This window comes from Campylobacter concisus (assembly GCF_902460705.1).
Classification (GTDB): domain Bacteria; phylum Campylobacterota; class Campylobacteria; order Campylobacterales; family Campylobacteraceae; genus Campylobacter_A; species Campylobacter_A concisus_Z.
This window is the reverse complement of record NZ_CABPUP010000001.1, coordinates 164,776-222,238: the sequence shown is the minus strand read 5'-3', so window position 1 is coordinate 222,238 and position 57,463 is coordinate 164,776. Positions and strand designations below refer to the sequence as shown.

The following is a 57,463-nucleotide window of genomic DNA, read 5'->3' as shown; positions in this document are numbered from 1 at the left end:
TCGTAAATGTAAGCTCCATAAACTCTAAAACTATCAAAGTTGTAGCCAGCTTTTAGCCCTATACCAGGTTGAGCTTTTTTGACTTTTGTTGTGTCATTGTCGCTTTTTGCTGTTAATTTTGAATTAAAAGAGTAGTCTCCTTCGAGTCCTACAAACACACCTTGTGCTAAAGCAGTGGCACTAGCTAGGCTTAAGCCTAAAGCAACTTTTAAAACTACATTTTTCATTTTTACTCCTTATTTAAAAAATGTTTGGCTGGTATTTTAAATTTTATTGGATTAAGTAAAGTTTAAATATTCAATTAAATATATAAAAAATATAAAATAATTCAATTGTTTTCTTATCAGAATAAAATTTATAAAATCACTCGAAAAAAGGAGTGTGAAGTGGCAAAAATGACAAAACGTGATATGGCTTATCATTTAGATGTCGATGTTGCTACACTTTACAATTGGCGAAAACATAAACCAAATCTTTATCGTATCGTGATGCTTGGATTTAAATTTGATGAGCTTATTGAGCAAAGCAAAAAGACTTGCAATGAACTTTGCGAATATGAAAATTTAATCAATCAAGACATAGAAAAATTTAGTAAATAATCGTTTAAAAATCGTAATCTCTTTTATAATTGTAAATAGTAGAAAATTTAAAATTTCTCACATATTTTTGGCTAGAAAAGCTGGAGTTGTCTATTTTAAGTGAAGAAATTTGAGCTCAAAGCAACTGCTTCAAGCTCATTAAATTTACTCGTTTAAGATAGAGAGAAGCTCTTTATTATCTTTTGTTTTTAACATTTTCGCATACAAGAATTTAAGTGCTTCGACATCGTCCATTGTAGCGATCGCAGAGCGGATAGCCCAAATTTTTTGAAGCTCGTCAGGTTTTTGAAGTAGCTCTTCTTTTCTTGTGCCTGATTTTAGTACATTGATAGCTGGGTAAATTCTGCGGTCTGAGATGTTGCGATCAAGCACGATCTCGCTGTTTCCAGTGCCTTTAAACTCTTCAAATATCACTTCATCCATGCGTGAGCCAGTGTCTATTAGTGCAGTTGCGATGATGGTTAGTGAGCCGCCGTGTTCGATATTTCTAGCTGCACCAAAGAAGCGTTTTGGCTTGTGAAGTGCGTTTGCATCCACGCCACCAGTTAGTACCTTGCCGCTTGGTGGGGTCACTGTGTTATAGGCGCGTGCTAGACGGGTTATGCTATCAAGTAAGATGATGACGTCTTTGCCCATCTCAACTAGACGTTTTGCCTTTTCGATGACAAGCTCTGCCACTCGGACGTGATTAAGCGCTGGCAGGTCAAATGTCGAGCTAAAAACTTCACCTTTTACGCAGCGCTGCATATCGGTAACTTCTTCTGGTCTTTCATCGACTAGAAGCACCATTAGCTGGGCTTCTGGGTGATTTTTAGCGATGCCGTGAGCTAGCTCTTTCATAAGCTCAGTTTTACCGCTTCTTGGAGGTGCGACGATTAGACCACGCTGACCCTTGCCAATAGGCGTGAAAAGATCAAGCACACGGCCAGTTAGCTTCATCGGATCGTACTCTAAATTTAGCTTTTCAGTTGGAAAAAGTGGAGTTAGGTTGTCAAAGAGTGGCCTCTCTTTTGCGTCTGCTAGAGGCATATAATTTACCGCTTCGATCTTTAAAAGGGCGTAGTATTTTTCTTGATCTTTTGGCTCTCTTACTTGGCCGGTGATGATGTCTCCCACACGAAGTGCAAATTTACGGATCTGTGAGTTTGAAACGTAGGCGTCGTTTGAGCTGTCGCTTAAATTTGCATCAACGGCTCTTAAAAAGCCGTAGCCCTCGTTTGTGATCTCTAAAATTCCAGTAAATAGTATAAAGCCGCCTTGTTTTGTCTGGGTTTTTAGTATCTCAAATATCAAATCCTGCCTACGAAATTCGCGTGGATTTTCGACACCGACGCTATTTGCGATCTGTACTAGCTCATCTAAGCTAAGCGTTCTTAGTTCTTCGATCTTGTGTCCGTCTACTGGTATGTGCGTTCTTGATGCTTGATGTTTTTTTGTAGTTTTTGTGTTTTGAGCAGCACTTTGCTCGGTTTGGTTATTTTCCATATTTCCTCTTTAAATGCGGGGATAATTTTGCAGAATTTCTAAGTTTCAAAAAGAAGTTTTTGAAAGTTTTGGCATTTTATAAAAATAAAACTTTGTTGTCAAGAAATGGCATAAAATAAAAGTTTTGCTCAAAAATGGTTGATTTGCTATAATCTCGCCATTTTATAACGACAACAAAAGAAGAAATTTGTGCCTATTTTTGCAGTTTACCTACCATAAATTTATATGGCGTGTAATAGGCATGTGATGCAATAATATTAGTAAAAATTTTAGATAAAAGAAAGTAAAAATGCCACAAAGTAGATGTGCTCATTGTAGATTAAAATTTGATGAAAGTGTGATGATCTCAAATGAAAGCGGACTTAAATTTTGCTGTGTTGGTTGCAAAGGCGTTTATGAAATTTTAAATGAAAATGGGCTTAGCGAGTTTTATGAACGTCTCGGTAAAAATACACTTACACCGGCGAGCAACGGTACAAATATCAAAAATTTAGCGGCAAATTTTAGCGAGCTTGTGACAAAAGAGGGCGACTTTAGTCAAATTTCATTTTTAATTGATGGTATCACTTGCTCAGCTTGCATCTGGCTACTTGAAAAGGCACTTTTTAGCTTGCCTGGCGTCTTGGAGGTAAATATCAACTCGCTTAATCAAAAAGCGGTCATTGTTTTTGATGAGCAGGAGTTTTTGGTAGAGCAGATAATTGAAAAAATTTATGCCGTTGGCTACGTTCCAAAGCCTTATGCTACGAGTCAAAAAGAGGACGAGCTAGCTAAGAAAAGAAGAAATTTTTACACAAAAGCACTAGTTGGTATCTTTGCTACGATGAACATTATGTGGCTAGCCATTGCTCAGTATAGTGGGTATTTTAGTGGTATAAGAGGCGATATAAAAGATATCTTAAGCTTTGCGCAGTTTGTATTAGCAACGCCTGTGCTTTTTTATACTGGTAGCGAGTTTTTCAAAGGGGCAAAGATAGCCATAAAAAACGCTTCGCCAAATATGGATCTGCTTGTTATCACCGGAGCTAGCATTACCTATATCTACTCCATTTTTGCGATGTTTACGAGAAGTGGCGAGAGCTATTTTGACTCGGTTGCGATGATCATTACCTTTGTTTTTATCGGTAAATTTTTAGAAATTTTGGGTAAGAAAAAGGCGCTTGAGACTTCAAATTTCTTAAATGATATGCTGCTTGCAAAGGTGTGTGTTTTAGAAAATGGTAAGGATATTTTAAAAGAACCAAGAGATGTAAATTTGGGCGAAAAGATCGTGCTTAGATCTGGCGATAGGGCGCTACTTGATGGAGTAGTGCTTAGCGGTGAGGCAAGCATGGATAGCTCAAGCCTAACGGGAGAGAGCCTGTCTGTGACCTTGGGAGTGGAACAAGAGGTAAAAAGTGGCGTCATTTGTCAAAATGGACAAATCATCTACGAAGCAAAGAAAATTTTTAAAAATTCTTATCTAAATCAGCTCATAAATTTACTCCAAACTGCAGAGCTAAAAAAACCAAATATCGAGCTAGTGGTCAATAAAATCGCTTCTAAATTTTCTCTTAGCGTGCTAACTTTAGCATTTTTTACATTTTGGTTTTGGTACTTTAAATTCGGCTTTTCAGAAGCTATTGTCACGGCTGTTAGCGTCATCGTGATCGCTTGCCCTTGTGCGCTTGCGCTTGCCACGCCAGTTAGTAGTGTCTGTGCCCTTGGTGTGGCCTTTAAAAATAAAGTACTTTTTAAAGAGGCTAAATTTTTTGAAAGCCTTGCAAAGTGCGATGTGGCAGTATTTGACAAGACTGGCACGCTCACAAAGGCGGAATTTGAAGTTAGTGATTTTTTCATAAAAGAGAGCATAAGTTTAGATGAAATTTATTCGCTAGCTCTTATATCAAATCATCAAATAAGCGTGGCAGTGGCTAAATTTTTAAAGCAAAAAGGTGCAAGGAAAATAGAGCTTAAAAATACAAATTTAAGCGTGGCAAAGGGTGTTGAGGCTGAAATTTCAGGTAAAAAATTTTATGCAGGAAGCAAGCGATTTTTAGTTGAAAATGGTATTAGCTTTGAGGAAGTTGAAGAAAATGTGAGCTTTTTTGTGGGGCTTAATGGCGAACTAGTGGCGAAATTTTACCTAAAAGATAGCATAAAACCTGAAGTAAAGACCTTGATATACGAGCTAAAGAGCGCTGGCATGAAAGTATATATCTTAAGTGGCGACGTGCAAAAAGTGGTAAAAAATGTGGCAGATGAGCTTGGCGTGAGTGAGTTTAGAGCAGAGATGTTGCCTGAAACGAAAGCTAAATTTATAAGCGAACTAAAAGAGCAGGGCAAAAAGGTGCTAATGGTAGGGGATGGCATAAACGACGCAGCAGCACTTAGCCTTGCTCATGTTGCCATTTGTATGGGAAGTGGGGCGGCAATAAGCTTAGAAAGAAGCGATGTAGTGCTACTTGATGATAGTTTAAAAAGTCTAGCAAAGGCCATAAAAATCTCAAAATTTACTTACAAAACGATAAAGCAAAATTTGCTCTTTTGTCTTCTTTATAATGTTCTTGCTGTGCCATTTGCCGTATGTGGCTACGTCATTCCGCTATTTGCTGCGCTTTTTATGTCACTTAGCTCGCTAAGTGTTATCTTAAACTCGCTTTATATTGTTAGAAAATTTAAGGAAAAATAATGGATAGCTCGACACTTGCGATGTTGGTTTTTATCTCGGTTTTGATGGGGGCATTTTTGCTTTTTGGCGTGCTTTGGGGGATAAAAAATAAGCAATTTGAGGACTACCGAAAATTTTTGGACGGAGCAAATTTAGACGACGAGGATGCGCTAAATGAAGCTTATGAGCTAGAGCTTCGCAAAAAAGAAGCTCTCAAAAAAAGAACAAAATCCAATAAAGATAAAATTTAGCTCTCAATCGTTGGCTCGCCAAAAAGTCTATTGGCCTCTTTTAGAACCCCTTGTTCTCTTTGTCTTTGAAGCTCTTCTGGTGTTTTTGGCTCTTTGTTGAGCATTAAAGCAAAGCTGTTTTTCTCGTTTTGTAGCTCGCTTTTTATCTCGGTTTTTGGCTCATTTTTAGTTTCAATGTTATTTGCATTTAGTCTTGAAATTTCCTCATCAAGCTCGTCTAGTTCGCTTTTTTCATTATTTTCTAAAGAGGCTTTAGGCGTCTTAGTTTGTACTTTTTGCTCATCACTCTTTGCATTTACTATTTTCGCATTTTGTCCAAAAAGCGTACGCAATATCTCATTTAAAATTTTCCAATTTTTCTTAAAATATTCAAGATTTTCATCTTTTGCATTTACTATCAGTCCAAGCTCATTATTATTAAAAAAGCTAAATTCTACAAATTCTTTAAAAAACTCGCCAAGATCGTAATTTCTATCATAAATTTTTGTTAAAAAGAGTTCGTATGGACCTTGCATTTTAGCAGGAGCTACTTGGCTTTTTTGAGTGATGACTTCTGCGATTTGAGTGGAATTTTCACTATTTTTTGAGATCACTTCATTTATAGCATCATCAATATCTTGTAAATTTAGCGCTTCTATCATCATAAAAAGCATTAGCATTAGTATAAAGCCATTGTCGCTACTTACATTTAGCATACCTTTAGCTTGCGCCAAAATCCTAAAAAATCTCTCATAAACAAGTAGTGAAATTTTTGAGTCATTTTCTATAAATTTTTGCTTTAAATTTGCCAAAATTTCATCTATTATCATCTCTGGATCGTAGCTTTCAAATTCGCTTACAAGCACTCTGATAGCATTTTTATCATGATTTAAAACATGAGTTATTATCTCTTCGATCTTTTCTGGATCAAGAAGCCCTAACATCGATGCTACGCCATTTGCCGTGACATTATTTGCCCCGTAAATGATAGCTTGATCAAGAAGTGTCAAAGTATCTCTTAAAGATCCGCCACCACTTCTTGCTAAAATTTCAAGTGCCTCTTTTTCGTAGCTAATGCCTTCTTTGCTTAAAATAAATTCAAGGTGTTTAATGATGCTGTATCTACTTATTTGCTTAAACCTAAAATGCTGCGTTCTTGAAAGCACCGTTGTTGGGAGTTTTAATGGATCAGTCGTCGCTAGGATAAATTTTACATAGCTTGGTGGCTCTTCAAGCGTTTTTAAAAGAGCATTAAATGCCTCTTTGGTTAGCATATGCACTTCGTCGATTATAAAAATTTTATATCTTGCCATTGCTGGAGCATATTTTGTTTGCTCTATTAGCTCTCTTATATCATCTATCTTTCTGTGGCTAGCCGCGTCCATTTCGATGATGTCCATATGTCTTGACTCATTTGCCATTATGCATTGTGGGCATACTTCACATGGCTTTGAAGTAGGTCCTTTTTCGCACACTAAAGCTTTTGAAAATATCCTAGCACTTGAAGTTTTACCACTGCCTCTAAGCCCAGAAAACAGATATGCGTGGCTTATGCGACCCTCATCAAGTGCGTGTATAAGACTTTTACTAACTGCTTCTTGACCGATAAGTTCATCAAAATTTTTAGGGCGATATTTTAAAGCTAGTGCTTGCAATGCGGTATCCTTTTTATAAAGTTCAAGGATTTTATAAAAAAAGGCATAAATTTATGATTATTTATATATTTAATTGGCTTTAAATTTTTTATTTTAGTTTAATGAAGGCGGATAAATTTTTATATGTTTGCATAAAATTCCTAGTATATTTGCAAAAAAATAAAAAATATCCCTTTTTATAACGATCCATAGCCGACTAGATTTAAAATTTATAATAAAAATACATAAAATTTTATGTTAAATATTTTGTATTTTTGTATGAATTGTGCTTGGTATAAAAAGCCTTGGCATATGCGCCAAGGCAAAATTTTAGATTAGCAAGAGAAGCAAGTTTTAAACTCATAAGCGGTTGGGCGCGCTTCGTAAGGCCAAACTTGAGTTTCAAATTTAAAATGCTGATAGGTATCTATGAAAAGATCGCTCATTATGGGTTTTAGATATTCGTTGTCGCGTATTAGCGCTTCAAGGCTACCACGAAGTGTGTGTGGAAGCTGTTCTATACCACGCTCTCTGATCTCATCAAGGTGGAGTTTAAATAAATTTTCATCCATCGGACCAACTGGCTCATATTTGTGTTTAACGCCGTCAAGTCCTGCCATTAGCATCGCTGAGAAGGCTAGATAAGGGTTTGCTGTGCTATCTGGAAATCTCATCTCAGCCCTAACTGACTTCTCGCCAGCGCCGTAAGGTATGCGTATGCTCGCTGAGCGGTTTTGGCTCGAGTAGGTTAAGATAGATGGCGCTTCAAAGCCTGGGATTAGGCGTTTGTAGCTGTTTGTGCTTGGGTTCGTGAAGGCTGCAACGCTTCTTGCGTGTTTTAAAACGCCGCCGATGTAGTGCCTTGCAAAGTCACTTAAATTTGCGTAGTTGCCCTCTTTGTAGAATAAATTTTTACCATCTTTCCAGACTGATTGATGCACGTGCATGCCGCTGCCGTTGTCGCCATAAAGCGGTTTTGGCATAAATGTAACTGTCTTGCCGTTTAGGTGAGCGACCATGCGAACGACGTATTTGTAAATTTGAACGTTGTCAGCAGCCTCGACTAAGTTGCCAAATTTCACGCCAATCTCGCCTTGACCCTGCGCGACCTCGTGGTGTCCTAAAAAGACTTCAAGACCAACTTGCTCTAGAACTTGCATCATCTCGGCTCTTAGATCTACCATGCTGTCGATTGGTTGAGTCATCAAATAGCCGCCTTTTCTGCGTGGGCGATGACCTGTGTTGTAGCTATCTTTGAAGTCAGTAGCATCGTTCCACTCGCCTTCCTCGCTATCTACTTGATACATCGCGCAGTTTGGACTATCGATGATTTTAACGTTGTCAAATACAAAAAATTCATTCTCAGGGCCAAAGTATGCCTCGTCACCAAGACCGCTATCTTTTACGTACTGCATCGCTCTTTTTGCGATCGAACGAGGGCATTTTTCATAAATTTGACCCTTGTAAATGTCGTAAATATCGCAAAAAACAACAACTGTAATATCGGAAGTAAATGGATCTAAAAATGCAGTTGTAGCTTCTGGCTTCATTATCATATCGCTCTTATCAATCGGTTGCCAGCCATGCATAGAGCTAGCGTCCATCGGGATGCCATTTATGAAATTTTCTTTCGTAACAGCTTTTATGTTGTAGCTAATGCTATGCCAAGCACCACCTAAATCAGTAAATCTAAAATCTACAAATTTGACTTCATTTTCTTTACAAAAATCAAAAAAATGATCTATATTTTGGACGAATTTTCCCACTTTTTTCTCCTTTTAATTTTTAAATTTTTCGTATTCTATCATAAAATCTAATATTTAAGATTAAATTTATATTCTATTTGAACCCAATCTAAAATTTTACTAATTTTCTATCTCTATTTTTAAAAATAGCACATTTTGAATAACCTAAATCTCTAGCTATTTGCTCACAAATTTCACCATTTTTACCGATATCTTCTTTTGTGTGAGCGTCTGAGCCAAAGGTGATGGTTATATCTTTTTCGGCTATTAGTTCAAGTAAATTTACGCTTGGATATTGCTCGCCGATAGGCTTTCTAAAGCCAGCGGTATTTATCTCAACAACTAAATTTGCTTCTTTTATCGCATTTACTGCATTTTTAGCTAAAATCCTAACATCCTTTTTTGGTAAAAATTTAAAAAGCTTTAAAAGATCAATGTGTCCCATAATGTCAAATTTGCCAAGCTTGGCCGATCTTTCTACGTGATCAAAATACTCTTGCCAAATTTGATCCAAGTCTTTGCCCTCGTAGCCACCGATAAATTCTGGATTGTCAAATGCCCAGCCGTTAAAAAAATGCACAGAGCCTATTAGATAATCAACCTTTCTAGCAAAAACTCGCTCATCCATAAATCCATCTAAAAAGTCCATCTCATAGCCAAGCAAAATTTCTATCTCACCGCTAAATTCATCTCTTAAACGTAAAATTTCTTCCTCATAGCCTTGCATCTCATCAAAGCTCATTCTGTAAGCTTCATCGTAGTTCATCGGTGCGTGATCGCTAAAACCAAAGTATTTTGTGCCAGCTTTTATTGCGTTTTGTACATACTCTCTTGGCTCGCCAACTGCGTGCTTGCAAAGTGGCGTGTGGTTGTGAAGATCGACGGTCATTTTTAGCCTTTTAAGGTCGTTTATTTTTAAAAATGCTATCTAAAAATTTATAAATTTAAAGATAAAAGCATTGCCTTTAAACTTACTTTTTATTTAAATCCTATATAATCAAGCCAAATTTTATTAGGAGCTTTTATGACCCAAGAGGAACTTGACGCACTTATGGCAGGTGGGCTAGATGATGAGTTAGATAATGCTAAAGAAGATGCTGGCCAAGAGGTTGCGGACGTCAAAGAGGATACGGACGAGGTAACAGAAGTTGCAGAAGCAATTGATACTAAAGATGAGCCGCAGTCAAAATCAGAAAGCAATTCAAAGAATGCGGAAAACTATAGAGTAAGTGCAGATGGTGTTTGGCCACCACCACCACCAACAGAAGATCACAAAATGGTTCATCAGCTTGACGATGTAACAAGAGATAGTGAAGAAAAAGCTACTCAGATGTTTGATAAGCTTGAGACGATAAATAACTTTTTTATGGACGCTGAGAGCGACTCAAATAGCCTAAAAGACACAATAAACTCAAATATCGAGCTATTTACGACGCTAAGTAAGAAATTTCCAAATATTGCCGCATTTAGCGAGGCTTTGGAGAAAAACAACTCACTTCTTGGTACGATCGATAATATCATCGGAAATTTACAAATGGGACAAGATGAGATCATGATGGCTATGGATATGATGCAGTATCAAGATATCCATAGGCAAAAGATCGAGCGTGTTATAAACGTTATGAGAGCTCTAAGTAAATATATGAATACCTTGTTTGAAGGTAAAATTGATGATGATAAGCGTGTTAGCTCTGCTGTTCACATCGCTGGTGATACAACGACTGAAAATCTTGTCAGCAACGACGACATTGAAGCCTTGATAGAAAGCTTGGGTAAAAAATAGTGCTAAAAAGGCCTGAGCTTTTATCTCCAGCTGGAAATTTAACAAAACTTAAAATCGCCCTTGAGTACGGAGCTGATGCCGTTTATGGATCTGTGGCTAGCTTTTCACTAAGGACTAGATCGGCGAGGGAATTTAACCTTGAAACGTTCAAAGAGGCGATAGACTACACACATGCAAAGGGAAAGAAATTTTATGCGACCATAAATGCCTTTCCTTTTAACTCTCAGATCGAGCCGCTTAAACGCCATTTAGAGACTATCTCGGCTATGAAGCCAGACGCCTTTATCATCGCAACACCGGGGGTTATGAGCCTGGCAAAAGCGATCGCACCAGATATTGAGATACACCTCTCAACTCAGGCAAACGTAATGAATGTGCTTGATGCAAAAATTTATCACGATATGGGCGCAAAACGTATCGTCGTAGCACGCGAGATGAACTTAAAAGATGTTATAAAGATAAAAGAAGAAATTCCAACTCTTGATATTGAAATTTTTGTACATGGCTCGATGTGCTTTGCCTACTCTGGCAGGTGCTTAGTAAGCTCAGTGCAAAGCGGGCGTATGTCAAATCGCGGTAGCTGTGCAAACGACTGCAGGTTTAAATACGAACTCTATGCCAAAAACGAAGAGAGTGGTGTGCTTTTCCGCTTAGAAGAGGATGAAAACGGCACTCACATTATGAACTCAAAGGATCTTAGCCTCATTTCGCACATCAAAGAGATCGTTGATAGCGGTGTGATAGATAGCTTTAAGATAGAGGGCCGCACGAAGAGTGAGTACTACGCGGCCTGCACCGCAAGAGCCTATAAAATGGCCATAGATGATGCCATGAATGATAAATTTGACGCACAAATTTATGAAAATGAGATAAATACACTAAAAAACCGTGGCTTTACGGACGGATACTTGGTGCATAGGCCTTATGAGCGAACTGATACACAAAATCACGTTAGCAGCCTAGAAGAGGGCACACATCAGGTAAATGCAATAAGCGAAGATGGTGAATTTTTTAAGTGCAAATATAAAATTTTTCCAGGCAATAGTTATGAGATCGTGGCTCCTACTGGGTCGGTTATAGAAGATGGTGAAAATGAAATTTCTGAGATTTATTCACAAGATGGTAAGAAATTTATCAAATTTAAGCAGCTCATCACCAAAAAAGGTAAGGTTATGAGTGAAATTCACAGTGGCAATGAAAATGAGATAAGTCTTGGTGTTAAGCTACCAAAATTTAGCTTTTTGAGGGAGAAAATATGAAATTTGTTTCTATTATAATGGGAAGTAAGAGCGACTATGAGATAGTTAGTGAGGTGGCAAAAACTCTTGAAAAATTTGGCGTAAAATATGAACTGATAATCAGCTCAGCCCACAGAAGTCCAAAAAGAACAAGCGAGTATGTCGCAAATGCAGAAAAAAAAGGCGCAAAAGTCTTCATCGCAGCTGCTGGTATGGCTGCCCACTTAGCCGGAGCGATCGCAGCAAATACAACAAAGCCAGTGATCGGCATACCAATGGCTGGCTCAGCTCTAAGCGGCGTTGACGCACTTTACTCAACTGTGCAAATGCCAAGTGGTATGCCAGTGGCAACCTTAGCTATCGGAAAAGCTGGAGCGATAAATGCAGCCTATTTGGCAGTGCAAATTTTAGCGCTTGAAGATGATAGTCTGGCAAGTGCTCTAAAAGCCGATAGAGAGGCGAAGATAAAGGCTTTAGAGGAAGACTCTTCAAAGGTTGAAGTGATACTGTAAAAAGGAGAAGCGGTGCAGACCTATCTTGGTGTTGATGAATTTTGTAAACTTGTGCACTTAGAGCGTGAAGTTATCGAAGATATGATAAATCGTGGCGTTTTGAAAACAAAAGAGGAAAATGGAGAAATTTTGATAGAAGCGAGCGAAGGAACGATGAGCGTGGTGCCTAGTGTTTCGCAAAATTTATCCTTGCAGCCGCAAAGCCAAGATGGTATCAGCTTTGTTGAAAAGACGATTGGAACGATATTAAATTTACACGAAAAGGTACTTGACGCAAAGGATGAGACGCTTGAAACCCTAAGAAATGAGAATAAATTTTTAAAAGAGGCGCTCATTTCGATGCAAGAGCTCTATGACGAAGATAGAAAAACAGTCGAGACGCTTACAAAGCAGCTTAAAATTTCACAAGATGAAGTTGAATTTCTAAAACGAAAATACAAGCTCATGTGGAACCAAGCGGTTGAAAATTTTAACGGACAAAAGTAGTTTATGAAGATTATAAATTTAGAGAATAGCTTTGAAATTTATGGAGTAAAAACTCGCACTAAAAATGAAGATGAGATAGGCAGCAAGGGTAAAATTCCGGCTTTATGGTCTAAATTTATGAGTAAATACTATGATGGCAAGAGTGAAATTTATAGCGTTTACTGCAACTATGAAAGTGATCTTAATGGATATTACGATAACTTCATCGGCACAAGATCAAGCCACAAAAGTGATAAAATTTTAGAGATAAAAAGTGGCAAATATGCCGTTTTTAGTTTTGCAAGAGAGCCACAAAATGTTGCAAAATTTTGGGGTGAAATTTGGAAATATTTTGAAAGTAGTGAGCTAAAAAGAGCCTATGAAACGGATTTTGAGTTTTACGGTAGCGATGAGATAAAAATTTTTATATCTATTTTAGGTTAGGAAAAATGAATAAAAAAAATAATAGTTCAATCTTAAGTTTTATCGAAAATTTTGGTAATAAATTACCAAATCCAACTATGCTTTTTATATATCTTTCGATTATTACGATAATAATATCGTTTGTGTTAGAAAAGATGGGCGTTGGTGTAAGCTATCAGGCTATCAAAGACGGACAAATATCACAGCTTAATGCAAATGTTATAAATTTGCTTTCTGCTGACAGTCTTAGATCTTTTGTTTCATCTGTGCTTAAAAATTTTACTAATTTTTATCCTTTGGGAGTAGTCTTTGCGATTATTCTAGGTATTGGTATCGCAGATAAGTCCGGACTTTTATCAGCACTTATGACAAAGATTGCCTTAAAATCTTCCAAAATATGGGTAACTCCAATCGTTATTTTTCTTGGCGTAATGTCAAATGTTGCTTCCTCGGTTGGCTATGTCGTGCTAATCCCGCTTGGAGCTATTTTATTTGCTGGATTTGGTCGCCATCCAATTGCTGGATTAGCTGCTGCTTTTGCTGGTGTTAGCGGTGGCTGGTCGGCAAATTTATTAATCGGTACAAATGACCCGATGTTTGCGGCATTTTCTATGCAAGCAGCTAGCGTGTTAAATCCGGATTATGTGGTACTAGCAACTGCAAATTGGTACTTTATGATAGCTTCAACATTTTTGATCGTATTTGTTGGCTGGTTTGTAACGGATAAAATCGTAGAGCCTAGGCTTGGTAAATTTGATTTTTTGGGTGATTTTAGCCTAAAAGAGCATAGCGAGATAAGTGCAGAGCAAAAACGTGGCTTAAAATTTTCACTAATAGCATTGATTGTTTTTGTGATTTTATTGCTTATGGCTATTTTACCTTCAGGCTCTTTATTTGGGGCAAAAGGCAATGATAGCTTTATGAAATCTACTTTTATGCATTCTATTGTTATTTTTATGATGTTGCTTTTTATAGTGGTAGGCGTAGCTTACGGTGTAGGTGCTAGGACTATAAAAAGCAGTAATGACGCCATAAAATTTATGGAACAATCTATTTCTGAGCTATCAGGGTTTTTGGTCTTGATATTTTTTGCAGCCCAGTTTACATATCTTTTTAATACCTCAAATATTGGGCTAGTACTTTCTATAAAAGGTTCTATTTTTCTAAAAGAGGTCGGACTAACTGGACTTAGTCTTATCATAGTTTTTATTTTCTTGATTGCTTTTGTAAATTTATTTATAGCTGTTGATTCTGCAAAGTGGGCGATGATGGCTCCGATTTTTGTTCCAATGTTTATGAATCTTGGACTCTCGCCAGAGCTTACACAGGCTGCTTTTAGAATAGGCGACTCTACTACAAATATCATAACGCCTTTGATGCCATTTTTTGTTTTGATAGTAGCTTTTATGCAAAAATACAATAAAGAGTTAAAAATCGGATCAGTAGTTTCTATTATGCTTCCTTATACGGTTGCATTTTTAATTTCTTGGACAGCACTAATGTCATTTTGGTACGTTTTTGATCTACCACTAGGACCTGGTGCAGTTATACACTATGTAAAGTAAAATTTTAAAAGGAAAGCAATGACATTTTCACAAATAATATTAACCCTTCAAAACTATTGGCAAGAGCAAGGTTGCGTTATACTTCAGCCATACGACATGCCTGCTGGTGCTGGTACTTATCATCAAGCGACTTTTTTAAGAAGCCTCGGACCAAAGCCGTGGGCGACTGCATATGTAGCTCCAAGCCGCCGTCCGACTGATGGCAGATACGGCGAAAACCCAAACCGCCTAGGCGCTTATTATCAGTTTCAGGTGCTTATAAAACCAAGCCCAGAAAATATCCAAGAGCTTTATCTAAAAAGCCTTGAAAAACTTGGGTTAAATTTAAAAGATCACGACATCCGCTTCGTAGAGGATAACTGGGAGAGCCCGACGTTGGGCGCTTGGGGGCTTGGCTGGGAGGTCTGGCTAGACGGCATGGAGGTTACACAATTTACCTATTTTCAACAAGTTGGTGGCATCGCGTGCGAGCTCATATCTGGTGAGATAACATACGGCCTTGAGCGTTTAGCTATGTATCTACAAGATGTAAATAGCGTCTACGATATCGTTTGGGACGATAGGAATGGTAATATCGTAACATACGCCGACGTGCATAAACAGGGCGAATTTGAGTGGAGCAAATATAATTTCGAGGTTGCGGACGTAGATATGCTATTTCGCCAGTTTGAAAACGCATTTAACGAGTGCAAACGCTGCTTAGAGGCCAAAATTTCACTACCAGCGTATGATTATTGTATGCTAGCAGCGCATACTTTTAATGTCCTTGACGCGCGCGGAGCCATCAGCGTAACGCAAAGGCAAGACTACATTTTAAAAATCCGCGAGCTGGCCAAAGAGTGTGCGCTAACTTATAAAGAGAGCCTAGAGCAAAAGTAAAATTTTATGAAAATAGCTGAAATTTATAAAATTCTAGATGAAATTTGTCCATTTGCGAGCCAAGAGTCTTGGGATAATAGTGGCCTTCAAGTTGGCTCATTTGATAGCGAATTTGAGCGAATTTATCTAAGTCTTGATTTGGATAGCGAACTTTTGCAAAATGTCTTGCCAAATTCGCTCATCATCACTCACCATCCACTCATTTTTAAGGGGCTAAAAAGCCTAGACTACAGCCTTTATCCAAGCTCACTCATAAGAGAGATGATGATAAAAAATATCTTGCTCATCTCGCTTCACACAAATGCTGACCTTGCATTTTTAAATGAAAAATTTGTAACGCGGGTTTTGGGGCTTGAAATTTCAAGCAAAGAGAGCTTTTTGATCTACGCTGATGTGAAGATGAAATTTAGCAAGCTTTGTAAATTTGTAAAAGAAAAACTTGGATTAGAAAATTTAAGAGTGGTTCATGCAAAAGATGAAATTTCTAAAATTTGTATCTGCACCGGAAGTGGCGGAGATCTCATTCAAGAAGTCAAAGCAGATGTCTTTTTGACAGGCGATCTAAAGTATCATCAAGCTCTTTATGCAAAGGAAAATGGGCTAAATTTAATCGATATAAATCACTATGAAAGTGAACGTTATTTTGGTGATTTTTTAGCAAAATATTTGCAAAATCTGAAAATTGAAGTTATAATACGCAATTCTAAAAATCCATTTACATATTGCTAACAAAAAAAGGAAACATTATGAATAAATACTTACAACAATTAGTTGAATTATCTGATCTTGATAAACAAATAGATGGCTTTATACCACGCATTCAAGACATAGAAAAGGCTTATAAAAATATAGAAGAAGAGTGCGAAACTATAACGGTTAATATAGAAAGACTAGATGAAGAGGTAAGCGACTTAAAGTCTCAAAAATCAGGCACAAATGCTCATATTGCCGAGTTTAGTGCGAAGATAAAAGATGTAGCTAAAAAAAGCTCAAGTGCAAAAAGCGAAAAGGAGATAAAAGCTCTAAGTCTTGAAGAAGATATTGCAAAAGAGCAACTTGAGGCTGCAAATGAGGAGATCGCTAGACTTGAGAAGCTAATAGATAGTAAAAACAGTCAAAAAGATGAGCTTGGTGCAAAAAAAGCTGAACTTGAAGAGAATTTAAAAAATATAAAGAGCAAAACTTCATCTGAGCTTGAAAATATCGAAAAAGAACGTAAAGAAGTTTATGCTAAAAAAGACAAGCTTATCGCCACTATGAATCAAAAAATTCTCGCATTTTATGAAAAAATTAGAAAATGGGCTCATAACACAGCCGTTGTTCCTGTAAAAAAACAAGCTTGTTATGGTTGCTTTATGCAGATAAATGACAAAACTTTCTCTGCTGTTATCAAGGGCGAAGATATCGTTACATGTCCACATTGTGGCAGAATTTTGTATAAACAAGAGCAATAACATATTTCGTGATAATAATATATTACTTTCTAGCCTCAATACTCTATACTTTTGGGGCTATCTTTCTATTTTTTTTAAGTTTTAAAAAAAAGTATCACAGATCGATCCCAGCACGTTTTTTTCTATTTAATAATCCTAAATTTCAAGATGCAGATGTGCATTTTCACGCTTGTTCGTTTGGTGAAGTGCAAGCACTTAAACCTTTGATGCAAAAATTTGATAGCAAAGCCATAAGTGTGGTGACAAATACTGGCTTTGAAGCGGCAAGTAAAATTTGCTCTAACGCGAGATTTTTACCGTTTGAAATTTTTTTGCCGTTTTGGCTAAAAAAGAGCAAAATTTTAGTCATTTTTGAGGCTGAGCTTTGGCTTATGCTAGTTTTCATGGCAAAGCTAAAAGGCAGCCGTGTGATATTAATAAATGCGAGAATTTCAGACAGAAGCTACAAAAGCTACTTGAAATTTGGCTTTTTCTATAGATATCTTTTTAAATTTATAGACAAAATTTATGCCCAAAGTGAGCTTGATAAAGAGAGGCTAAAGTCGCTTGGAGCAGGCAAAATAGAGGTCGTTGGCAACATAAAAGCTGCGTTTTTGCCAAGCATGAGTAAAATTTATGAAAAGCCAAAAGCTAGAGTGATCGTGCTAGCAAGCACGCATACAGGCGAAGAAGAGATGATTTTAGATAATTTAGATTTAAGAGAAAACGATCTTTTAATCATCGCGCCACGACATCCTGAGAGGTTTGCAGAGGTTGAAAAGATTGCAGCCAACTATGCTAAAAAGCATGACTTTAGCTTTGCGAAATTTAGCAAGACGCATAAATTTGAAGCTAAAGTAAATTTGCTTGACACTTTAGGCGAGCTTGTAAATATCTATGCCATTAGCGATATAGTTGTGCTTGGAGGCAGTTTTTTGCCAAATATCGGTGGGCATAATCCAATCGAGTGCGCACAGTTTAACCCAGTGATAATAAGTGGCGAGTTTATATTTAACCAAAAGGCATTATTTAGCCTAGTTGAAAACATCTACATCGTAAAAGCTAGCGAGATCGGCGGCATAATAGATAGTGACGCTAAAAAGAGCAAGATCGCCGTGCAGGCCAGTGCTGATGCGATCATAGAAGATATAAGGAGTACTTTATGAGTGAAGAAAAAGCATATAAAATTTTAGCTAAGCAAAAAAATATCTCAAATAACGAGGCAAAGGAGCTAATAGATAGTGGTCTAGTCTATGCTAAGGGGCAAAAGGTGATGATCGCTCGTGCCTTGATGAGTGAAAATACTAAATTTAGCGTTGAAGAGATGCCAAGGCCAAGCGTTATATTTGAAGATGAAAATTTAATAGCCATAAACAAGCCTGCTGCTATAACTAGCGAAAAAATCAGTCAAATTTATAAATTCCCACTCCTTCATAGGCTCGATAAGGATACAAGTGGTGTGTTACTTCTTGTGAAAAATGATGAATTCGCAGCGCTTGCCATAAATGAGTTTAAAAAGATGAAGGTTGAGAAAATTTATGTGGCCGCAGTTAGAGGTATCATGAGCGAGGAAGTGGTCGTAAATGAGCCGATCTTAACGATAAAAAATAAAAATGGCGCTTTTTCAAAGATATCAAAAGATGGCAAAGAGGCGATCAGCGAAATTTCGCCACTCATGGTTGTGGGCAAAAAAACGCTTGTAAAAGTTGCCATAAAAACAGGCAGAACACACCAGATAAGAGTGCATTTGGCTAGCTTAAATTTACCTATCGTTGGCGATGAGAAATACGGCAAAAATAGGGCAAATAGAATGTTCTTGCATGCCTATTCTATCGCTCTTTTAAATTATAAATTTAAAGCGCCGATCCCAAGAGAATTTGGCTCTCTTGGATTTGAGTTATCTAATAAATTTGAAATTTAAAGAGCAATAAAGAAATTATTTAGTAATATACGCGCTTTAATAACAACTTAGAAAGGTGATTAGTGTTCGAACAAATTAGCGAGTCTTTTAGATTGGCTGTTAGCAAGATACGTTTTGTAGATGACGAAAAAGCTCTAAAAAACGCACTTGACGTGCTCAAAAAAGCTCTTTTAAAAGCTGATGTTCACCATAAAGTCACCAAAGATCTGCTCGCGTCTATCGAAAGCGAACTAAAGCAAACTGGTGTTGGTCAAAAGAATTTCTTGGATGCGATCAAGTCAAATTTAACGACTATCTTAACAGCTCCTGGCAATCAAGGCTTTGTCTATGCACCAGTTGCACCGACCATTGTTTTGATGGCTGGTTTGCAAGGTAGTGGTAAAACAACGACAACTATCAAGCTTGCAAACTATCTAAAATTAAGAAAGAAAAAAGTTTTAGTTGCGGCTTGTGACTTGCAAAGATTAGCAGCAGTTGAGCAGCTAAGACAGCTCTGCGTTGCAAATGAGATCGATCTTTTCTTTATAGAAAATGAAAATAATCCTATAAAAGTAGCAAAAGAAGCACTAGAAAAAGCAAAAAGTGGCCTTTATGATGTGCTTTTGGTGGATACCGCTGGTCGTCTTGCGATCGATGAAAAGTTGATGCAAGAGATAAAAGATGTAAAAAATGCTATAAATCCACATGAAATTTTCTATGTAGCTGACGCTATGAGCGGACAAGATGCTGTAAAAACAGCTACAAGTTTTAATGAAATTTTAGGAATTTCTGGAGTTATCCTTTCTAAATTTGATTCTGACTCAAAGGGCGGCGTAGCTATCAGTATTGCTAAACAGCTAAATATCCCACTTAGATTTGTCGGTATTGGCGAGAAAGTAGCCGATATCGAGAGCTTTATACCAGACCGTATCGTAAGCCGTATAATGGGTGAGGGCGACCTAGCTACTTTGGTCGAGAAGACATCGACTATTATTGATGAAAAAGAGGCAAAACGTCTAAATCAAAAGATAAAAAAAGGTCAGTTTAACTTTAATGACTTTTTAGATCAAATGGAAAGTGTTAAAAAGCTTGGCAGTATGAAGTCTTTGATGGGGATGATACCTGGGCTTTCAAACATAGCAAATCAGATAAAAGATATAGATCTTGATAATTCAAAAGAAATTTTACATATTAAGGCTATGATAAACTCTATGACGCAAAAAGAGCGTGAAAATCCTGAACTTTTGAATAATAGTAGAAAAAGACGTTTAGCGGCTGGTTCTGGACTTTCTCAGATAGAGGTAAATCGATTTTTAAAGCAGTTTGAAAATGCCTCAAAACTTGCTAAGAAATTTTCAGGAAAAGGTGGAGCAAAAGGACTCGCAAATATGCTTTCTCAAGCAAATTTAAAAAGACCTGTTTGATAAAAGGGTTTAAATTTGGATATTTGTTATCTAAATTTAAGCTTTATTTAAAAATAAGAGGAGAAATATAATATGGCAACAGTAGTAAGACTAACAAGAATGGGACGCAAAAAAAGACCTTTTTATCGTATAGTTGTTACAGATAGCAGAAAAAGACGCGACAGCGGTTGGATAGAGAGCATTGGTTATTACAACCCTATGGTTGAGCCAAATGTTATAAATTTCAACAAAGAGAGATTAGACTACTGGAAAAGCGTCGGTGCTAAACTTAGCGACAGAGTTGCACAAATTACAAAATAATGGTTGAAAATTTTTTATACGAATATGCCAAGCTGATAGCTGATTTTCCTGAAAAGGTGACTATTGAGCGTCAGGAGCTTGGTGAAAATTTTATTGAAATTATCATAAATGCTGACAAGATTGATACTGGAAAACTTATCGGTAAAGACGGTAAAATGATAAATGCTATAAAGACCGTTATTATTGGTTGCAAAGCCAAAGATAATACAAGCTATAGGGTAACGGTAAAAGCTATTGAATAGTGATATTGTTGAAGTCGCTACTATTGGAAGATGTGTTGGTTTAAGGGGTTATTTAAAACTTCACAACAAGAGCGACTTTCCAGAACAGTATAAAAAAGGCGCAACCTTTTTTGATAAAAAAAATGATCAGCTCATCATAAAAGACTACAACAGACAAAAAGAGCTGGTTCTGTTTGAAAATTTTGATGATTTAGACCTTGCTAAAACACTTGTAAACAAAACTATTTATACCACAAAAGAGCTCACTAGAAAAAACTGCAAACTAAAAAAAGATGAATTTTTTCAGTTTGATATTATTGGATTAAAAGTTGTAGAAAATGGCGAAATTTTAGGTATCGTAGAAGATATCCAAGATAATTTTGCAAATTCACTTTTATATATAAAAACAGATGAAGAGTTTATTACAGCTGGCAAACCAAAGAATTTCTACATTCCATATTTGGAGCGTTTTATCGAAAGCGTAAATTTGGATAGTGGAGAGATTTTGGTAAAAGGCGCTAAAGACATCTTAGAAAATTCATGAAATTTACCTTTATTACACTTTTTGTAAGTTTAGTCAAACCTTACTTTTGTGATTCTATTTTAAAACGTGCGATTAATAATAAATTTATAGAAATTGATTTCATAAATCCAAGAAATTTTACCAACGATAAACACAATAAAGTTGATGATTATATGATCGGAGGTGGAGCAGGGCTTTTGATGTTTCCACAGCCTTTGGATGAGTCGATCAAATTTCTAAAAGAAAAAGATAAAAATGCTCATGTGATATTTTTAACGCCAGCTGGTAAAAAATTTAATCAAAATGACGCAAAGAGGCTCTCTAAAAAAGATCATATTTGTTTTGTTTGTAGTAGATATGAAGGCCTTGATGAACGAGTTGTTGAGCTTTGGGCGGACGAAGTTTTTTGCATAGGCGATTTTGTTTTAACTGGTGGAGAGCTTCCTGCGCTTTGTATGAGTGATGCAATATCAAGAAATATACTTGGAGTTTTAGGAAACGATATGAGTCTTGAAGTTGAGAGTTTTGAGGATAATTTACTTGAAGCCCCATCTTTTACAAAGCCTGATAATTTTAGATCGATCTTTGTGGTTTCAGAGTTTTTAAAGGGTAACCATGCTAAAATCCACACTTTAAAAAATAAGATGGCTCACTGCAAAACAAGGTTCTTTCGCCCTGATTTATATCAAAAGCTTAAGCCACATAAATAAGGAAAAACATGAGAAATAAATACATTGAAGCATTTGAAAATGCTCAAATTGCTAGTAAAAATATTCCTGACTTCCGTGCAGGAGATACATTGCGTGTTGCTACTCGTATTCACGAAGGCGATAAAACTAGAATTCAAAATTTTGAAGGTATTTGTATAGCTAGACGTGGTAGCGGTACCGGCGAAACATTTATCATTAGAAAAATTGGTGCTAACAGTGTTGGTGTTGAGAGAATTTTTCCAATCTTTAGTGACTCAATCGAAGAGATAAAAGTTCTTAGAAAAGGTCGTATTAGAAGAGCTAAATTATTCTATCTACGTGACCTTCGTGGTAAAGCTGCTAAAATCCGCGAACTTAGAAAATAATTCTACTATCTGTCCTGAAGTCTATTCAGGACTTTTAATCTTCTTTTTAAATTTAATTTTTTTAATTTTTTTGTTTTTTAATATTAAAATATCTATTTATTTTTATTGTTTTTACCGCTAGGCTATAAAAATTTAAAATATATAAAAAATTTCTGTATAAAGTTTCAGATACCTTATATACTAAATTTATTTATTTTCTACTTCTTCTTATTTGTATACCAAAATAAAAAAATAACACAACAAAGAATTACTCCAAGCATTATTGATACAACTATTATGGTAGCATTTTTAGTTTCATTAAATGGTAAGCCTTGTGTATTCATGCCAAAAAACCCAGTTATTAGATTTAGTGGTAGCATTACAGCTGATATCATTGTCAAAATGTAAATATTTTGATTGATTTTGTCGTTTTTTATACTTTGTATAAAAGTATAAATATCATCTATTCTGCAGGCATACTCATTGGCCATTGTTCTAAAAACATTTGCCTCATGAGTACTATTTTTAAGCTCTTTTTTTAAATTTTGTTGCTCACTTTGGCAAATCGAAAGTGTCTCATAAAAGTGAGATATCTTGTTTTGAAATTTTCTAATCTCATATTTTAGAAAGTGGTGTCTTTTGATAAATTGATTAAAGTTTTTTCGACTAGCATAAATTTTTTCATACTCGTTTAGCTCATCTTGATGTTCTAAAATTTTGTTTGCATATTCATTACATAGTTTTTTAAGAGCCGCTTCAAACTCGTTTTTATCGCATTCGTGATCAAAATCTTCTTTATAAATTTTGCCATTTTTAAATAAAAATTTATAGCTTTGCTTTTGTGTGAAAGAAACAAGCAAAATATAGTCGTATTCATCGCCATAGAAATATCCACAAACTGAACTTTTATAGCTCATCTGTGCTCCTTTTTGCGTAGAAATTTCGCTTAAATTTAGCAAATTCGCCAGCCTCTATTGCCTCTCTCATCTCTTTCATTAAATTTAGATAGTAGTGTAGGTTATGAAGGCTTGCTAGTCTAAAAAACGTGAGCTCTCTAGCCTTAAAAAGGTGGTTTAGATAGCCTCTTGAGTAGAGCTTGCAGGTGTAGCACTGGCAGGCTGGATCGATCGGCGCGTGGTCGTTTATAAATTTGGCTGATTTTATATTTATCTTGCCAAAGCTAGTAAAAAGCGTGCCGTTTCTTGCGTTTCTTGTTGGCATCACGCAGTCAAACATATCAACGCCTCGCTCGACATTTTCGACCAAATCTTCAGGTGTGCCAACGCCCATTAGGTAGCGAGGCCTAAGCTCATCCATAAACGGCATAACCGCCTCAACCGTGTCATACATAGCCTCGTTGCTCTCGCCAACGCTTAGACCGCCGATCGCAAGGCCGTCAAATGGCATATCATTTAGGGCCTGCGCGCAGAATTTACGTGCCTCGTAGTCGGTGCCGCCTTGAACGATACCAAAGATATTTTGCTGCAAGCCAACACCCTTGCTTTGCATAAATTTGTGATAATCAATCGCCTCTTTTGCCCATTTTATCGTTCGCTTTATGCTTAGATCGATCCTTTTTGGCTCGGCTGGAAGAGCGACAAGATCATCAAGTATCATCATGATGTCGCTGCCTAGGTCATACTGCGTGTCAAGGACGGATCTTGGTGTGAAGTAGTGCGTGCTGCCGTCGATGTGGCTTTTAAATTTTATCCCGCCATCATCGTTTTTTGTGTTTGACCTAAGCGAAAATGCCTGAAAACCGCCGCTATCAGTTAAAAACGAGCGATCAAATTTAGAAAATCCATGCAGTCCGCCAAACTCATGCACGACCTTGCTGCCAGGGCGCAGATACATGTGATAGGTGTTTGCTAAAATGATCTTTGCGTCTAAAATTTCACTCATATCAAAGGCGTCAAGGCTTTTTACCGCGCCAACCGTGCCAACTGGCATGAAAACTGGCGTTTGTATCACGCTATGGGCAGTTGTTAGGATACCACGCCTTGCGTTTCCATCTTTTTTTATAACTTCAAATTTCATTGTTATCCCTTATTTTCTGATTTTTTATTTTAACAAAATTTATAATATAATCTAGAAATTTTAAGGCAAAGGAACTTTTTGCAAAATAAAAATGATGTCATTTTTGTAGTGGCAAATGGCGCTCAGACTATAAAATTTATAGGTGAGTTTAGCTATAAAGACGCAAAAAATTTACAAAGCATTTTTAAAAAAATCCAAAAACTTAACGGCAATATTAAATTTGATTTTAGTGAGCTAAAGAGCATTGATTACGCTGTTTTGATACTTTTAAGAAATGCACTAAATGGTAAGAAATTTGAGATCATTACAAATGATGAGAAGATAAAGGCGATGGGTGATCTTTTAAATGATGAAAAGATTGATTTTAACTACATGCCGCCACACAATAGTCTAAATTTCTTCTCACGTCTTGGTGAAAAAATTTGTGAAGGTTTTGTGAATTTAGCTGAGTTTGGCACGTTCTTGGGCGAATTTTTAATAAAAAGCGTAAAAATTTTATTTAATCCAGCCAGTCTTAGATTTAGGGAATTTAGTAACTACATAAAAGATGGCGGTGTAAATGCCGTTTTTATCGTATCCCTCACCGCTTTTTTGATAGGCGTTGTGCTTGCGTATCTTGGCAGTGCGATGCTTGCAAGCTTTGGGGCAAGTATATTTATAGTAGAGATCATGGGTATGCTAACGCTTAGAGAGGTGGCCCCACTCATCGCTGCTATCGTCATCGCGGGTAGATCAGCCTCTAGTTTTACTGCTCAAATTGGCGCTATGAAGCTAACCGAAGAGATAGATGCGATGAAGACAATGGGTTTTGAGCCATTTAACTTCTTGGTGCTGCCGCGCATCATCGCAATGGTGCTTTGTGTACCTGTCATTATCTTTATAGCTGACGCTATAAGTATCTTAGGGCAGATGATTATTTGCCAAACGATACTTGATATCAGCTTTAGCGACTATCTAAATAGATTTCGCGAGATGGTCGAGCTCAGACACTTTGCTGTTGGTATGATAAAGGCTCCATTTTTTGGTGCGATTATAGCGATTATTGGGTGCATGAGAGGATTTGGCGTGAGTCAAAATGCTCAAAGTCTTGGAGCAATGACAACAGTTAGCGTTGTAAATGCGATATTTTGGGTCATTGCGCTTGATGCATTTTTCGCGATAATTTTTATGTGGCTAAAGATATGAACGAGATAATAGTTGGAAAAAATATAACTACAAGTTATGGCGATAAGATCATGCACGATAACGTGAGCTGGAGTGTAAAAGAGGCAGAAATTTATGGCTTTTTGGGCGGTAGCGGCACCGGTAAAACAACGCTCATGAAGACGATGATATACCTAAAAAAACCTGATAGTGGCGATATAACGTTTGATGGCGTCAATATGTGGAAAAGTAGTCAAAAAGAGCAGCAAGAGATTAAATTAAAAAGCGGAACGATGTTTCAATTTGGAGCACTTTATAGCTCGATGACGATCCTTGATAATGTGGGCGTTTTGCTTCATGAATACTCTAAATTTAACAAGCGCCAGATCGATGAGATAGCGATGTTTTGGATACAAAAAGTTGGACTTAAAAAAGAGGTTTCTATGCTTTATCCAAGTGAGCTAAGTGGCGGTATGAAAAAGCGTGCCGCGCTTGCAAGAGCCTTGGTGCTAAGCCCAAGGGTGCTATTTTTAGATGAGCCAAACAGCGGACTTGATCCTGTTAGCTCACGCCAAATGGACGCGCTCATAAAAGAGCTTCGTGATAGCATTGGCGTGACTGTTGTCATGGTGACTCATGATGCTGATAGTATTTTTGATATTTTGGATAGATTTTTGATAATAGATAACAAAAAAATAGCCTTTGAGGGAAATATAAAAGAGCTTGAATATCTCAAAAACAACCCACTTGAAGAGCTATTTAAAATGAGGAAAAAGTAGATGGAAAATAGAAATTCTTATACTATTGTTGGCATGTTTTTTATGGCTTGCCTTACAGCATTTGCGATATTTATCTGGTGGATGACTAGCAAAAATAATACAAAGGTTGATTTTAAAGAGTACTACATCCACACGACTGAGCTGCCAAGTGGATTAAAGGTTGATTCAACAGTTAAATTTATCGGTGTGCCAGCAGGAAGTGTTAGTGATATAAATTTTGTCGATGATAAAAACGCTCTCATAAACATCACTATGAAGATAAGAGAGGATCTGCCGATAAAGGCTGATAGTGTAGCAAGTATCGAAGTTCAAGCTATTAGCGGTGTGGCTAGTATAAATATAAGCCGTGGCACGAAAGACTTTGCATCAGGTCAAAAGCCTATCTTACAGCTTGAAGAGAGCCTCTTTTCAAAGCTTGGAAACAACGCTGAAAACATTACTTTAAAGATAAATCAAACACTTGATAAAGTCGATAACTTTTTCTCGCCTGAAAATATTGCTCACGTAGAGTCAGTCCTTAAAAATATCGATAAATTTACACAAGTTTTAACAGACGAAGAGGGATTAAGCGAGGTTGATAGTATCGTTAAAAATGTAAAAAATTTTACAGATACTCTAAACAAAACCGACACAAAAGAACTGGTTAAAAATTTAAACAGACTAATTTCAAATGCAAACCAAGTTTTTGTATCGGCAAATTCGGCTATCACCGGATATAATTCGCTGCAAGAGCTCATCACAAAAAAGGCTAAAGATGGTGAATACGATCTTAGAAATACGGTTGGACCGTTATTAAGAGAGGCGAGTGATTTTTTAAATGGATTTGACAAGACGCTTCGTGAATTTAGAGGCGCACTTCAAAGGCTTGAAGACAATCCTTACGAGTTTTTCTTCACAAATCCAGTGCCAAACGACAAAGGAGATAAAAAATGAGAAATTTAATCTTTCTAACGGCTACGCTTTTATTTCTTGGCTGCTCACTAAAGACGGATGTGCCAGTTGCAACAATGTATGAAATTCACTATTCAAATAAGGCTTGCTCAGCTGAAAACAAGCAAAAAGAGCTAAAGAATGTCTTCATCGAAAATGTAAGCGCTCTTGATATGGTCGATACTAGAAAAATTTTGATCGTAGCTGAAAATAATAAAATTAGATACCTAAGTGACGCTAAATTTGTATCTGAGCCAAGCGAAATGGTCTATAAATCGCTTGTAAAAGGGCTTTATTCAAACTGCGCTGCAAAGCCGATATTTTCACCAAACGCAAAGGATCTTAGGCTAAAAGTTAGCATCATCTCTCTTCAAATAAGAGGCGACAAAGCCGAAGTTTCACTAGCTTATGAGCTGTTTAATGCAAACACTTCGCTAAAATCTGGCATGATCACAAAAGAAATTTTTTGTCCAGATCCAAGCTCAAGTACTATTTTTGATACGATAAACAAGGCTACAAATTTAGCAATCGATACGCTAATCTCTGAAATAATCTCTTAAATTTTCTTGGCTGTAAATTTCTAAATTTATAGCCAAAATAGCTTATTTTAAAGACCTTTTGTTATAATGTGAGCTTTAAAATACGGAGAATTGATGAAGAAAATTTTAATAATCGCAGATGGAACTTTTGCAAGAAATTTTTTAAATAGACTACTTGAAACAAAATCAAATTTACATCACTATATCGTTGTTTCAAGCGAAGATTACAGCCAAAAATCAAATTATGAAAATTTTACATTTTACCAGTTTGACCCAACTAGCCTCTCAAAGCTAAAAAGCGTGAGCGATGGCTATTTTAGTCAGTTTTGTATAGTTTGCGATGATAAAAATGAGGCGATTGCAGTTTATGAAAATTTAAGACAGATCAGCACAAAGACCGAGGCTGTTTTTATGAACTCGTGGGAGCTTGATGAAAAATGTAAAGAAACATTTGCTAGTGATAAACACTTAAGCGTGGTTGATATCAGAGATATTGCAGCATCAAGGCTTATGGACTATTTACCAGATCTGCCGGTTTTAGCTGATAATATTGGGCTTAGTGAGGGTGAGATCATGGAAGTTAAGGTGCCAATAGGTAGCTCTTATATGTATCGTCACATTAGCTCAGTAGCTCAAAAAAAGTGGCGAATAGCCCTCATATATCGAGGTAGCGAGATAATCTTGCCAAAGCCAAATGTAATGATACAGCCAAGCGATATATTACTAATCGTTGGTGATCCAAATGTGCTTCAAAATGTTTACCGCTCGATTAAGCGTGAAAGTGGACAGTTTCCAAGTCCATTTGGTAGCAATATCTATGTGCTGATCGACATGATCTCAATGGATAAAGAACGTGTTAGCAAGCTCATAAAGGATAGCTTGTATTTGCATTCAAAGCTAAATAATAAACGCCTTTTTTTTAGAGTGATAAATCCAACTTTAGGTGAAAATTTAGATACTTTAAAAGCGATAAAAGAGAAAAATATCATCGTTTTGATGGATTATTTTAATAGTGATAACAAATCTATAAAATATGACGTTTTAAAGCACGATATTGGCCTAATCTTAAGCGACGATAAATACTTTTTTAAATTTAAAAAGCTATTTTATGAGCTAAAACTTCCAGTGCTAAAAACAGGCAAAATTTTGCTCTCAAATATAAAAGAGGGCGTTATACTAGGTGATCAAAGTCAAGAGGTGGAGAATCAATCAGCCGTGATAACAGACTGCTGTGCACAGCTTGATTTGGAGATGAAATTTTACTATTTTGATAATAAGCATAGCGAAGATGAAGCGCTAAGAGAGCATTTTGAGAGTATTAGCGCGCTATTTTCTAAACGCATAAAGATAGAAAATCACAATCTAAAAAATCCGCTTGTAAAACTAAAAAATACAAAAGATTTGCTCCATTTTGTGATGTTTAGCAAAAGCGTGGCAAACGGTGGGGCATTTGCCTTTTTATCGACAAATTTAAATAGGCTTTATAAAAAACTAAGCCAAAATGCACAGCTTTTTGTGCCAGTAAGTGAGTAAAAATGCAGATAAATTTAAATCTTAAAGAAAAAGCATCAAGCTATAAAATTTATATAAACGAGCTTGAAAGACTAGAGCTAAAAGGCAAGGTTGGCATCGTTACAAACGCCAAAGTAGCGGGGCTTCATCTTGAAAAGCTACTTAGTGTTTTGAAGTGTGATGAGAAATTTATCATAAGTGTGCCTGACGGCGAAGAGTATAAAAATTTAAAGACGTTAGAGCAAATTTTAGAGCAGCTTTTTGTGAGCAAATTTGATCGCTCATCTACGCTAATCGCCTTTGGTGGTGGCGTCATAAGCGATATGACTGGCTTTGCGGCAAGCATCTATGAAAGAGGGATAAATTTCATAAATATCCCAACTACGCTTCTAGCGCAAGTCGATGCGAGTGTGGGCGGAAAGACCGGTGTAAATAATAAATTTGGTAAAAATTTAATAGGCTCTTTTTATCAGCCAAAGGCGGTTTTTTGTGAGATAAATTTTTTAAGGACATTGCCAAAGAGAGAATTTGCAGCTGGTGTGGCTGAGGCTTTAAAAATGGCAATAACCTTTGACAAAGAGATGTTTGATTGGCTAAAGAGCATAAATTTGGACGATGAAAATTTAGCTAAGCTGGTTGAAAAGTCTATAAATTTAAAAGCAAAAGTGGTTGAACAAGATGAGAAGGAAAGGGGGCTAAGAGCCATCCTAAACTACGGCCATACCTTTGCTCACGTTATAGAAAATGAGACAAATTACAAAGAATTTTTACACGGCGAAGCGGTGGCAATAGGTATGAATATGGCAAATCGCCTAAGCGTAAAACTAGGTCTCATGAGCGAGGTAGATGCCGAAGAGATCAGGCAGGTTTTGGTAAAATTTGGCCTTCCAGTAAGCTACAAAATAGAAAATGAATATGCATTTTACGAGGCATTCTTTATGGATAAAAAGACAAAAGATGATAAGATAAATTTCATCATTGCAGATAAAATCGGCAGTGCGATCATAAAAAATGACATCAAAAAAGAAGATGTTTTAAAAATTTTAAGAGAATTTAAATGAAAAAGATCATAGCTTTACTACTTTTTTGCTTTGCCCTTTATGCTGAAGAAAACGTTACGCTTGAGCAAAATGGCTCACAAAATTTACAAAATAACGAGCTTGTAAAAGATATTTCAAATCTAGATAACTCCCTAAAAAACAATATCTGGATCACAAGATATGCTAACTATAACACTTATCAAAGGCTTATTGATGAGCTTGAAAAAAATGAAAATGAACTAAAGAAACTGGACAAAAGCTCAAGAAGAGGTAGCGATATCATAAAGAGAATCCAAACTCTAAAAGAGCAGATAAATTTACTAAAAGAGTATGAAAAAACGCCATTTTCAAATATGTTAGCAGCTCCTGAAATGGATACTCCACCAAGGATAACAAGTCCTGTTGCACTTATATCTGGCTTTTCGTATATCAAAAAGATAAAGAGTGATAAGATCGAGTATCAAAGGCATATAAAAGAGCTTGATACGCTTTTGGAAAAGCTTGAAACAAAAGAAAATTTACTAAATAGACTAAATTTGATAGAAGAAAATGAGCAAAATAGAGAAAGCCTAAACTTGGTAAAACAAGAAATAGGTGACTTTAAAGCGGCAAAACAGATCGCTGATACTACTTATAATGTCTATGAAAAAAGGGCTGATGAGGCTATAAATTTAACAACCTCTGATATAAAAGCTCAGTTTTTAAGCATGGGCTATACAGCTATCATCATTCTTTTGACGATCGGACTAACATTTATCGCTAAATTTATCGTTAAAAGAACGATTACTGATAATGAGAGATTTTACACGGTCAATAAATTTTTAAACGTTTTAAATATCACCGTTATCATCATAATCTTACTTTTTTCATACATCGAAAATGTCACATATCTAGTAACCGTGCTAGGTTTTGCTTCGGCTGGTATCGCCATTGCGATGAAAGATATGTTTATGAGTATGCTTGGCTGGATGGTTATTATGTTTGGTGGCTCTATACATGTTGGTGATAGGATTAGGGTATTTCATGATGGGAGCGAATTTGTAGGCGACGTCATTGATATTTCGCTACTTCGCTTAACTGTTTTTGAGGATGTTAGCTACTCAACCTATAAAACAAACCGCCGTGCAGGTAGGATCATCTTTGTACCAAATAACTATATTTTTACAGACCTAATCGCAAACTATGCTCACTATGGCATGAAGACCGTTTGGGACGGTATAGATATCATGATAAGCTTTGATAGTAACCATAAAAAGGCTGTCTATCTAGCGAGAAATGTTGTCAAGAAATACTCAAAAGGCTATACCGATATCGCAAAACGCCAGATGAATAAACTAAGAAGTCAATACAGCATCAAAAATCCAAATGTTGAGCCAAGAATTTATACGTTTTTTGAGCCTTATGGCATAAATATCTCATGCTGGTTTATGTCAAATTCCTATGCCACGTTGGCACTTAGAAGCACGATAAGTGCTGAGATCATCGAGGCTTTTTTGGCTCAAGATGATATAAAGATCGCTTATCCAACGCAAACCATGTTTGTAGGTAAAAAAGAAAATCCAAGCGATCATACCGCACACGGTGAGCAAGAGAGCGAAAATTCTTAATGCAAAAGATATTTTTTAAAACATTTGGGTGTCGTACAAATATCTATGATACCGAGCTTTTAAAAAGCTACATCAAAGACTACGAGATCACAAATGATGAAGATGCTGCTGATATTGTCGTGATAAACTCTTGCACAGTCACAAATTCTGCCGATAGCGGCGTCAGAAACTACATAAACGGTGTAAAAAGGCGCGGGGCAAAGGTGGTGCTGACTGGATGTGGCGCGGTTAGTAAGGGCAAAGAGCTATTTAATAGCGGTATATTTGGCGTACTTGGAGCTAGTAAAAAGAGCGATCTAAATGAACTTTTAAAGCAAGAAAAGCCATTTTTTGAGCTTGGGAATTTAAACTCAGTTGATAAAAATATAGTTACAAATTATGAAAATCACACAAAGGCTTTTATAAAAATTCAAGAAGGCTGCAACTTTAGCTGCAGCTACTGCATCATCCCTTCGGTTCGCGGCAAGGCTAGAAGCATGGATGAGGCTATGATATTAAAAGAGGCAAGAATTTTAGCCCAAAACGGCTATAATGAGCTCGTACTAACTGGCACAAATATAGGCAGTTACGGCAAAGATACAAATAGCTCTCTTGGTAAGCTTTTGGCAAACTTAGGTAAAATTTCTGGCATTAGACGCATTAGGCTTGGAAGCATTGAGCCAAGCCAGATAGATGAGAGCTTTAGAGAAATTTTAAAAGAAGAGTGGCTGGAGCGTCATCTGCACATCGCACTTCAGCATACGAGTCAGGCGATGTTAAAGATCATGCGAAGACGAAATAACGCATTTAGTGATTTGGAGCTTTTTAATGAGCTAAGCTCACTTGGCTTTGCCCTTGGCACGGACTACATCGTGGGTCATCCAGGCGAGAGTGAGGAAATTTGGGAAGAGGCGGTGGAAAATTTTAAAAAATTTCCTATCACACATCTGCATGCTTTTGTCTATTCTCCAAGGCGTGATACGCACTCAGCTACGCTAAAAAGCGATGTTAGCGGTGATGTGGCAAAAAGTAGGCTAAAAATTTTACAAGGCATAGCTTTGCAAAATAATGAAAATTTTAGAAAAAAACATAACGAAGCTTTAAAAATTTTAGTCGAGCAAAAAAATGGTGAGTTTTACGAGGGCTTTGATCAGTTTTACAACAAAGCTAAAATTTTAAGCCAAAAAGACATAACAAAAGAGTGGGTGGAGGTAAGCGAATATGAAGTTAAGCCAGATGCCAATTATGCAAAAATTTAAATTTAATAAGAAAAATATCCTAATAATCGCAGCTGTCGCATTAATCAGCGTGCTGTTATTTGCCGTTAGTAAAGAACCACGAAATATCACATATTCGCAATATATGCAACTAATGGATGGAAATTTTATAGACCGCGCTGTAATCGATGACGATGAAGTCGTGCTTTATGCACAAAACAATCGTTTTTCAATCATAAAAGAGGGTATCGATCTAAAAGAACTTATTAAAAAAGTACCTGTTGAAAAGACTAAGCAATACATCACTCCTGGCATGATCTGGGGATTTATCATCTTTGTCTGCTTCGTGTTTTGGTACGCTTATATCTTTAGAAGTATCAGGAAAAAAGAGGAGAGCTTGCTTAGCAAAAAAGAGGGCGCATTTGAGATAGAAAGCGTGCTAAATCAAAACACGATGCCAGTCATCTCAAATGTGAGATTTAGCGATGTAGCTGGTATTAGTGAGGTCAAAAGCGAGCTTAGCGAGATAGTTGATTTTCTAAAAAATCCACAAAAATATAGAAATTTTGGTATCAAAATGCCAAAAGGTGTACTAATGATCGGCCCTCCAGGCGTTGGTAAGACGCTTGTGGCAAAGGCAGTTGCTGGTGAGGCAAATGTGCCATTTTTTTATCAAAATGGTGCAAGCTTTGTTCAAATTTATGTTGGTATGGGTGCAAAAAGAGTGCGAGAGCTTTTTAGTAGAGCCAAGTCCTATGCGCCCTCAATCATCTTTATCGACGAGATAGACGCCGTTGGTAAGAGCAGGGGTGGGACTAGAAACGACGAGCGAGAAGCCACGCTAAATCAGCTGCTAACCGAGATGGACGGCTTTGAAGATAACTCGGGCGTCATCGTCATAGCTGCCACAAATAGGATCGAGATGATCGATGAGGCACTACTTAGATCAGGGCGTTTTGATAGGAGAATTTTTCTTTCTATGCCCGATTTTAACGACAGAGTAGCGATCTTAAACACATATCTAAAAGATAAAAACTGCGAAGTGGTGGCTGAGGATATCGCCAAAATGAGCGTTGGCTTTTCAGGTGCGGCACTTAGCACGCTTGTAAATGAAGCTGCGATAAATGCCCTAAGAAACGGCGAGAGCGTGCTTAAAATGAGAGACTTTGAGGCTGTTTTAAACAAGGTCTTGCTCGGCAAAAAAAAGGTGCTAAGCTATAGCGAAAACGAGAAGAAAATTCAAGCCATTTATCAAGGAGCAAAGGCACTAAGCGCTTACTGGTTTGATGTGAAATTTGAAAAAATTTCTCTTATAGAAGATAGGTTTATGGCCACAGAGCAAGAGATCGAGTCAAAGTCGCAGATGATATCTCGTATCAAGGTGCTCATCGCTGGCATGTGCAAGCTTGAGATAGATGAAAATGACATCTTTTCAAACTCGAGCAATGACCTAAATTTAGCCAAAGAGATCGCTTCAAAGATGGTTTATGAATATGGCATGGGAAGCTCTTTCGTGCCAAATCCAAACGATGTAGAAGAAATTTTAAAGCAAGCAAAAGAGGAGATCACGTCCTTTTTAAAAGGCACAAATGAGCAAATCGCAAAGATAAGCTCATATCTGCTAGCATACGAGAGCGTAGATAAAGAGACGCTGGCAAAAATTTTAAATGAAAACTACTAAAGGAGAAAAAGTGAAAGCAAAAATAGGCATATTAACCCTTTCTGACCGTGCAAGCGAAGGCACATACGAGGACAAATCAGGTCCAGCGATCAAAGAGGTGCTTGATAGCTGGATAGTGAGCGAGCGTGAGTACTTTTACGAGGTTATACCAGATGAGTTTGAGCTGATAAAAGAGAGGCTTGTGCACATGGTAGACGTGCTTGGCTGCGACCTTGTGCTAACTACTGGCGGTACAGGACCAGCGGTGAGAGACGTTACGCCAGAGGCTACTGAGGCGGTTTGCGAGAAGATGATGCCAGGCTTTGGTGAGCTAATGAGAGCCGCAAGCCTGCAATACGTCCCAACAGCGATCCTATCGCGCCAAACAGCAGGCATCAGAGGGCACGCGCTCATCATAAATTTACCAGGTCAGCCAAAAGCGATAAAAGAGTGCTTGGAGCCGGTATTTCCAGCGGTGCCATACTGCATTGACTTGATCGAGGGGGCATTTATTGAGACTGACGAAAATGTGATGAAAGTTTTCCGCCCAAAACAAAAGAAAATCTCGTAAATGGGTTTGACAGATAGCCTAAATTTAAAAGCTACTGCCTTTGCAAATAGGTGGCGACTTGTTATTAAAATTTGGCTTGTTTTTTCTTTTTTATCCTATGCGCTGGCCTACTATCTTGGGTTAGAGGTTTTTGGCTTTATCTCTGCCATTTCTATCTTTGGCTGTGTTTGCCTGCTAGCCTTTAGCTCACTTCTTTGGTTTATCGCTAGCCTTGTATTTTTGCAACCTTTGGTATTTTTACTACTTGAAAAATTTGATGAAAGCATTACTGTTTATGCTTTAGCCTGCTCAATTTGGCTGCTTGGCTGGATCACTTTGTCGCTTGTGGTTGATGATAAATTTGCAAGACTGGGAAATGACATCTTGCTAAAGATCTCTCGCATAGTTCTTGTTGGCGAGTTTGCCTTGCTATATTTTTTTAACTACAACAGCAGCCTTGACATAGAGACTTTAATAAAGTCAAATTTGACAAAGTCGCTGCTTTTAGTGCTAAACTCCTATATGCTGCCATCGCTTGTGACGCTACTTATATTTGATATAAAAACATATATCGCTAGTAAAAATGAGTAAAATTTTACGTATTATTTTATGTAATTTATACTAAATTTAGCCGTTTTTGCTCTCTGCTATCTTTTTTACAAGCTCCATATCGCCGATCATAGCTAAGCTCATGAAGCAGATTCCGCTAGCACCTGCTTTTATAGCCTCTTTGTAGTTACCGCCATCTAGTCCGCCAAGTGCGTAAATTTCTTTATTAAAGCTTTTTAGCTCGCTTATAAAACTTACCCCTTTTGGCTCTAAATTTGGCTTGCAAGAGGTGGCAAATATATGTGAAGCGACTAGTACGTCAGCGATAGAGGCTGAAATTTTAGCCTGTTCTATGTCGTGAGCCGGTGCGTAAATTTTAGCTGTTTTTCTAAATTCTTCTAAAAAAACGCCGTGATTTTTAAAAAACTCAAGCTGCGCCGAAGTGAGCCAAAAATCGCTTTTTAGCCTGCAAGATACGTCAAAAAATTGATTAATGATAAAATTCTTGCGGTAGTTTTCACAAATTTGAGCCACAACCCTAGCAAGATCGTAAAAATTAGCCTCGCTTAGCCCCTTTGCACGAAGCAAGATTTCATCCACGCCAGCCTTGCAAAGTAGCTGAATCCTCTTTAAAAAGTCATCGCCCTCATAGCTTTCAAAGTCGGCCACGCAGAGAATTTTAAACATAGACATACTCGCTCATCAAGGGCTCTAAGCCGTTTGCTTTTATCATTGCTTTTATCTCATCCACGCTTCTGTCGTCGTTTATCTCAAACTGCTCGTCGCCCTTTTTCTCTTCGCCATGAGCGCCGATGCTTACTTTTACGCCAGCGCTTATCTTATTTGCGGCGATCTTTACGGCGTTGTCGCGAAATTTTGCCTTTTCTCTGGTTGAAATGGTTATGCTGGCTGTTGGCATGAAAATTCTATAAGTGCAGATCACTTGTAAAAGCTCGCGCTCGCCCACATCACGCGGATTGATGCGGTCGTTGTTTATGATAGGGCGAAGCCTTGGGCATGAAAATGCGATCTCAGCGTGTGGATACTTTTTCTGAACTAAGCTTGCGTGAAGTGCCGTAGCAAAGGCATCAAGTCTAAAGTCATCTATACCAAGAAGTGCGGCAAAACCAACCCCTCTCATGCCTCCAAGAAGCGCTCGCTCTTGCGCATTTAAGCGGTATGGGAAGATTCTTTTATTACCGCCAAGGTGGATTCTCTCATATTTTGTAGGATTATAGGTCTCTTGAAAGACGGTCACGTAGTCCACGCCGCTTTTGTAAAGCAGAGTGTAGCCGTCTGAATTTAGCGGGTAAATTTCAACCCCAACGACTTTAAAAAATTTCTTTGCCAAAGCACAGGCATTTGCGATGTAAGCGACACTTGAATTAGTCTCGCTCTCGCCAGTTAGGATCAAAATCTCCTCCAGGCCGCTCTTTGAAATTTCTCTTAGCTCCCTTGTGATCTCCTCGTCGCTTAGCTTTGCCCTTTTTATTTTATTTTTAGCGTTAAAGCCGCAATAAACGCAGAGATTGTCGCAGTAGTTTGCTATGTAAAGCGGAGTAAAAAGCGTGATGTTTGAGCCAAAATTTGCCCTTGTCTTTGCTTGGGCGAGCTGGGCAATTTGCTCTAAAAATGGCGCTGCAGTAGGCGAGAGTAGGGCTTTTAAATTTTCAAGCGAGCAGTGCTTTGCATTAAGAGCTGCTTTTACGTCAGCCTCGCTGTAAATTTCAGGCTTATAGCTTGCTCGCTCTTTTAAAATCTCATCCATAATGTCGCTGCCAATATCCTGCATGTGAGGCAGCAGCTGCATGTGGTCAGTTCTTGTAAATTTCATCAGTCTAAGAATCCAGTGAGCGGCGATGAGGCATTTGCGCTTTTGCTCTTTCCGCCAAGCCCTGCTAGATAGGCGTTTCGACCGGCGATGATAGCCTCTTTGAAGGCTCTTGCCATGAGCGGGATATTTTTAGATGAGGCGATGGCTGTGTTTGCCATGATCGCAGCTGCCCCCATCTCCATCGCTTCGCATGCTTGTGAGGGCCTACCGATGCCAGCATCAACTATGATCTGCGTGTCAAGCTCGTTTATCAAAATCTCAATGATATCTTTAAAAACTAACCCTTGGTTTGAGCCAATAGGCGCAGCTAGAGGCATTATGCAGCTTGCTCCCGCACTTAGCATCGCCCTTGCAGCGTTTAGATCCGGAAACATATAAGGCATCGGCACAAAGCCGTCATTTGCCAAAGCTTCGCACGCTTTTATCGTTTCAGCGTTGTCTGGAAAGAGAAATTTAGAGTCGGTGATGATCTCTATCTTAACAAGCTCGCCGCACCCAAGCTCACGTGCTAGCTGGGCGATGCGAACGGCCTCTTTGGCGTTCCTAGCGCCACTTGTGTTTGGCAAAAGTGTCACATCTTTTGGGATAAAGTCGAGTATATTTCGCTCTTTGCTCTCGTTTATGCGCCTAAGAGCAAGGGTTAGGATCTGCGCGCCAGCCTCGTTTATGGCTGAGTCGATGAGCTCGTGCGAATACTTGCCAGAGCCAAGGATAAAACGGCTTTGAAACTCCTTGCCGCCAAGGATCAAACTATCACTTTGCACTTACGCCTCCAAGCCCATAAGTAGTCTAATGGCTAAATTTGCCTCGTGATTTGCGCAGACTGCGACGCGTGGCGCCATGAGCCCTTGACCGATCTTCGCCTCATTTGTGAGGTCGCCGCAAAGATAGACATTTTTGGCAAATTTTATGGTTTTTATGAGATTTGAGCTAAAGTATCCTGCCATGCCAGAGGCACCGATGATCTTTTTCTCTTTTAGGCTTGCGCCAGCTTCGTTTAGTATCATCGCCTTGCCAGCGACATTGTCAAAGGCTTCACATAAAATTTCACACTCACCAAAGACGCTAGCCACATTTTTTTCATCTAAAAATATATCGTGAGTTTCGACCTCGACAAAGGGATTGACGTCATTTATCAGCTCTTTAAGCGCCTGCGTCTTTTTCATACCGATGTGGCGGACGAAATACTGCTGGCGGTTTAGATTGCTTGGCTCAACGACGTCAAAGTCGGCAAGCACTAGCTTTTTTACGCCAACTCTTGCAAGGCTTAGCGCGATATTTGAGCCAAGACCACCAAGTCCAGCCACGCCGATCACGGCTTTACTTAGGGCTAAATTTAGCTCAGGGCTGTTTCTTGAAGCGATCATCGAGCGTAAAACTTCACGCTCAGGCATAACGCCACGCCTTATAAATACGACATTTGAGCCATCTTTTAGCTCACTATCTTCTTTTATAGCAAAGCCATCAACGATAAAAATATCTGGCTCGGTTGCATTAAATTTCTCTAAAAATTTATAAATTTCACTCTCTTTATCACCAAGCGCAAGCTCTTTTAGCTCGCTAAGGCTTTTTGCTGACACCTTAAATTTTGTGCCATTTAGTATTATCTCTATCATTTTCTCCTCATCCGCCACCAACTAAAGTGACGATCTCATAAGCTTTGCCCTCACTCATAAAGCTCTCATACCAAAGCTTTTTTGGCAAAATTTCTCCGTCTCGCTCAAGGGCTATAAATTTAAGCTCATAGCCATTTTGAGCTAAAAATTTATAAACATTTATATCGTTTTCAAGCTCGAAAATTTTGCCATTTACTCTAAATTTGATCATTAAATTTTGTAGCTTTTTACAAAATTTGCGATCCTCTCGATCGCTTTTTTTATACTCTCGATGTCTGTCGCAAAAGAAATTCTAAAGTATCCCTCCATGCCAAAGCCCACACCTGGTACGGTTGCTATATTTGCCTCTTCAAGCATCTTTTTGCAAAATCTAAGTGAGTCGCTATCTACATCTTTGCATTTTACAAATAGATAAAACGCGCCATCAGGTGCTACAACGCTTAGTCCCGGGATCTCGTTTATCATTTTTACAGCCACATCGCGTCTTTTTTCATACTCTTTTCTCATATTTTCGATATCTTCATCTGTTTCGCCAAGAAGCGACGGGATAGCGCCGATTTGCACGATCGAGCTGATGTTACTTGTGCTTTGGCTTTGAAGCTTTTTGATGCCAGCGATGAGCCAGTCCATCGAGCTTGCTATGTAGCCAAATCTCCAGCCAGGCATCGCTCCGCATTTGCTTAGGCCATTTATCGTGACTGTTCTTTTGAAAAGATCTTCGCTTACTGAGGCTACTGCGTGAAATTCTTTGCCGTAGATTACTTTTTCATAAATTTCATCACTTGTAACGATGATATCAGTGCCCTTTAAAACCTCGCCAAATGCTGCGATCTCCTCTTTTGTATATACAGCTCCAGTTGGATTTGTCGGGTGATTTAGCGAAAAGACTTTTGTTTTTGGTGTGATCGCTTTTTTTAGCTGCTCGGCTGTGATTTTAAAATTTGTACTCTCATTTGCCTCGATAAAGACAGGCACACCGCCACAAAATTTAACGATCTCAGGGTAGCTCACCCAGTATGGAGAAGGGATGATGACCTCGTCGCCTGGGTTGATTAGCGCTTGAAATACGTTAAAAAGTGAGTGTTTTGCACCGATGTTTGTGACAATTTGATTTGCTTTGTAATCAAGCCCATTATCTCTTTTTAGCTTTACTCTAATGGCCTCTATAACCTCTGGCAAACCTGGCACTGGCGTGTATTTGCCGCTTTTATTGTCGTTATCAAGCGCGTTTTTTACAGTTTCTCTTATCTTTTTTGGAGTCATAAAGTCAGGCTCACCAGCTGAAAGCGAGATCACGTCGATACCAGCAGCCTTCATCTCTTTGGCTTTTGTGCTGATGGCGATCGTTATTGACTCGCTTAATGTTTGCATTCTATTTGCTAGTTGCATTGTTTTCCTTTTTAATTGATTGTTTTTAGGTAGCTATTATCATTTAAAAATAGATAAAGTTCGCCCAAAATTTGCTTCTTTTGCGTTTCGTTTATCAGAGTTGATTTTTCTAAGCGCTCGTTTAGAGTGTCTTGGATCTCGTAGATATCATAGTCCATATCCTCCATGATATCAAGGATCGACTGGCTCTCTAGTAAATTTGTGATCTTGTAGCCATCATTTGAAAGCTCTATCGTAGCCTCTGTCGGATGGGTAAAGAGGTTATGTTTCATGCCGATTACCTCTTGATATGCGCCAACTAGGAAAAATCCCAAGAAATAATCCTCCTTCTCCACATCCACGTCGTGCAAAAGTAGTGGGTTTTTCTCATCATCATAGCTGATCTCGCCGTCACTATCGCAGGTGATATCCCAAATCGAAGCTGGCAAAGTAGGGCGCTCATCGAGCCTGTCAAGCGGCATGATAGGGAAATTTTGCTTTAGTCCCCAAAAGTCTGGCAAGCTTTGAAATATAGAGAAATTTAGTAAGTAGCGCTCTTGCACCTCTTTTTGGATTTTGGCCAGGTCGCCGCTTGAGTTGCTCTTGTTGCCAAGCATCACGACAGCCTTTTTGCTGATGAGTTTTAAAAGCACCTCGGCGTTTGATCTATCTTGCAGATCGACATAGCCTAGATCAAAAAGTGTTAGCACACTCTCTGTGTGGTGGATGGCGTCGTGCAGGTACTCTAGGGCATTTGAAGGCTTTATTGACTTGTAAAGATCGACTAGCTCGGTTATCAAATTTGGATTATTTTTCTTTAAATTTAGCTTCTCTTCGGTGTACTCTTGAGAAAATAGCTCAAGCACAGGGGCGACTAAAAGCGCGTGCGAGGCGGCGATAAAGCGGCCTGACTCTATAAAGATATCTGGTTCGATCTCTTTTTTTTGCTCGCTTATGGTTTTAAGCATATAAACAACGTCGTTTGCATATTCGTTTAATGTGTAGTTTCTGCTACTTTCTTCTTTAAACTGCGAGTATTCTATCGCAAGACCGCCACCTAAATTTATCGCTTTTAAATTTGAAGCGCCCATTTTTCTAAGCTCAGCGTAGATATTGCCAGCCTCGATGAGAGCCTTTTTGAGCGGATGGATCTCGCTTATTTGAGAGCCGATGTGGAAGTGTATCATTGTGAAATTTTCAAGTAAATTTGCCTTTTTTAACATCTTTACAGCTTCTATCAGTTCGGTTGATGTTAGTCCAAATTTAGAGTGTATGCCACCACTTTTTGCCCAGAGTCCCGATCCTGTCGAGTGCAGTCTCACCCTAAGTCCGATCTTTGGTTTTGGTTTGAAGCGCTCTTTTGCGATGGCGATTATCGCTTCAAGCTCGTTTAAGCCCTCGATCGTTAGCGTGATGTTGTGCCCCATTTCAGCGGCGATGAAGCCTATATTTATCATCTCTTTATCTTTAAAGCCATTTACGGTTATTGGAGCTTTTTCGTTATTGTAAGCCATAGTTAAAAGTAGCTCAGCCTTGCTACCAGCCTCAAGGCCGTAGTTGTAGGGCTTGCCAAGACGCACTAGGTTTTTTACAAAGCCTGGATATTGATTGACTTTGAGCGGGAAAACGGCATTAAAGCTGCCTTTGTAAGCAAATTCTTTCTTTGCTTTTGCAAAGCTTGCGTGGATCTGCTCGATCTGCTTTTGGATAAGGTGCGGAAAGCGAAGCAGTAGTGGCCCTCTATATCCATCGTCTCTTATCTCTTTTACGATGTCAATGATCGCTGGTTTGCTGGCTGCATTTATACAGACTTTGCCATCTTCTATAACAAAATTTGAATTGCCCCAAATGCTAAGTCCAAAATCATTCATCCCAGCTCCTTTTCAAGCTCATCTAAATTTATCGTTTTTTCATCTTTGGTTTCTAAATTTTTATACCAGATTTTATTCTCTTTCATCTCATTTTCGCCTACACAAAGGAAAAATTTCGCATTTTTATTGTCGGCATTTTGTAGATGTTTTTGAAGTTTTTTGGCATCATAAGAAATTTCAACCTGATATTTTTTGCGAAGTTTTGAGCCAAGATTATAGATAAAATCAACATTCGCCGCATCAAGCGTGCAAAGATAAACTCCATCTCGCTCATCCTCGGCCTGACCTAAAATTTCTATTATCCTCTCAACACCCATCGCAAAGCCAACGCCGTAACTTGCTTTACCGCCAAGATACTCAACAAGCCTGTCGTATCTGCCTCCGCCTGCGACTGCACTTTGTGAGCCGATCTCATTGCTGATAAACTCAAACGCCGTCTTGCAGTAGTAGTCTAGCCCACGAACGAGCTTAGTGTCTATCTCAAATTTAACGCCATTTGCCGTTAAAATTTCTTGCAGCTTTACAAAGTCAGCTTGCGCCTCATCGCTTAAGCTATCAGTGATAACTGGGGCATTTTTATAAATTTCTTGGCAGCTCTCAATCTTGCAGTCAAGCACGCGGATAGGGTTTAAAAGCTTGCGTCTTTTGCAGTCCTCGCAAATTTTATCATCGTTTTTATCTAGAAATCTAACAAGCTTTGCTTTGTAAGACTTCATCGAGCTCTCGTCGCCAAGCGAGTTGATTTTTAGGGTTGTTTTGATATTTAGTCTATTAAAAATTTCACTCACCATCAAGATAATGCTCGCATCCTCATAGACGCTGCCCTCGCCAAAGCACTCACAGCCAAACTGGTGAAACTCTCTTAAACGGCCTTTTTGTGGACGCTCGTAGCGAAACATCGAGCCGTGATAAAAGCAGCGTTTTGTCACATTTGCTCTGTCAAGTTTTGCCTCGATAAATGCTCTAACCACGCCAGCTGTGCCCTCAGGGCGCAAGCAAACGTCGTTGCCACCTTTGTCTTCAAACTGATACATCTCTTTGCCCACGATGTCACTGCTCTCGCCGACACTTCTTTTAAAAAGTGCCGTCTCCTCGAGGTGCGGGGTCAAAATTTGCTCATATCCGTAGTTTTTTGCGACTTCCTCGCAGGTTTTGATTATCTGTGCGTAAAGTTTTGCGCGAGCTGGAAGCATATCTTTCATGCCACGAAGTGCCGTTATCATCGCATTATCCTTTTTTTATTTTTTGTGATTTTACTTAAAATTTATAAAATTTTCTATCTCTTTTGAAATTAGCTCTATGCTTTTAGATGCGTCTATAAAAAGCGTTTCAAAGCCATTTTTAATAAGAATTTGTTTCATCAGGCTTTGCACTTTTAAAAGATACTCTAGTCCGCGAGCTTCGATCTTATCGCTTGTACCTCTTGCTTTTAAGCGCGAGCTTATTAGCTCAGCACTTGCTTCAAAAAAGATGATCTTGTCTGCAAATTTATCATTTAGTGCAAACTTATTAAGCTCTAAAAGCACGCTTTCATCTAAGTTTTCATCATTTGCCAAAGCGTAGGCGATGCCTGAGATAAAGCCTCTATCGCTTAAAATAAGCCTACTTAAATTTGGAGCGACCAGCTTTTCAAAATGCTCAGCTCTGTCAGCCAAAAAGATTAAAATTTCAGCCCTTTTGCCGATTTTTATGCTCGAGCTTAGTAAAATTTCTCGTAAATTTTCACCAAGCTGCGTGCCACCTGGCTCTTTTGTGACGATGGCATCGCTAAATTTAGAAGCTAAAATTTCTATCTGCGTGCTCTTGCCAACGCCGTCAATGCCTTCAAACAAAACATACATTTTATGCCTTTAAATTTTTTAGAATTTTTACTGGCACTAGATTGCTTACATCGCCGTCGTGGCGCAAAACTGAGCGGACGATCGAGCTTGAGATAAAGGCGTTATTTAAGCTTGGCATAAGATAAACCGTCTCAAATTCGTCCCAAAGTGCAGCATTTGCGTAACCGATTTGTAGCTCATACTCAAAGTCACTAACCGCGCGAAGTCCCCTGATGACGGTGTTTATGCTGTGTGATTTAGCAAAATCAACAAGCAAGTTATTAAAGCCAAGCACGCTTACGTTTTTTAGCTCGCAAACTGCCTCTTTTGCCATTTCTATACGCTTTTCATGTGCGAACATCGGCTGTTTGCTGTCACTTTTTGCAACTGCGACTATCACTTTGTCAAAAATTTTTGTAGCTCTTACGATAACGTCCAAATGGCCGTTTGTAATGGGGTCAAACGTCCCTGGATAGATGCAAGATTTTTTCAAATTTGCCACCTTTTGTAAAGATTATTTTCGATTTTTAAGGCATCAAGCCACTTGCCAATGATGAAATTTTCCATATCAAGAAGGCTTTTTATGCCTGCGTAGTAGCCCAAAACTGGTGGAGCAATGATGGCTCCAAGAGATGAGAGAAGCTGCATCTGAGAGAGTGTGATCGTGGAAAACGGTATCTCTCTAACTCCCAAAACTAGCCTTTGTCTCTCCTTTAGCGCGACACTTGCGGCCCTTGTGATGAGCGTGTCACTTATGCCGTTTGCAACTTTTGCTAGCGTGTTGGTAGAGCAGGGCGCTATGATCATAGCATCCGTGCCAAACGAGCCTGAAGCTGGGCCTGCGCTAAGGTCTTGATCATCATAAATTTTCACGTCAAGATCATCTAAATTTAGCTTTAAATTTTCCTCAGCTTCCAAAACTTTCATGGCATTTTTACTAACTATGACGTGCGCCTCGCAACTATCTTTAGCAGCCTTGATAAGCTTTAAAAAGAGTCCAGCTCCGCTTGCTCCAGTGGCTGCAAAAACTATCTTTTTCATCTTATCACCGCCTCATCTTTGCCTGAAACTGTGGCCTGTAAAATTTTATTATCTTTTGTTCTTATCTTTATCATATCACCTAAATTTCCATCCTCAAGTGCCTTTACTTCAGCTATTATCTTAACGCCATCCTCGCTCAAAACTGCATTTAGCATTTGACCTTTTTTGACTAAGCTTATGGCGTTAAACTGACGCTTGGTTAAAATTTCACCGCTTTTTATCTGCACTTTTGTTATAAGAGCTAAGCTATTTGAGCTAGAAAGTGCATCTTTTGGCCATTTGCCAAACTCGATCATCGTTGGCTGATAGTCAAGCAGGCTTAAAATATGGTTTGTATTCATTGAATTTATTGCTATGAAGGCTGGCATCTTAGCGTCAAAGCTAAATTTAAAATAGATGCTTTTTAGACTCAGATCAACATCCTCAAATGATGCTCTAAATGTACCTTTTTGACTATTTTGATCACCTAAAAAGATATTTTTTAGGACGAGCTCTTTGAAATTTGCTGGAAGTTTATTTTGTGGACTGATGCTAAGATCACTTATGCTGATACCAGGATATTCATCACTAATTGATCTTAAAAATTGCATTTGAATCTCATCCATGATAGAGCAGTTTTTTACAAAAGCAACGCTTCCACCGCTTTTGTCATTATATGTTTTAAAATTTGCTGTTAGAATTTCATAGAGTTTTTTGCTATCTATCTTGGCTGCTCTTTTGCCCTCTAAGTTTAAAATTTCATTGTCTTCGCCTTCAAAGCCAAAAGTACTAAGTGAAATTTGATCGTTTAGAATGCAATACATCGGATAGATGCTGACTTCATTTGCAAAAAGTTTTGTGGAAAATAAAAAAAAGAGTATAAAAAAGATGGAGCGGGAAACGAGATTCGAACTCGCGACCCCAACCTTGGCAAGGTTGTGCTCTACCCCTGAGCTATTCCCGCAGTTAAAATGAAGTCCGCATTCTATCAGATTGTTTTTCATTTGTCAAGATTTTATGGAAGTTTTATAAGAGAAATTTCACTATTTTGTAAAATTTCGCTTTGATCTGGGCTAGTTAAAAACATAAAAGTGCTTTTTAAAATATGATCTATCATGCCAGAGCCGTATTTTCCGCCATTTGTTGCTATAAATTTATCATTTTCAATATTTCCAAAAATGGCATTGAACCTGCCTGATTTTACCTTTAAATTTTGTGCATTTGTAGCATTTTGCATCACAAAGCAATCCTCTTTTAAAAGAGGCAAAACAAGCATCATCATGCAAACATAAGCTGCCATTGGATTTCCAGGAAGGACAAAAATAAGTTTGCCATCTTTTTCATAAGCCTTGCAGGGTTTGCCAGGTCTTATATCAATATGTGAAAAAATTTCATTGTATCCAAGCTCACTTAGAGCTATTTTCATAAAGTCGGCCTCACCAGCACTTGCTCCGCCAGAGCAGATAATAATGTCGTAATTTGTAGCATTTAAAAATGCCTGCTTGACAGCACTTAGCTCATCTTTTATAATGCCAAGATATGAGCTATTTTGTCTAATGGAGCTTAAAAGTGCAGCGATGCCAAAGGCATTTGCATTATAAATTTCATCCTCGCTCGCTCTTTGCCAAGGCTCGATGATCTCGTTTCCACTTGAATAAATTCCAACGCTAGGCTGTTTTTTTACATTTATAAAACTTATGCCCTGTGCTGCTAGCATCATTATGCCTCTAGTGTTTAAAACCTCGCCACTTTTTAGTAAAATTTCACCGATCTTTACCTCTTCGCCTTTAAAGCGATACCCATCACCCTTTTTAAGATTGTTTGGTGCTTTTATGAAATTTCCATCAACTACACAATCTTCAATCTTTATAATTGTATCAGCACCCTTTGGCATCTTCGCGCCAGTCATTATCTTAACGCACTCATTTTTGCCGATGCTTAGCTGCTCTTTATCGCCTGCAAAGGCACTTGCAACTATTTTATATGGCTTATTTTTATCTTCAAATTTCACAGCAAAGCCATCAAGTGCAGAGTTATCAAAACATGGCAAGTCTTTTACCGCCACTACATCATTTGCCAATGTTTTACCAAGAGCCATGCTGATAGGTAAAATCTCACTATCTGTTTTTAATTTGAATTTAGATTTAAGCGCATCTAATGCGTCATTTAGCAGCATTTTTACTCCTCAAGCCTAATAATATTTGCACCAAGGCCTTGAAATTTCTCTTCTAAATTTTCATATCCTCTATCAAGGTGATAAATTCTATGTACCAAACTTTCACCATTTGCTATAAGAGCAGCTAGTATCAGCGCTGAGCTTGCTCTAAGATCTGTTGCCATTACATCGGCTGCGTTTAGCTTAGCTGGTGCATAAACACTTGCAATATGTCCATTTAATTTAATATCCGCTCCCATTCTAGCAAGCTCACTAACGTGCATAAAGCGGTTTTCAAAAAGCCTCTCATCTATCGTGCTAACGCCATTTGCTGCAAGGCAAAGCGCCATAAATTGAGCTTGCATATCTGTTGGAAAGCCCGGATACTCGGTGGTTCTTATCTCCACTGGTTTTATCTCTTTAGCTGGCAATATCGTGATCTTATCGCCGTCTACTTCGATACCAAAGCCCATCTCTTCAAATTTATTTAAAATAGCCGTCATATGGGCTGCATTTGCCTTTGTGACTGAAATTTTGCTATTTGTTATAGCTCCAGCACAAAGGTAAGTGCCAGCTTCGATCCTATCAGGAATTACTTCAACATCGCAAATTTCAAGCAATTTTTGGCCGCTTCCAGTTATCTTTAGTTCACTTGTGCCGATGCCTTCTATTTTAACGCCACTCTTAGCCAAAATTTCACAAATTTGCACCACTTCAGGCTCAAGCGCTACGTTAAAAAGTTCTGTCGTACCGTGCGCTAGAGCTGCAGCCATGATGATATTTTCGCTGCCAGTTACGGTGATCTTATCAAAAACGATCTTTGCGCCTTTTAGGCCATTTGGTGCTGTTGCAATGACGTAACCTTGTTTTATTTCTATATTTGCTCCCATTTTTTCAAGCGCATTTAGATGCAGGTCAATAGGTCTTTGTCCGATCGCACATCCTCCAGGTAGGCTCACTTCGCAGTGGCCAAAGCGTGCAAGAAGTGGGCCAAGTGTCAAGATGGAAGCGCGCATTTTTCTAACGATATCATAGTTTGCAGTAGTTGAGCTTACACCACTTGTGTCTATGCTTAGTGAGTTTTTATCTTTAAATTCGCACTTTGCTCCTAGGTTAGTTAGCAGTTGGCAAAGCGTTTTTATATCAGCGACATTTGGGATATTTGTTAAATTTACACTTTTTTTTGCAAGTAAGGTTAGGGCGATGATCGGTAGAGCAGCATTTTTGGCACCGCTTATTTTTACTTCGCCACTTAATTTTGCATTTCCTTTTATCTTTAAATAGTGCATCATTGTTTTTTGCCTTAAGAAAATATGTTTTTTGCCGATATTATATTGCTTTTTAACTTAGAATAAAGAAAGCAAAGCACTATTTCCGGTTCATTTACGTTTAAAAGTTAAAATTGCAAACACTAAAATTTTGGATATAAATATGTCAAATTCAATAAATAAAAAAATCTTTTTTATACTTAGTATTATATTTTTTACAGGTTGCTCTTTTACCTCTAATCAACCGACAACTCCGCAAAATGAAACAAATCAAACCGTAACTTCAAGTGTTGATTTTAGTGAGCAAATGATTGGTGAAATCATAGATGAAGATAACGATAGAGAAGATAAAAAATTTGGTTCCTTTTTTAAAAAATACCTAAATACAAGAGCGGGCGGTGATTGCTCAGGATTCGTTTCTATCGTAAATGCAAAGTATCAAAATATGTATTTTGATGAAAAGACAATAAATCGCTACTACGATAATGGCGGTAGAAAGTCAAAAGCGATCTATAATTTTTATGAAAGTAAAAATTTAATTACTCATAAAAATCCAAAAATAGGCGATCTTGTATTTTTCTCAAATACTCTTGGCAAGGGTGTTCAAAAAAATAAAGATAAGAAAAATATCACTCATGTTGGCATAGTTACGGCTGTTCTTGGCGATGAGACAGTAAAATTTATACATAATTCTGGCGGAAAGATAATTCATAGCTATATGAATCTAAATCAAAAAAATGTGCATCTAAAAGGAAATCAAGAGATAAATAGTTATCTTGTAAGATGTTCAAACTCAAGTTGCTTGGCAGCAAATAGATTTGCTGGATATGGCAAAGCAAAATAAATCAGAAATTTTTACTAAAAACCTTTTAAAACAAATACTAGGCTCAAATTTTAAGCTTTATTTATATAAATTTACACTCGTAAATACAGATTTATATAAAGAGAAAATATGAATTTTTATGATGAAATTTGGGAAATTTTAGATGAAGGCGAGATTGGGCTTAAATTTTTAAAATTTGAGCTATTTTATGAGAAATTTAAACGAGATTTTAATATAAATTTTTGTGAAAGCTCTAAACCAAATGAGCTAATAACGCCTAGCTACGCAAAATTTTGTGAAGTAGTTAGCATGAAAGAGCTAAACAAAAAAGTAAAGCCAAAGAATAAAAATTTAAATTTTATCCATTCGGTAGCTCATATTGAATTTAGCGCTATTGACATCGCGCTTGATGCTTGTTATAGATTTAGAAATTTGCCAAGAGAATTTTATGAAGACTGGCTAGAAGTAGCTGAAGATGAGATTAGACACTTTTGTATGATAGAAAATTTGCTCTTAAAGCGTGGCGGTAGGTACGGCGAGCTAAGTGTACATGATGGGCTTTTTATCGCACTTCAAAAGACTTCAAATAGTCTAACTAGCCGTATGGCGCTACTGCCAAGATATATGGAGGCAAATGGGCTTGATGCAAACGCTCATATTATAAAAAGGCTTGAAGGCGAGGACAGCAACGAAGAGCTTATTGAGTGCCTAAAAGTCATATTAAAAGAGGAAGTCTCTCATGTTTTTAAAGGTGATAAGTGGTTTAAATTTGCTTGCAAAAAAGAGGGTATTGACGAAAATAGCTACTTTGACATTATCTTAAGTTTGTATCCAAATTCATTTAAAAATGTTAGAGAGATCAATGAGCAAGATCGCTTAAAAGCTGGATTTAGCAAAGAAGAGCTTTGCTTGATAAAGAATTTCTCAAAGGAGAGATAGTGAGTAAAATTTATTTCATAAGACATTCAAAAGCGGTTGATGAGAATAAGGACGGAGCAAAAGATGCCTTAAGGGAGCTTAGTCAAAAAGGCAAAGAGGACGCTAAATTTATGGCAAATAGGCTAAAAATGTATGATGTGATGCCAGGAGCCATCTTTTCTAGCAGTGCTAAAAGGTGCGAGCAAACAGCAAAGATTATCGCCAAAACTTTAAAATTTAAAGAAGAGACCAGTCTTATAGATGAGCTTTATGATATAAGTTTTGAAGATCTTTTAAAATTTGTCAAAAATATAGATGAGAGTTTGGATGAGATTTTTATCATCACACACAACCCAAGCATAACTGAAATTTGCGAGTATTTAAGTGATTCGTCAATAGACAATATCCCAACTTCTGGAATATTTTGCGTTGAGTTTGGATGTAAATTTAGTGAGTTAAAAGAGGGTAGTGCAAAAGCGTTATTTTTTGACCACCCCAAAAAACATCAAAGATAATTTAACACTTTAGTTTTTATCTTTAAAAATTTCGTTATATGAAGTAAAAATTTGCTCGCTTAGATCTTCTATTTTCTTAGACTTATCAACAAAATATTTTAAATTTTGTTCGTTATAGCCAGAGGCTGACTTCTCAAGCAAGAGTTTAATTTCATTATTTAGCGACGCTGTAAGCTCTTTTGACTTATCGAAATTCTTATTTTGCTTGTGTTCGCTTATACTCTCGTTCTCATACCAATCTAGCAGACTTTGCGCTAAATCACGTATTTCCTCACTATATCCTTGTTCGTTTATAAGATCAGAGTACACTTTAGTTTTGTAGGCAATTTGCGAAATTTTTGCGATTATAGCAAAGGTTTTATTTTCGACATATTTTGATGTTTGAGCAGTATTTTGTGCGTTTGCATTAAACTCGCTCAATACCTTTTTGAAATTTTCTACATTTTGTGTTGTTAGTTTAGAAATTTCATCGATTTTTTTAGAATTTTCATCGATATCATTTACTTCTTGCTGAAGTGTTTTTATATTGACTTCTATGTCGCTTGCGGCTTTTTGTGTGTTTTCAGCTAGTTTTCTTACCTCATCAGCGACTACCGCAAAACCACGTCCATGCTCTCCTGCGCGGGCAGCTTCAATGGCGGCGTTAAGAGCAAGCAGATTTGTCTGATCGGCAATATCTTTTATTAAATTTAAAACAGAGCTTATTTCAGAAGCCCTAGTGCTTAGCATGCCAGTAGCATTCGAGCAGCTTTGTACTAGACCATCAAGCTCTCCCATGTTTTGACTAAGCTCGACGATGTTTGACATATTTTCTCTTGCTATTTGTGCAGTTTGTCTAGCATCTGTTGCCGTTTGGCTTAAATTTTTGATACTTTCGTTTAGATCATCTCTTACATAATTTATACCATTTATGCCGTTTCCAAGTTTGTCAAGCTCGCTTGATAGAAGACCTCTAACCTTGCTTTTTTGGCCGTCTTTTATACCTGTGACACCCTTGCTCATAGATATGGCATTTCGTTTAAATAAACCCCTAAACCCTTCTACAAATATATTTCTATATGTTTTCGAGTTTTGTGCAGCTTGGACTGAGGTTGAAATTTCACGTTGAAGCGCCTCAACTTGATCTAATAGATCATTTATGCCAAGGGCGACTTCATACATCTCGTCCTTTTCTCCAACATTTACAATGCGAGGCTCTAGTATGCCATTGCTTGCCGATTTGACAACACTTAAAATCTCATTTATTGCATTTGATTTTTTCTTAAACATATCTAGAACCTTTGCAAGTTATTTATAAATTCATCATAGCTTGTTGATTTTTCTTCCAAAAATTTTAATAAATATTTTTTAGACGCTTCAATACCGCCATCTCGTTCTAGCTCAAGTAATTTTGCATAAAGTGGTTTTATGATCTCTATCGCTTTTGCATTTGGCTTACGTCTAACAGAATAGTATCCAACGATATTATCTTGCTGATCAAGCGAGGCTGTGATATTGCCAAATACCCAGTAAAATCCACCATTTAGAGTTTTATTTTTAATAAAGGCAAAAATTTCCTCTTTATTTTGTATACGTTCCCAAAGTAGCTTGAAGATAACTCTTGGCATATCAGTGTGTCTTATTATATTGTGTGGTTTTCCCAAGAGATCACCTTGTTTTACTCCTACGATATTTAAAAAAGGCTCGTTGCAATAAGTGATCCTTCCTTTTGTATCCGTTTTTGAAACTAAAAATGCGTTCTCATCAACGCCATATTCTCTTTCTATAGGCATTTTACTCCTTTAAATGTTGATTTAATTTTTAACAGCTTTTGCCATATCCCACATTGGCATAAATATACCAAGGGCGAGCAAAAGCACCATAGCTGCGATAAATATTAGTAGTATCGGCTCAATATAGTTTGAAATATTATCAATAATATCATTAAATTTCACTCTATAATAATCAGTAACTTTTTGTGTCATGTCATCTAAGCTACCACTTTGTTCGCCAGCACCTATCATCTGTATAAGCATACCCTCATAAAGTCTAGTTTGCCTAAAGGCCTCGGTTAAGCTTATGCCACGACCAACCAGTACTTTTACAGCAGTTAGTTTATTTCTTATGTCTTGATTCGAAACAGTTACAACGGCAGTATCTAGCGCATCAGCGATAGGAAGTCCAGCACGAACAAGCTCTGTAAATATTAGATTAAATCTACTCATATTTGCAAAAAATATTATTTTGCCCACAAGATAGACTTTTAGTAGATATTTATCGACCTTATCCCTAAAATTTTCATCATTTGAATATTGCCTTTTTAGCAAAAAAGCAAATGCGACAAGAACAACTATTATATATATGCCATAATTGCTCATTATGTATTCAATGTTTAGTAAAATTTTAGTAGGAAGGGGGAGGTCGGCATTAAGCTGACTAAAAATTTCTCGAAATTGTGGAACAACTGATGTCATAAGCACAATAAAAGCCAAAATTATAGAGCATATTACGGTTATTGGATACCTTATGGCTTTTTTAAATTTTTGCTGGTTATCCCAGACTTCTTGCAAGATAGAAGCTAGCTTTGATAATGCATCAGCCATATTACCAGTACTCTCTCCAAGCCTTACCATAGCGACAGTGACATCGCCTAGCTCTTCTTGAAAATTTTCTATACTTTGAGTTAAGCTTGCACCTTGATTTAGGTCTTCATCTAGTGTTTGAAATATTATTTTTAGCCTTTTATCCTCAGTAGCATTTGCTGTCTCTTTTATGCCATCATGTATTGATATACCAGCATTAGTCATAACGCTAAGTTGCCTTATGGTAGCAACTAGAGCTGGAATTTTTACTTTCGAAGAAGAGAAAATTTTGTTAAATTTTTCTTGCAAGTCCAAAAAGTCATTGTTGATACTTGAAACCTGAGTTTCTTTGATTTTTACTATCATGCCTTGAATATTTGCACGATTTTTTACATCATTTTTGCTATTGGCCTTTAGACTCATCTTTTGGCGTTTGCCATCTTTTATATATTCTATTTCGTAAAATTTCATATCTTGGCAACTCTATATACTTCTTCGATGGTTGTTACACCATTTGCTGCACGTATAACGCCATCATGGAACATATCTATAAAGCCTTCGTCGTAGGCAGCCTTTTTAAGCTCTTCTTTTGAAGCATTATTTGCTACGATACTTGCTATATGATCGCTGATAGATAATATTTCGCTTATCATTTCACGCCCTAGATATCCAGTTTGCGAGCAGTGCTGGCAACCTACGCTTTTATAAAACTGATAATCTTCAGGGAGAAATTTCTTAATCTCATCAAGAGCTTTTTGAGATAGCGTGACTTTTTGTTTGCAATACGGACAAAGCTTTCTTACAAGCCTTTGAGCCTCTATGCAAACTAATGCACCACTTACTAAATATGGCTCAATACCCATATCGACCATACGAGGCAAAGCGCTAATAGCATCATTTGTATGAAGTGTAGAAAAAACCAAGTGGCCAGTTAGTGCTGCTTGAATTGCGATCCTAAGTGTCTCTTGATCTCTGATCTCACCTATCATAATAATGTCTGGATCTTGCCTTAAAATAGAGCGAAGAGCTGAGATAAAAGTAAGCCCAGCCTTCTCATTTACATGTACTTGCTGGATCATATTTAGCTGATACTCGACTGGATCTTCAACGGTAATAATCTTAGTTTTTACACTTTTTATATCATTTAATGCGCCATAAAGCGTAGTCGTTTTTCCTGATCCTGTCGGACCAGTAACTAGGATGATGCCATAAGGTGCTTTCATACTCTTTTTAAATTTAGCAAAGTTATCTGGATGCATACCAAGGTCTTCAATGTTTATGATAACCTTTGATTTGTCCAAAATTCTTAAAACTATGCTTTCGCCGTTTAAAATAGGTAGTGTAGAGATACGAAAATCGTACTCTTTATCTAAAATTTGAGCTGAAAATCTACCATCTTGTGGGCGGCGGCGCTCCGCGATATCCATATTTGAAAGTAGTTTCATTCGGCTTACCATCGGAGGATAAATATCTTTATCAAATATAAATGTCTCACTTAGCATACCATCTATCCTGCTTCTTACGATACAGTTTGTCTCGGTTGGCTCGATGTGAATATCGCTCGCTCTACTTTGAATAGATGTTTTTAAAATTATCTCAATTAGCTTTAAAATTCCAGAGCTTTCCGTACTTTGCCCTTGGCTACTAGAGCTTGAAAGCTCTTTTCTGATCTCCGTAATAACGTCCTTTATGCTTTCATTAAGAGCTATTTTGTTTATATATTTTTCTATCTGGGCTGGATCGGCGCAAGCTACTTTTAATAGCTTTCTGTTAAATAAATTTTGAACTTTATCCTGAATGATCACGTCAAAAGGATTTTTAAAAGCAACATAAACGCTTATCTCGTCTTCTTTTACAGGGATGGCGTTATATGATTTTAGCTGCGAGGTGCTTAGTTTTTCACTGATACGGTAGTCGATATCTATATCATCAAGATCAAAAAATGTGATTTTAAATTTATCGCATACATATTGAATGAAGCGCTTTTGATCTATCTGAAGGCTAGTTGAAATTTCATCAATTTCAGTGTGTCCTCTCCTATAAATATCAGATAGAATTTCAAAAAAAATCTCTTCTTCTAGCATATTTTCTTCAAGCAAAATAGCCAAAAGACTTTTTTCGTTTATCTTTTTTATCTCTATAATCTTTAAAATTTGCTCATCATTTAGTTTATTAAGTTGTTCTAATGTTTTTAGCGTTAAAGTTTCTAAATTATTCATCTCTTCTCTTTATCTATACTCAATCTGCGAAGTAAGATCGTCATTTTTAAAAATTTTTAAAATCATTTTTGGAAAATTTGAGCCAACGATTGCACTAAGCTCATATCTTGTATCTGAATTTGGCTCTTCAAAAATAAATACACCAAGCTCCTCAACGTATTCTTTTTTGACAAATTTATCAAATATAAATGAAAGAATATAATCGCTCTTTGGAAGCCTAATATAGCTTATATCAGCCCCATCCAAGATAGCATGAAGCAATAGCTTTTTTTTAAGCAATATATCAGCAAAATATGCTGCATTCTCTCTTGAACTTTGTGTTTTTGATAGTTTGCTTGCTGGAAGAGCAAGCCTATCTATATCATTTGTTTTTAAACAAGATATGCCAAAGATATTAAGAAATTCTTCATTTTGTGAATCTTTTAAAAGATCTTGTATTTTTTGATTACAAATTTTAGGATATTCAGCTTTTTCAAAATAACTTTTAATATCAGCCATCCCAAGCGCAAAGGCATTTAATGATAAAAATATAACAAGCAAAAATTTCACAACGTATCACTTTTTATCTTATTTATTAGCTCATTTATCTCGGGCTTATTTTTATTTTTATTATATTCTTCTAATGCACGCAATGCGTCATCTTTTTGTTTTAGCATATATTTTGCCTTAGCAAACATGACCCAAGACTCCTCAATGCTACTATCTAAATTATTTGCCGATAGTGCCCATTTTATAGTGTCACTATATCTTTTATCTTGATAGCATTTTCTTGCTATTTTAAGGGCGATTTCTGGATTTTTATTTTTATTAAAATCTTCTTTTAGCATAGAAATTTCATTGTTTTCACTTGAAATTTGAATATCAATTTTTGGCTTTGCCTTTGGTTCTAATTCTATTATCTCTTCATTTGGTAGAGGCTGTTCATTTTGTATATTCTCATTTTCAGTTGGTAAATTTAGCTTTAGCCAACCGCCACCACTTCTTTGTTTTTTATCTGGTGCCTGCTCTTTATTGTCTTCATTTAGTTTTATAGATTGTTCTAGCTTTTTAGCTATTTTCTCAGCAAGCTCATCTTGTTTCTTATCTGATTCAAACCTCTCTTTTGCCTGCTCACTTTTTTGTTTGCCATCTTCTAAAATATTTTTACTGACATTAGTTTCAGCAAAGGTTATGTTCTTTTCTTTTATATCTGTTTGTATTGTCAAATTTTTCTCAACTAAAGTTGGAGTATTGGTTGTCTCTTTTTTGTTTTTGGTATTTGAGAAAAATAAAAAAGCACTAAAGATAAAAACAATTAGCAAGATCGTAATTATTAAAAGGCTTAGCTTTTTATGTGATAACAATTTTAAAAGGCTATTTTTATTCTTTTTTTCGTACTCTTCATAGAGCTTTTCTAGCCTTTGAATTTCTTGTAATTCAAGCATGAATTATTCCTGTATCAAGTGCAGACATTGTCAAAATTTTAATATTTGCGTCCTCGCTACTTAATTTTGATGGCTGATTTTGTTCGTAATATTCACAAATTTCATAAAATTTATACATGATTTTATTTAGTGTGCGTAGATTTCCGCAACAAAGCTCATAGGCCTTGTCATAGTCTTTTTTCTGAAAATTTAGGTATTTATCGTAGCCCTTTTGTCCTATTTTTCTTTGCAAATAGACTATGATTTCATTCGTGTTTGCACTTCCAAGCTCTATGCTCTCCCAAATTCTAGTTTGAAAATAGTCCTTTGCTAACACATCTTCATTTTCAGTTTTATGAATCGTAAATAAAAATTTAAATAATCTTGTATCGGCCATTAGCCTTATTTTTTCGATCAATTCAGTAGGATAAAGTTGTGCTTCATCTAGGATAACAACTATTTGGTTT

The 57,463-nt window shown here is 37.3% G+C and carries 61 protein-coding genes, 1 tRNA gene and 1 pseudogene (1 of these 63 cut by a window edge); 34 read left to right on the top strand and 29 right to left on the bottom strand.

The window, feature by feature from the left end:
- Positions 1-227 carry the 5' portion of an outer membrane beta-barrel protein gene (locus F3G75_RS01065; RefSeq protein ID WP_149716240.1) on the bottom strand. The gene continues 373 nt to the left of window position 1, outside the view, so 227 of the gene's 600 nt are visible here — the first part of the coding sequence; it begins with the start codon at positions 225-227; its stop codon lies off the left edge, out of view.
- A 159-nt stretch (positions 228-386) separates the two neighbouring features.
- Here F3G75_RS01065 and F3G75_RS01060 point away from each other — a divergent pair, with 159 nt between their 5' ends.
- Positions 387-599 carry a transcriptional regulator gene (locus F3G75_RS01060; protein WP_002941953.1) on the top strand — a complete coding sequence of 71 codons (213 nt, stop codon included), beginning with the start codon at positions 387-389 and terminating at the stop codon, positions 597-599.
- A gap of 144 nt (positions 600-743) precedes the next feature.
- Here the strand turns inward: F3G75_RS01060 and rho are convergent, their stop codons facing one another.
- On the bottom strand, positions 744-2,084 hold the full coding sequence (gene rho, locus F3G75_RS01055) for a transcription termination factor Rho (protein WP_021090510.1): 1,341 nt from the start codon (positions 2,082-2,084) through the stop codon (positions 744-746).
- 289 nt (positions 2,085-2,373) lie between these two features.
- Between rho and F3G75_RS01050 the strand changes: the two genes are divergently transcribed.
- Together F3G75_RS01050 and ccoS are read left to right on the top strand one after the other, a co-directional pair.
- Positions 2,374-4,755, top strand: coding sequence for a heavy metal translocating P-type ATPase (locus F3G75_RS01050; RefSeq protein ID WP_149716239.1), 2,382 nt, complete (start codon positions 2,374-2,376; stop codon positions 4,753-4,755).
- Complete coding sequence (gene ccoS, locus F3G75_RS01045) at positions 4,755-4,985, top strand: cbb3-type cytochrome oxidase assembly protein CcoS (protein WP_149716238.1); 231 nt, start codon at positions 4,755-4,757, stop codon at positions 4,983-4,985. The genes F3G75_RS01050 and ccoS overlap by 1 nt, the downstream gene beginning before the upstream one ends.
- On the opposite strand, the gene F3G75_RS01040 is transcribed toward ccoS, so the two are convergent.
- The 3 genes from F3G75_RS01040 to F3G75_RS01030 form a co-directional block, all read right to left on the bottom strand.
- Entirely contained in the window at positions 4,982-6,619 is a 1,638-nt protein-coding gene (locus F3G75_RS01040) for a DNA polymerase III subunit gamma/tau (RefSeq protein ID WP_149716237.1), read from the bottom strand. The genes ccoS and F3G75_RS01040 overlap by 4 nt on opposite strands.
- Positions 6,620-6,933: 314 nt before the next feature.
- Positions 6,934-8,364 (bottom strand): type I glutamate--ammonia ligase, encoded by a 1,431-nt coding sequence (gene glnA, locus F3G75_RS01035; RefSeq protein ID WP_149716236.1) that lies wholly within the window; start codon positions 8,362-8,364, stop codon positions 6,934-6,936.
- Between the two features lie 88 nt (positions 8,365-8,452).
- Positions 8,453-9,232, bottom strand: coding sequence for a histidinol-phosphatase (locus F3G75_RS01030; protein ID WP_149716235.1), 780 nt, complete (start codon positions 9,230-9,232; stop codon positions 8,453-8,455).
- Between the two features lie 135 nt (positions 9,233-9,367).
- Between F3G75_RS01030 and F3G75_RS01025 the strand changes: the two genes are divergently transcribed.
- The 17 genes from F3G75_RS01025 to rplS all read left to right on the top strand — a co-directional run bounded on the left by F3G75_RS01025 (position 9,368) and on the right by rplS (position 22,084).
- A complete protein-coding gene (locus tag F3G75_RS01025; protein ID WP_149716234.1) occupies positions 9,368-10,126 on the top strand; it encodes a chemotaxis protein in 759 nt (252 codons plus the stop codon).
- On the top strand, positions 10,126-11,385 hold the full coding sequence (locus F3G75_RS01020) for a peptidase U32 family protein (protein WP_149716233.1): 1,260 nt from the start codon (positions 10,126-10,128) through the stop codon (positions 11,383-11,385). Before F3G75_RS01025 ends, F3G75_RS01020 begins: the two co-directional genes overlap by 1 nt.
- Complete coding sequence (gene purE, locus F3G75_RS01015) at positions 11,382-11,876, top strand: 5-(carboxyamino)imidazole ribonucleotide mutase (RefSeq protein WP_103582742.1); 495 nt, start codon at positions 11,382-11,384, stop codon at positions 11,874-11,876. The genes F3G75_RS01020 and purE overlap by 4 nt, the downstream gene beginning before the upstream one ends.
- A 12-nt stretch (positions 11,877-11,888) precedes the next feature.
- Positions 11,889-12,362 (top strand): DUF3972 domain-containing protein, encoded by a 474-nt coding sequence (locus F3G75_RS01010; protein ID WP_084108020.1) that lies wholly within the window; start codon positions 11,889-11,891, stop codon positions 12,360-12,362.
- Between the two features lie 3 nt (positions 12,363-12,365).
- Positions 12,366-12,785 carry a GyrI-like domain-containing protein gene (locus F3G75_RS01005; RefSeq protein ID WP_149716232.1) on the top strand — a complete coding sequence of 140 codons (420 nt, stop codon included), beginning with the start codon at positions 12,366-12,368 and terminating at the stop codon, positions 12,783-12,785.
- A gap of 5 nt (positions 12,786-12,790) precedes the next feature.
- Complete coding sequence (locus F3G75_RS01000; RefSeq protein ID WP_149716231.1) at positions 12,791-14,329, top strand: AbgT family transporter; 1,539 nt, start codon at positions 12,791-12,793, stop codon at positions 14,327-14,329.
- Positions 14,330-14,347: 18 nt separating this feature from the next.
- On the top strand, positions 14,348-15,208 hold the full coding sequence (glyQ, locus tag F3G75_RS00995; RefSeq protein WP_149716230.1) for a glycine--tRNA ligase subunit alpha: 861 nt from the start codon (positions 14,348-14,350) through the stop codon (positions 15,206-15,208).
- 6 nt (positions 15,209-15,214) lie between these two features.
- Positions 15,215-15,937 carry a Nif3-like dinuclear metal center hexameric protein gene (locus tag F3G75_RS00990; protein WP_149716229.1) on the top strand — a complete coding sequence of 241 codons (723 nt, stop codon included), beginning with the start codon at positions 15,215-15,217 and terminating at the stop codon, positions 15,935-15,937.
- Positions 15,938-15,954: 17 nt separating this feature from the next.
- Positions 15,955-16,662 (top strand): zinc ribbon domain-containing protein, encoded by a 708-nt coding sequence (locus F3G75_RS00985; RefSeq protein ID WP_149716228.1) that lies wholly within the window; start codon positions 15,955-15,957, stop codon positions 16,660-16,662.
- Between the two features lie 8 nt (positions 16,663-16,670).
- On the top strand, positions 16,671-17,807 hold the full coding sequence (waaA, locus tag F3G75_RS00980) for a lipid IV(A) 3-deoxy-D-manno-octulosonic acid transferase (RefSeq protein ID WP_149716227.1): 1,137 nt from the start codon (positions 16,671-16,673) through the stop codon (positions 17,805-17,807).
- Positions 17,804-18,562 carry an RluA family pseudouridine synthase gene (locus tag F3G75_RS00975; protein WP_149716226.1) on the top strand — a complete coding sequence of 253 codons (759 nt, stop codon included), beginning with the start codon at positions 17,804-17,806 and terminating at the stop codon, positions 18,560-18,562. Before waaA ends, F3G75_RS00975 begins: the two co-directional genes overlap by 4 nt.
- A gap of 62 nt (positions 18,563-18,624) precedes the next feature.
- A complete protein-coding gene (gene ffh, locus F3G75_RS00970; protein WP_148798545.1) occupies positions 18,625-19,965 on the top strand; it encodes a signal recognition particle protein in 1,341 nt (446 codons plus the stop codon).
- A gap of 72 nt (positions 19,966-20,037) precedes the next feature.
- Positions 20,038-20,265: a 30S ribosomal protein S16 gene (rpsP, locus tag F3G75_RS00965; protein ID WP_009293992.1), complete on the top strand. Its 228-nt coding sequence runs from the start codon at positions 20,038-20,040 to the stop codon at positions 20,263-20,265.
- Entirely contained in the window at positions 20,265-20,507 is a 243-nt protein-coding gene (locus tag F3G75_RS00960) for a KH domain-containing protein (RefSeq protein ID WP_103604298.1), read from the top strand. Before rpsP ends, F3G75_RS00960 begins: the two co-directional genes overlap by 1 nt.
- Positions 20,500-21,030 carry a ribosome maturation factor RimM gene (gene rimM, locus F3G75_RS00955; protein ID WP_103604299.1) on the top strand — a complete coding sequence of 177 codons (531 nt, stop codon included), beginning with the start codon at positions 20,500-20,502 and terminating at the stop codon, positions 21,028-21,030. The genes F3G75_RS00960 and rimM overlap by 8 nt, the downstream gene beginning before the upstream one ends.
- Complete coding sequence (trmD, locus tag F3G75_RS00950; protein ID WP_149716225.1) at positions 21,027-21,719, top strand: tRNA (guanosine(37)-N1)-methyltransferase TrmD; 693 nt, start codon at positions 21,027-21,029, stop codon at positions 21,717-21,719. Before rimM ends, trmD begins: the two co-directional genes overlap by 4 nt.
- Positions 21,720-21,727: 8 nt before the next feature.
- Positions 21,728-22,084 carry a 50S ribosomal protein L19 gene (gene rplS / locus F3G75_RS00945; protein ID WP_103580335.1) on the top strand — a complete coding sequence of 119 codons (357 nt, stop codon included), beginning with the start codon at positions 21,728-21,730 and terminating at the stop codon, positions 22,082-22,084.
- A 197-nt stretch (positions 22,085-22,281) separates the two neighbouring features.
- Here the strand turns inward: rplS and F3G75_RS00940 are convergent, their stop codons facing one another.
- Together F3G75_RS00940 and tgt are read right to left on the bottom strand one after the other, a co-directional pair.
- Positions 22,282-22,980, bottom strand: a complete 699-nt coding sequence (locus tag F3G75_RS00940; protein WP_149707638.1) for a CorA family divalent cation transporter — start codon at positions 22,978-22,980, stop codon at positions 22,282-22,284.
- Positions 22,970-24,100 (bottom strand): tRNA guanosine(34) transglycosylase Tgt, encoded by a 1,131-nt coding sequence (gene tgt / locus F3G75_RS00935; protein ID WP_149716224.1) that lies wholly within the window; start codon positions 24,098-24,100, stop codon positions 22,970-22,972. Before tgt ends, F3G75_RS00940 begins: the two co-directional genes overlap by 11 nt.
- A 78-nt stretch (positions 24,101-24,178) precedes the next feature.
- Here tgt and F3G75_RS00930 point away from each other — a divergent pair, with 78 nt between their 5' ends.
- The 11 genes from F3G75_RS00930 to F3G75_RS00880 all read left to right on the top strand — a co-directional run bounded on the left by F3G75_RS00930 (position 24,179) and on the right by F3G75_RS00880 (position 35,647).
- A complete protein-coding gene (locus tag F3G75_RS00930; RefSeq protein WP_107708563.1) occupies positions 24,179-25,285 on the top strand; it encodes an MlaE family ABC transporter permease in 1,107 nt (368 codons plus the stop codon).
- Complete coding sequence (locus tag F3G75_RS00925; RefSeq protein WP_149716223.1) at positions 25,282-26,022, top strand: ABC transporter ATP-binding protein; 741 nt, start codon at positions 25,282-25,284, stop codon at positions 26,020-26,022. The genes F3G75_RS00930 and F3G75_RS00925 overlap by 4 nt, the downstream gene beginning before the upstream one ends.
- Entirely contained in the window at positions 26,023-26,955 is a 933-nt protein-coding gene (locus tag F3G75_RS00920) for an MlaD family protein (protein ID WP_021090581.1), read from the top strand. It begins immediately after the preceding gene.
- Positions 26,952-27,512, top strand: coding sequence for an ABC-type transport auxiliary lipoprotein family protein (locus tag F3G75_RS00915; protein ID WP_021090524.1), 561 nt, complete (start codon positions 26,952-26,954; stop codon positions 27,510-27,512). The genes F3G75_RS00920 and F3G75_RS00915 overlap by 4 nt, the downstream gene beginning before the upstream one ends.
- A gap of 93 nt (positions 27,513-27,605) precedes the next feature.
- Positions 27,606-29,024 carry a COG3400 family protein gene (locus tag F3G75_RS00910; protein ID WP_149716222.1) on the top strand — a complete coding sequence of 473 codons (1,419 nt, stop codon included), beginning with the start codon at positions 27,606-27,608 and terminating at the stop codon, positions 29,022-29,024.
- 2 nt (positions 29,025-29,026) lie between these two features.
- Complete coding sequence (aroB, locus tag F3G75_RS00905; RefSeq protein WP_149716221.1) at positions 29,027-30,064, top strand: 3-dehydroquinate synthase; 1,038 nt, start codon at positions 29,027-29,029, stop codon at positions 30,062-30,064.
- A complete protein-coding gene (locus F3G75_RS00900) occupies positions 30,061-31,650 on the top strand; it encodes a mechanosensitive ion channel domain-containing protein (RefSeq protein ID WP_149716220.1) in 1,590 nt (529 codons plus the stop codon). The genes aroB and F3G75_RS00900 overlap by 4 nt, the downstream gene beginning before the upstream one ends.
- On the top strand, positions 31,650-32,888 hold the full coding sequence (gene mtaB, locus F3G75_RS00895; RefSeq protein ID WP_149716219.1) for a tRNA (N(6)-L-threonylcarbamoyladenosine(37)-C(2))-methylthiotransferase MtaB: 1,239 nt from the start codon (positions 31,650-31,652) through the stop codon (positions 32,886-32,888). Before F3G75_RS00900 ends, mtaB begins: the two co-directional genes overlap by 1 nt.
- Complete coding sequence (locus F3G75_RS00890; RefSeq protein ID WP_149716629.1) at positions 32,875-34,527, top strand: ATP-dependent metallopeptidase FtsH/Yme1/Tma family protein; 1,653 nt, start codon at positions 32,875-32,877, stop codon at positions 34,525-34,527. The genes mtaB and F3G75_RS00890 overlap by 14 nt, the downstream gene beginning before the upstream one ends.
- 10 nt (positions 34,528-34,537) lie before the next feature.
- Positions 34,538-35,077 (top strand): molybdopterin adenylyltransferase, encoded by a 540-nt coding sequence (gene mog / locus F3G75_RS00885; RefSeq protein WP_103641077.1) that lies wholly within the window; start codon positions 34,538-34,540, stop codon positions 35,075-35,077.
- Entirely contained in the window at positions 35,078-35,647 is a 570-nt protein-coding gene (locus F3G75_RS00880; protein WP_107770385.1) for a nitrogen fixation protein NifR, read from the top strand.
- A 36-nt stretch (positions 35,648-35,683) separates the two neighbouring features.
- Here F3G75_RS00880 and F3G75_RS00875 read toward each other — a convergent pair whose 3' ends face one another.
- The 15 genes from F3G75_RS00875 to murA all read right to left on the bottom strand — a co-directional run bounded on the left by F3G75_RS00875 (position 35,684) and on the right by murA (position 48,581).
- The gene (locus tag F3G75_RS00875; protein ID WP_149716218.1) at positions 35,684-36,292 is read right to left on the bottom strand and encodes a thiamine phosphate synthase; all 609 of its coding nucleotides are present in this window, start codon (positions 36,290-36,292) and stop codon (positions 35,684-35,686) included.
- Complete coding sequence (gene thiH / locus F3G75_RS00870; protein ID WP_149716217.1) at positions 36,285-37,439, bottom strand: 2-iminoacetate synthase ThiH; 1,155 nt, start codon at positions 37,437-37,439, stop codon at positions 36,285-36,287. The genes F3G75_RS00875 and thiH overlap by 8 nt, the downstream gene beginning before the upstream one ends.
- Positions 37,439-38,203 (bottom strand): thiazole synthase, encoded by a 765-nt coding sequence (locus F3G75_RS00865; protein WP_149716216.1) that lies wholly within the window; start codon positions 38,201-38,203, stop codon positions 37,439-37,441. The genes thiH and F3G75_RS00865 overlap by 1 nt, the downstream gene beginning before the upstream one ends.
- Complete coding sequence (thiF, locus tag F3G75_RS00860) at positions 38,204-39,055, bottom strand: sulfur carrier protein ThiS adenylyltransferase ThiF (RefSeq protein WP_149716215.1); 852 nt, start codon at positions 39,053-39,055, stop codon at positions 38,204-38,206.
- A 7-nt stretch (positions 39,056-39,062) separates the two neighbouring features.
- Positions 39,063-39,266 carry a sulfur carrier protein ThiS gene (gene thiS, locus F3G75_RS00855; RefSeq protein ID WP_149716214.1) on the bottom strand — a complete coding sequence of 68 codons (204 nt, stop codon included), beginning with the start codon at positions 39,264-39,266 and terminating at the stop codon, positions 39,063-39,065.
- A complete protein-coding gene (locus F3G75_RS00850; RefSeq protein WP_149716213.1) occupies positions 39,266-40,444 on the bottom strand; it encodes a pyridoxal phosphate-dependent aminotransferase in 1,179 nt (392 codons plus the stop codon). The genes thiS and F3G75_RS00850 overlap by 1 nt, the downstream gene beginning before the upstream one ends.
- 11 nt (positions 40,445-40,455) lie before the next feature.
- Positions 40,456-42,294, bottom strand: a complete 1,839-nt coding sequence (gene speA, locus F3G75_RS00845) for a biosynthetic arginine decarboxylase (protein WP_149716212.1) — start codon at positions 42,292-42,294, stop codon at positions 40,456-40,458.
- Positions 42,291-43,517 (bottom strand): histidine--tRNA ligase, encoded by a 1,227-nt coding sequence (hisS, locus tag F3G75_RS00840; protein WP_149716211.1) that lies wholly within the window; start codon positions 43,515-43,517, stop codon positions 42,291-42,293. Before hisS ends, speA begins: the two co-directional genes overlap by 4 nt.
- 30 nt (positions 43,518-43,547) lie before the next feature.
- Positions 43,548-44,135: a dTMP kinase gene (gene tmk / locus F3G75_RS00835; RefSeq protein ID WP_149716210.1), complete on the bottom strand. Its 588-nt coding sequence runs from the start codon at positions 44,133-44,135 to the stop codon at positions 43,548-43,550.
- Position 44,136: 1 nt separating this feature from the next.
- Positions 44,137-44,607, bottom strand: a complete 471-nt coding sequence (gene coaD / locus F3G75_RS00830; RefSeq protein ID WP_149716209.1) for a pantetheine-phosphate adenylyltransferase — start codon at positions 44,605-44,607, stop codon at positions 44,137-44,139.
- The gene (locus tag F3G75_RS00825) at positions 44,604-45,155 is read right to left on the bottom strand and encodes a UbiX family flavin prenyltransferase (protein ID WP_149716208.1); all 552 of its coding nucleotides are present in this window, start codon (positions 45,153-45,155) and stop codon (positions 44,604-44,606) included. The genes coaD and F3G75_RS00825 overlap by 4 nt, the downstream gene beginning before the upstream one ends.
- Positions 45,152-45,958 (bottom strand): flagellar basal body P-ring formation chaperone FlgA, encoded by an 807-nt coding sequence (flgA, locus tag F3G75_RS00820; protein ID WP_149716207.1) that lies wholly within the window; start codon positions 45,956-45,958, stop codon positions 45,152-45,154. Before flgA ends, F3G75_RS00825 begins: the two co-directional genes overlap by 4 nt.
- 65 nt (positions 45,959-46,023) lie before the next feature.
- Positions 46,024-46,098 (bottom strand) — tRNA-Gly (locus F3G75_RS00815).
- A 51-nt stretch (positions 46,099-46,149) separates the two neighbouring features.
- Positions 46,150-47,310, bottom strand: a complete 1,161-nt coding sequence (locus F3G75_RS00810) for a molybdopterin molybdotransferase MoeA (RefSeq protein ID WP_149716206.1) — start codon at positions 47,308-47,310, stop codon at positions 46,150-46,152.
- A gap of 2 nt (positions 47,311-47,312) precedes the next feature.
- Entirely contained in the window at positions 47,313-48,581 is a 1,269-nt protein-coding gene (gene murA, locus F3G75_RS00805; protein WP_149716205.1) for a UDP-N-acetylglucosamine 1-carboxyvinyltransferase, read from the bottom strand.
- 139 nt (positions 48,582-48,720) lie between these two features.
- On the opposite strand from murA, the gene F3G75_RS00800 reads away from it, so the two are divergent.
- The 3 genes from F3G75_RS00800 (at position 48,721) to F3G75_RS00790 (ending at position 50,813) form a co-directional block, all read left to right on the top strand.
- Positions 48,721-49,401 (top strand): NlpC/P60 family protein, encoded by a 681-nt coding sequence (locus F3G75_RS00800; protein WP_149716204.1) that lies wholly within the window; start codon positions 48,721-48,723, stop codon positions 49,399-49,401.
- A gap of 108 nt (positions 49,402-49,509) precedes the next feature.
- Positions 49,510-50,319, top strand: coding sequence for a ferritin-like domain-containing protein (locus F3G75_RS00795; RefSeq protein WP_149716203.1), 810 nt, complete (start codon positions 49,510-49,512; stop codon positions 50,317-50,319).
- A complete protein-coding gene (locus F3G75_RS00790; RefSeq protein WP_149716202.1) occupies positions 50,319-50,813 on the top strand; it encodes a SixA phosphatase family protein in 495 nt (164 codons plus the stop codon). The genes F3G75_RS00795 and F3G75_RS00790 overlap by 1 nt, the downstream gene beginning before the upstream one ends.
- 9 nt (positions 50,814-50,822) lie before the next feature.
- On the opposite strand, the gene F3G75_RS09550 is transcribed toward F3G75_RS00790, so the two are convergent.
- From F3G75_RS09550 to F3G75_RS00755, 7 genes and pseudogenes are all read right to left on the bottom strand, one after another.
- Positions 50,823-51,590, bottom strand: a complete 768-nt coding sequence (locus F3G75_RS09550) for a methyl-accepting chemotaxis protein (protein WP_410470365.1) — start codon at positions 51,588-51,590, stop codon at positions 50,823-50,825.
- Between the two features lie 494 nt (positions 51,591-52,084).
- On the bottom strand, positions 52,085-52,585 hold the full coding sequence (locus F3G75_RS00780; RefSeq protein WP_072594212.1) for a PAS domain-containing protein: 501 nt from the start codon (positions 52,583-52,585) through the stop codon (positions 52,085-52,087).
- Positions 52,586-52,606: 21 nt separating this feature from the next.
- Positions 52,607-53,845, bottom strand: coding sequence for a type II secretion system F family protein (locus F3G75_RS00775; protein WP_149716200.1), 1,239 nt, complete (start codon positions 53,843-53,845; stop codon positions 52,607-52,609).
- On the bottom strand, positions 53,842-55,593 hold the full coding sequence (locus tag F3G75_RS00770; protein ID WP_149716199.1) for a GspE/PulE family protein: 1,752 nt from the start codon (positions 55,591-55,593) through the stop codon (positions 53,842-53,844). Before F3G75_RS00770 ends, F3G75_RS00775 begins: the two co-directional genes overlap by 4 nt.
- A gap of 9 nt (positions 55,594-55,602) precedes the next feature.
- Positions 55,603-56,091, bottom strand: a complete 489-nt coding sequence (locus F3G75_RS00765) for a hypothetical protein (RefSeq protein WP_223154422.1) — start codon at positions 56,089-56,091, stop codon at positions 55,603-55,605.
- A gap of 47 nt (positions 56,092-56,138) precedes the next feature.
- Complete coding sequence (locus tag F3G75_RS00760; RefSeq protein WP_149716197.1) at positions 56,139-57,017, bottom strand: transformation system protein; 879 nt, start codon at positions 57,015-57,017, stop codon at positions 56,139-56,141.
- Positions 57,010-57,463 (bottom strand): annotated as a pseudogene (locus F3G75_RS00755) (ATP-binding protein); the annotation flags it as partial. The gene F3G75_RS00760 and the pseudogene F3G75_RS00755, both read right to left, overlap by 8 nt.

Bases quoted from the DNA above. Each gene is read 5' to 3' on its own strand.
- rho (WP_021090510.1), bottom strand. From the start codon at position 2,084: ATGGAAAATAACCAAACCGAGCAAAGTGCTGCTCAAAACACAAAAACT.
- F3G75_RS01050 (WP_149716239.1), top strand. From the start codon at position 2,374: ATGCCACAAAGTAGATGTGCTCATTGTAGATTAAAATTTGATGAAAGT.
- ccoS (WP_149716238.1), top strand. From the start codon at position 4,755: ATGGATAGCTCGACACTTGCGATGTTGGTTTTTATCTCGGTTTTGATG.
- F3G75_RS01030 (WP_149716235.1), bottom strand. From the start codon at position 9,232: ATGACCGTCGATCTTCACAACCACACGCCACTTTGCAAGCACGCAGTT.
- F3G75_RS01025 (WP_149716234.1), top strand. From the start codon at position 9,368: ATGACCCAAGAGGAACTTGACGCACTTATGGCAGGTGGGCTAGATGAT.
- purE (WP_103582742.1), top strand. From the start codon at position 11,382: ATGAAATTTGTTTCTATTATAATGGGAAGTAAGAGCGACTATGAGATA.
- F3G75_RS01005 (WP_149716232.1), top strand. From the start codon at position 12,366: ATGAAGATTATAAATTTAGAGAATAGCTTTGAAATTTATGGAGTAAAA.
- F3G75_RS01000 (WP_149716231.1), top strand. From the start codon at position 12,791: ATGAATAAAAAAAATAATAGTTCAATCTTAAGTTTTATCGAAAATTTT.
- glyQ (WP_149716230.1), top strand. From the start codon at position 14,348: ATGACATTTTCACAAATAATATTAACCCTTCAAAACTATTGGCAAGAG.
- F3G75_RS00990 (WP_149716229.1), top strand. From the start codon at position 15,215: ATGAAAATAGCTGAAATTTATAAAATTCTAGATGAAATTTGTCCATTT.
- F3G75_RS00985 (WP_149716228.1), top strand. From the start codon at position 15,955: ATGAATAAATACTTACAACAATTAGTTGAATTATCTGATCTTGATAAA.
- F3G75_RS00975 (WP_149716226.1), top strand. From the start codon at position 17,804: ATGAGTGAAGAAAAAGCATATAAAATTTTAGCTAAGCAAAAAAATATC.
- rpsP (WP_009293992.1), top strand. From the start codon at position 20,038: ATGGCAACAGTAGTAAGACTAACAAGAATGGGACGCAAAAAAAGACCT.
- F3G75_RS00960 (WP_103604298.1), top strand. From the start codon at position 20,265: ATGGTTGAAAATTTTTTATACGAATATGCCAAGCTGATAGCTGATTTT.
- trmD (WP_149716225.1), top strand. From the start codon at position 21,027: ATGAAATTTACCTTTATTACACTTTTTGTAAGTTTAGTCAAACCTTAC.
- rplS (WP_103580335.1), top strand. From the start codon at position 21,728: ATGAGAAATAAATACATTGAAGCATTTGAAAATGCTCAAATTGCTAGT.
- F3G75_RS00940 (WP_149707638.1), bottom strand. From the start codon at position 22,980: ATGAGCTATAAAAGTTCAGTTTGTGGATATTTCTATGGCGATGAATAC.
- tgt (WP_149716224.1), bottom strand. From the start codon at position 24,100: ATGAAATTTGAAGTTATAAAAAAAGATGGAAACGCAAGGCGTGGTATC.
- F3G75_RS00925 (WP_149716223.1), top strand. From the start codon at position 25,282: ATGAACGAGATAATAGTTGGAAAAAATATAACTACAAGTTATGGCGAT.
- F3G75_RS00920 (WP_021090581.1), top strand. From the start codon at position 26,023: ATGGAAAATAGAAATTCTTATACTATTGTTGGCATGTTTTTTATGGCT.
- F3G75_RS00915 (WP_021090524.1), top strand. From the start codon at position 26,952: ATGAGAAATTTAATCTTTCTAACGGCTACGCTTTTATTTCTTGGCTGC.
- F3G75_RS00910 (WP_149716222.1), top strand. From the start codon at position 27,606: ATGAAGAAAATTTTAATAATCGCAGATGGAACTTTTGCAAGAAATTTT.
- aroB (WP_149716221.1), top strand. From the start codon at position 29,027: ATGCAGATAAATTTAAATCTTAAAGAAAAAGCATCAAGCTATAAAATT.
- F3G75_RS00900 (WP_149716220.1), top strand. From the start codon at position 30,061: ATGAAAAAGATCATAGCTTTACTACTTTTTTGCTTTGCCCTTTATGCT.
- mtaB (WP_149716219.1), top strand. From the start codon at position 31,650: ATGCAAAAGATATTTTTTAAAACATTTGGGTGTCGTACAAATATCTAT.
- F3G75_RS00890 (WP_149716629.1), top strand. From the start codon at position 32,875: ATGCAAAAATTTAAATTTAATAAGAAAAATATCCTAATAATCGCAGCT.
- F3G75_RS00880 (WP_107770385.1), top strand. From the start codon at position 35,078: ATGGGTTTGACAGATAGCCTAAATTTAAAAGCTACTGCCTTTGCAAAT.
- F3G75_RS00875 (WP_149716218.1), bottom strand. From the start codon at position 36,292: ATGTTTAAAATTCTCTGCGTGGCCGACTTTGAAAGCTATGAGGGCGAT.
- thiH (WP_149716217.1), bottom strand. From the start codon at position 37,439: ATGAAATTTACAAGAACTGACCACATGCAGCTGCTGCCTCACATGCAG.
- thiF (WP_149716215.1), bottom strand. From the start codon at position 39,055: ATGATAGAGATAATACTAAATGGCACAAAATTTAAGGTGTCAGCAAAA.
- thiS (WP_149716214.1), bottom strand. From the start codon at position 39,266: ATGATCAAATTTAGAGTAAATGGCAAAATTTTCGAGCTTGAAAACGAT.
- F3G75_RS00850 (WP_149716213.1), bottom strand. From the start codon at position 40,444: ATGCAACTAGCAAATAGAATGCAAACATTAAGCGAGTCAATAACGATC.
- speA (WP_149716212.1), bottom strand. From the start codon at position 42,294: ATGAATGATTTTGGACTTAGCATTTGGGGCAATTCAAATTTTGTTATA.
- hisS (WP_149716211.1), bottom strand. From the start codon at position 43,517: ATGATAACGGCACTTCGTGGCATGAAAGATATGCTTCCAGCTCGCGCA.
- tmk (WP_149716210.1), bottom strand. From the start codon at position 44,135: ATGTATGTTTTGTTTGAAGGCATTGACGGCGTTGGCAAGAGCACGCAG.
- F3G75_RS00825 (WP_149716208.1), bottom strand. From the start codon at position 45,155: ATGAAAAAGATAGTTTTTGCAGCCACTGGAGCAAGCGGAGCTGGACTC.
- flgA (WP_149716207.1), bottom strand. From the start codon at position 45,958: ATGTATTGCATTCTAAACGATCAAATTTCACTTAGTACTTTTGGCTTT.
- F3G75_RS00810 (WP_149716206.1), bottom strand. From the start codon at position 47,310: ATGCTGCTAAATGACGCATTAGATGCGCTTAAATCTAAATTCAAATTA.
- murA (WP_149716205.1), bottom strand. From the start codon at position 48,581: ATGATGCACTATTTAAAGATAAAAGGAAATGCAAAATTAAGTGGCGAA.
- F3G75_RS00800 (WP_149716204.1), top strand. From the start codon at position 48,721: ATGTCAAATTCAATAAATAAAAAAATCTTTTTTATACTTAGTATTATA.
- F3G75_RS00795 (WP_149716203.1), top strand. From the start codon at position 49,510: ATGAATTTTTATGATGAAATTTGGGAAATTTTAGATGAAGGCGAGATT.
- F3G75_RS09550 (WP_410470365.1), bottom strand. From the start codon at position 51,590: ATGGGAGAGCTTGATGGTCTAGTACAAAGCTGCTCGAATGCTACTGGC.
- F3G75_RS00780 (WP_072594212.1), bottom strand. From the start codon at position 52,585: ATGCCTATAGAAAGAGAATATGGCGTTGATGAGAACGCATTTTTAGTT.
- F3G75_RS00775 (WP_149716200.1), bottom strand. From the start codon at position 53,845: ATGAAATTTTACGAAATAGAATATATAAAAGATGGCAAACGCCAAAAG.
- F3G75_RS00770 (WP_149716199.1), bottom strand. From the start codon at position 55,593: ATGAATAATTTAGAAACTTTAACGCTAAAAACATTAGAACAACTTAAT.
- F3G75_RS00765 (WP_223154422.1), bottom strand. From the start codon at position 56,091: ATGGCTGATATTAAAAGTTATTTTGAAAAAGCTGAATATCCTAAAATT.
- F3G75_RS00760 (WP_149716197.1), bottom strand. From the start codon at position 57,017: ATGCTTGAATTACAAGAAATTCAAAGGCTAGAAAAGCTCTATGAAGAG.